The 57,195-nt window shown below is 65.4% G+C and carries 53 protein-coding genes and 3 pseudogenes (2 of these 56 running past the window's edge); 37 read left to right on the top strand and 19 right to left on the bottom strand.

What is annotated here, in order from left to right:
- The 8 genes in view from iolC to AS031_RS17570 are tightly spaced (at most 44 nt apart) and all read left to right on the top strand, a layout consistent with a single transcriptional unit that may run on beyond the window.
- Positions 1-250 carry the final stretch of a 5-dehydro-2-deoxygluconokinase gene (iolC, locus tag AS031_RS17535; protein ID WP_058269452.1) on the top strand. Its footprint begins 779 nt before the window's first position, so 250 of the gene's 1,029 nt are visible here — the last part of the coding sequence; its start codon lies off the left edge, out of view; the stop codon is at positions 248-250.
- Complete coding sequence (locus AS031_RS17540; RefSeq protein WP_058269453.1) at positions 247-1,182, top strand: Cgl0159 family (beta/alpha)8-fold protein; 936 nt, start codon at positions 247-249, stop codon at positions 1,180-1,182. Before iolC ends, AS031_RS17540 begins: the two co-directional genes overlap by 4 nt.
- 29 nt (positions 1,183-1,211) lie before the next feature.
- A complete protein-coding gene (gene iolD, locus AS031_RS17545; protein ID WP_058269454.1) occupies positions 1,212-3,161 on the top strand; it encodes a 3D-(3,5/4)-trihydroxycyclohexane-1,2-dione acylhydrolase (decyclizing) in 1,950 nt (649 codons plus the stop codon).
- Positions 3,162-3,205: 44 nt separating this feature from the next.
- Positions 3,206-4,720, top strand: a complete 1,515-nt coding sequence (locus AS031_RS17550; protein ID WP_058269455.1) for a CoA-acylating methylmalonate-semialdehyde dehydrogenase — start codon at positions 3,206-3,208, stop codon at positions 4,718-4,720.
- Between the two features lie 23 nt (positions 4,721-4,743).
- Entirely contained in the window at positions 4,744-5,655 is a 912-nt protein-coding gene (locus AS031_RS17555) for a sugar phosphate isomerase/epimerase family protein (protein ID WP_058269456.1), read from the top strand.
- Between the two features lie 30 nt (positions 5,656-5,685).
- The gene (locus AS031_RS17560) at positions 5,686-6,699 is read left to right on the top strand and encodes a Gfo/Idh/MocA family protein (protein WP_058269457.1); all 1,014 of its coding nucleotides are present in this window, start codon (positions 5,686-5,688) and stop codon (positions 6,697-6,699) included.
- Positions 6,700-6,738: 39 nt separating this feature from the next.
- A complete protein-coding gene (locus AS031_RS17565; RefSeq protein ID WP_058269458.1) occupies positions 6,739-7,614 on the top strand; it encodes a sugar phosphate isomerase/epimerase family protein in 876 nt (291 codons plus the stop codon).
- On the top strand, positions 7,611-9,047 hold the full coding sequence (locus AS031_RS17570) for a sugar porter family MFS transporter (RefSeq protein ID WP_058269459.1): 1,437 nt from the start codon (positions 7,611-7,613) through the stop codon (positions 9,045-9,047). The genes AS031_RS17565 and AS031_RS17570 overlap by 4 nt, the downstream gene beginning before the upstream one ends.
- A gap of 52 nt (positions 9,048-9,099) precedes the next feature.
- On the opposite strand, the gene AS031_RS17575 is transcribed toward AS031_RS17570, so the two are convergent.
- The gene (locus AS031_RS17575; RefSeq protein WP_058269460.1) at positions 9,100-9,549 is read right to left on the bottom strand and encodes a MarR family winged helix-turn-helix transcriptional regulator; all 450 of its coding nucleotides are present in this window, start codon (positions 9,547-9,549) and stop codon (positions 9,100-9,102) included.
- A 164-nt stretch (positions 9,550-9,713) separates the two neighbouring features.
- Between AS031_RS17575 and AS031_RS17580 the strand changes: the two genes are divergently transcribed.
- From AS031_RS17580 to AS031_RS17600, 5 genes are all read left to right on the top strand, one after another.
- On the top strand, positions 9,714-10,937 hold the full coding sequence (locus tag AS031_RS17580; protein WP_058269461.1) for an MFS transporter: 1,224 nt from the start codon (positions 9,714-9,716) through the stop codon (positions 10,935-10,937).
- A gap of 184 nt (positions 10,938-11,121) precedes the next feature.
- Positions 11,122-11,550, top strand: coding sequence for a DUF6188 family protein (locus AS031_RS17585; RefSeq protein WP_058269462.1), 429 nt, complete (start codon positions 11,122-11,124; stop codon positions 11,548-11,550).
- A gap of 83 nt (positions 11,551-11,633) precedes the next feature.
- Positions 11,634-12,149 carry a DUF4265 domain-containing protein gene (locus AS031_RS17590; protein WP_082642043.1) on the top strand — a complete coding sequence of 172 codons (516 nt, stop codon included), beginning with the start codon at positions 11,634-11,636 and terminating at the stop codon, positions 12,147-12,149.
- Between the two features lie 144 nt (positions 12,150-12,293).
- Positions 12,294-12,980: a DUF2625 family protein gene (locus tag AS031_RS17595; RefSeq protein ID WP_074447012.1), complete on the top strand. Its 687-nt coding sequence runs from the start codon at positions 12,294-12,296 to the stop codon at positions 12,978-12,980.
- A gap of 142 nt (positions 12,981-13,122) precedes the next feature.
- On the top strand, positions 13,123-13,410 hold the full coding sequence (locus AS031_RS17600) for a hypothetical protein (protein ID WP_141688860.1): 288 nt from the start codon (positions 13,123-13,125) through the stop codon (positions 13,408-13,410).
- A 559-nt stretch (positions 13,411-13,969) separates the two neighbouring features.
- On the opposite strand, the pseudogene AS031_RS19590 reads toward AS031_RS17600, so the two are convergent.
- Positions 13,970-14,246: pseudogene (locus tag AS031_RS19590) on the bottom strand (recombinase family protein); the annotation flags it as partial.
- Positions 14,247-14,420: 174 nt separating this feature from the next.
- On the opposite strand from AS031_RS19590, the gene AS031_RS17610 reads away from it, so the two are divergent.
- The gene (locus tag AS031_RS17610; RefSeq protein ID WP_058269467.1) at positions 14,421-14,960 is read left to right on the top strand and encodes a hypothetical protein; all 540 of its coding nucleotides are present in this window, start codon (positions 14,421-14,423) and stop codon (positions 14,958-14,960) included.
- A 228-nt stretch (positions 14,961-15,188) separates the two neighbouring features.
- Here AS031_RS17610 and AS031_RS17615 read toward each other — a convergent pair whose 3' ends face one another.
- Positions 15,189-15,374: a hypothetical protein gene (locus AS031_RS17615; RefSeq protein ID WP_058269468.1), complete on the bottom strand. Its 186-nt coding sequence runs from the start codon at positions 15,372-15,374 to the stop codon at positions 15,189-15,191.
- A 199-nt stretch (positions 15,375-15,573) separates the two neighbouring features.
- On the opposite strand from AS031_RS17615, the gene AS031_RS17620 reads away from it, so the two are divergent.
- Both AS031_RS17620 and AS031_RS20335 read left to right on the top strand, forming a co-directional pair.
- A complete protein-coding gene (locus AS031_RS17620; protein WP_058269469.1) occupies positions 15,574-16,152 on the top strand; it encodes a hypothetical protein in 579 nt (192 codons plus the stop codon).
- An 83-nt stretch (positions 16,153-16,235) separates the two neighbouring features.
- Positions 16,236-16,391, top strand: a pseudogene (locus AS031_RS20335) (DUF2750 domain-containing protein); the annotation flags it as partial.
- Positions 16,392-16,629: 238 nt separating this feature from the next.
- Here AS031_RS20335 and AS031_RS17625 read toward each other — a convergent pair.
- From AS031_RS17625 to AS031_RS17645, 4 genes are all read right to left on the bottom strand, one after another.
- On the bottom strand, positions 16,630-16,887 hold the full coding sequence (locus AS031_RS17625) for a hypothetical protein (protein WP_058269470.1): 258 nt from the start codon (positions 16,885-16,887) through the stop codon (positions 16,630-16,632).
- An 864-nt stretch (positions 16,888-17,751) separates the two neighbouring features.
- Positions 17,752-18,687 (bottom strand): methyltransferase family protein, encoded by a 936-nt coding sequence (locus AS031_RS17635; RefSeq protein ID WP_058269552.1) that lies wholly within the window; start codon positions 18,685-18,687, stop codon positions 17,752-17,754.
- Positions 18,688-18,885: 198 nt separating this feature from the next.
- Positions 18,886-19,422 (bottom strand): DUF4304 domain-containing protein, encoded by a 537-nt coding sequence (locus AS031_RS17640; RefSeq protein WP_074447013.1) that lies wholly within the window; start codon positions 19,420-19,422, stop codon positions 18,886-18,888.
- Between the two features lie 114 nt (positions 19,423-19,536).
- Complete coding sequence (locus tag AS031_RS17645; RefSeq protein ID WP_058269473.1) at positions 19,537-20,088, bottom strand: hypothetical protein; 552 nt, start codon at positions 20,086-20,088, stop codon at positions 19,537-19,539.
- Positions 20,089-20,287: 199 nt separating this feature from the next.
- On the opposite strand from AS031_RS17645, the pseudogene AS031_RS17650 reads away from it, so the two are divergent.
- Positions 20,288-20,862 (top strand): annotated as a pseudogene (locus AS031_RS17650) (recombinase family protein).
- Positions 20,863-20,923: 61 nt separating this feature from the next.
- Here the strand turns inward: AS031_RS17650 and AS031_RS17655 are convergent.
- From AS031_RS17655 to AS031_RS17665, 3 genes are read right to left on the bottom strand one after another with little or no spacing between them, the layout of a single operon-like run.
- Entirely contained in the window at positions 20,924-21,940 is a 1,017-nt protein-coding gene (locus tag AS031_RS17655; RefSeq protein WP_141688862.1) for a LacI family DNA-binding transcriptional regulator, read from the bottom strand.
- A 37-nt stretch (positions 21,941-21,977) separates the two neighbouring features.
- Positions 21,978-22,871 (bottom strand): 5-deoxy-glucuronate isomerase, encoded by an 894-nt coding sequence (gene iolB / locus AS031_RS17660; protein WP_058269475.1) that lies wholly within the window; start codon positions 22,869-22,871, stop codon positions 21,978-21,980.
- A gap of 18 nt (positions 22,872-22,889) precedes the next feature.
- Complete coding sequence (locus AS031_RS17665; RefSeq protein WP_058269476.1) at positions 22,890-23,630, bottom strand: GntR family transcriptional regulator; 741 nt, start codon at positions 23,628-23,630, stop codon at positions 22,890-22,892.
- Between the two features lie 280 nt (positions 23,631-23,910).
- Between AS031_RS17665 and AS031_RS17670 the strand changes: the two genes are divergently transcribed.
- Both AS031_RS17670 and AS031_RS17675 read left to right on the top strand, forming a co-directional pair.
- Complete coding sequence (locus AS031_RS17670; RefSeq protein WP_058269477.1) at positions 23,911-25,329, top strand: sugar porter family MFS transporter; 1,419 nt, start codon at positions 23,911-23,913, stop codon at positions 25,327-25,329.
- Positions 25,330-25,442: 113 nt separating this feature from the next.
- Positions 25,443-26,576, top strand: coding sequence for an LOG family protein (locus tag AS031_RS17675; RefSeq protein ID WP_058269478.1), 1,134 nt, complete (start codon positions 25,443-25,445; stop codon positions 26,574-26,576).
- A 22-nt stretch (positions 26,577-26,598) separates the two neighbouring features.
- Here the strand turns inward: AS031_RS17675 and AS031_RS17680 are convergent, their stop codons facing one another.
- A complete protein-coding gene (locus tag AS031_RS17680) occupies positions 26,599-27,525 on the bottom strand; it encodes a matrixin family metalloprotease (RefSeq protein WP_058269479.1) in 927 nt (308 codons plus the stop codon).
- Between the two features lie 28 nt (positions 27,526-27,553).
- The gene (locus AS031_RS17685) at positions 27,554-28,720 is read right to left on the bottom strand and encodes a VIT1/CCC1 transporter family protein (protein ID WP_058269480.1); all 1,167 of its coding nucleotides are present in this window, start codon (positions 28,718-28,720) and stop codon (positions 27,554-27,556) included.
- Positions 28,721-28,974: 254 nt separating this feature from the next.
- On the opposite strand from AS031_RS17685, the gene AS031_RS17690 reads away from it, so the two are divergent.
- Positions 28,975-29,199, top strand: coding sequence for a hypothetical protein (locus tag AS031_RS17690; protein WP_058269481.1), 225 nt, complete (start codon positions 28,975-28,977; stop codon positions 29,197-29,199).
- 92 nt (positions 29,200-29,291) lie between these two features.
- On the opposite strand, the gene AS031_RS17695 is transcribed toward AS031_RS17690, so the two are convergent.
- Entirely contained in the window at positions 29,292-30,818 is a 1,527-nt protein-coding gene (locus AS031_RS17695) for a sodium:solute symporter family protein (RefSeq protein WP_058269482.1), read from the bottom strand.
- A gap of 261 nt (positions 30,819-31,079) precedes the next feature.
- On the opposite strand from AS031_RS17695, the gene AS031_RS17700 reads away from it, so the two are divergent.
- From AS031_RS17700 to AS031_RS17750, 11 genes are all read left to right on the top strand, one after another.
- Complete coding sequence (locus AS031_RS17700) at positions 31,080-31,655, top strand: helix-turn-helix domain-containing protein (protein ID WP_058269483.1); 576 nt, start codon at positions 31,080-31,082, stop codon at positions 31,653-31,655.
- A gap of 245 nt (positions 31,656-31,900) precedes the next feature.
- Positions 31,901-32,965, top strand: coding sequence for an agmatinase (gene speB, locus AS031_RS17705; protein ID WP_058269484.1), 1,065 nt, complete (start codon positions 31,901-31,903; stop codon positions 32,963-32,965).
- A gap of 4 nt (positions 32,966-32,969) precedes the next feature.
- A complete protein-coding gene (locus AS031_RS17710; RefSeq protein ID WP_058269485.1) occupies positions 32,970-34,664 on the top strand; it encodes a thiamine pyrophosphate-binding protein in 1,695 nt (564 codons plus the stop codon).
- 150 nt (positions 34,665-34,814) lie between these two features.
- Positions 34,815-35,309, top strand: coding sequence for a MarR family winged helix-turn-helix transcriptional regulator (locus tag AS031_RS17715; protein WP_058269486.1), 495 nt, complete (start codon positions 34,815-34,817; stop codon positions 35,307-35,309).
- Complete coding sequence (locus tag AS031_RS17720; RefSeq protein WP_058269487.1) at positions 35,302-37,518, top strand: MDR family MFS transporter; 2,217 nt, start codon at positions 35,302-35,304, stop codon at positions 37,516-37,518. Before AS031_RS17715 ends, AS031_RS17720 begins: the two co-directional genes overlap by 8 nt.
- A gap of 211 nt (positions 37,519-37,729) precedes the next feature.
- Positions 37,730-39,463: an ABC transporter ATP-binding protein gene (locus AS031_RS17725; RefSeq protein ID WP_058269488.1), complete on the top strand. Its 1,734-nt coding sequence runs from the start codon at positions 37,730-37,732 to the stop codon at positions 39,461-39,463.
- The gene (locus AS031_RS17730) at positions 39,460-41,583 is read left to right on the top strand and encodes an ABC transporter ATP-binding protein (protein ID WP_371325996.1); all 2,124 of its coding nucleotides are present in this window, start codon (positions 39,460-39,462) and stop codon (positions 41,581-41,583) included. The genes AS031_RS17725 and AS031_RS17730 overlap by 4 nt, the downstream gene beginning before the upstream one ends.
- 47 nt (positions 41,584-41,630) lie before the next feature.
- Entirely contained in the window at positions 41,631-42,047 is a 417-nt protein-coding gene (locus AS031_RS17735) for an acyl-CoA thioesterase (RefSeq protein WP_058269554.1), read from the top strand.
- 66 nt (positions 42,048-42,113) lie between these two features.
- Positions 42,114-42,371 (top strand): PLDc N-terminal domain-containing protein, encoded by a 258-nt coding sequence (locus AS031_RS17740; protein ID WP_058269489.1) that lies wholly within the window; start codon positions 42,114-42,116, stop codon positions 42,369-42,371.
- An 84-nt stretch (positions 42,372-42,455) separates the two neighbouring features.
- Positions 42,456-44,687 carry an McrB family protein gene (locus AS031_RS17745; RefSeq protein ID WP_058269490.1) on the top strand — a complete coding sequence of 744 codons (2,232 nt, stop codon included), beginning with the start codon at positions 42,456-42,458 and terminating at the stop codon, positions 44,685-44,687.
- Positions 44,688-44,715: 28 nt separating this feature from the next.
- Positions 44,716-45,909, top strand: a complete 1,194-nt coding sequence (locus AS031_RS17750) for a 5-methylcytosine restriction system specificity protein McrC (RefSeq protein ID WP_058269555.1) — start codon at positions 44,716-44,718, stop codon at positions 45,907-45,909.
- 39 nt (positions 45,910-45,948) lie between these two features.
- On the opposite strand, the gene AS031_RS17755 is transcribed toward AS031_RS17750, so the two are convergent.
- On the bottom strand, positions 45,949-47,604 hold the full coding sequence (locus AS031_RS17755; protein WP_058269491.1) for a sensor histidine kinase: 1,656 nt from the start codon (positions 47,602-47,604) through the stop codon (positions 45,949-45,951).
- Positions 47,605-47,698: 94 nt separating this feature from the next.
- Between AS031_RS17755 and AS031_RS17760 the strand changes: the two genes are divergently transcribed.
- A complete protein-coding gene (locus AS031_RS17760; RefSeq protein ID WP_176716569.1) occupies positions 47,699-48,463 on the top strand; it encodes a response regulator transcription factor in 765 nt (254 codons plus the stop codon).
- On the opposite strand, the gene AS031_RS17765 is transcribed toward AS031_RS17760, so the two are convergent.
- On the bottom strand, positions 48,436-48,846 hold the full coding sequence (locus AS031_RS17765) for an Hpt domain-containing protein (protein WP_058269493.1): 411 nt from the start codon (positions 48,844-48,846) through the stop codon (positions 48,436-48,438). The genes AS031_RS17760 and AS031_RS17765 overlap by 28 nt on opposite strands.
- Before the next feature lie 218 nt (positions 48,847-49,064).
- On the opposite strand from AS031_RS17765, the gene AS031_RS17770 reads away from it, so the two are divergent.
- The gene (locus AS031_RS17770) at positions 49,065-50,291 is read left to right on the top strand and encodes a glycosyl hydrolase (protein WP_141688863.1); all 1,227 of its coding nucleotides are present in this window, start codon (positions 49,065-49,067) and stop codon (positions 50,289-50,291) included.
- Positions 50,292-50,404: 113 nt separating this feature from the next.
- On the opposite strand, the gene AS031_RS17775 is transcribed toward AS031_RS17770, so the two are convergent.
- Genes AS031_RS17775 through bioB form a run of 4 tightly spaced genes read right to left on the bottom strand, consistent with a single transcriptional unit; the run spans position 50,405 to position 52,629 of the window.
- A complete protein-coding gene (locus AS031_RS17775; protein WP_058269494.1) occupies positions 50,405-50,839 on the bottom strand; it encodes a very short patch repair endonuclease in 435 nt (144 codons plus the stop codon).
- A 19-nt stretch (positions 50,840-50,858) separates the two neighbouring features.
- Positions 50,859-51,293: a pyridoxamine 5'-phosphate oxidase family protein gene (locus AS031_RS17780; protein ID WP_058269495.1), complete on the bottom strand. Its 435-nt coding sequence runs from the start codon at positions 51,291-51,293 to the stop codon at positions 50,859-50,861.
- 53 nt (positions 51,294-51,346) lie between these two features.
- Positions 51,347-51,619 carry a biotin synthase auxiliary protein BsaP gene (gene bsaP, locus AS031_RS17785; RefSeq protein ID WP_058269496.1) on the bottom strand — a complete coding sequence of 91 codons (273 nt, stop codon included), beginning with the start codon at positions 51,617-51,619 and terminating at the stop codon, positions 51,347-51,349.
- Positions 51,616-52,629: a biotin synthase BioB gene (bioB, locus tag AS031_RS17790; RefSeq protein WP_058269497.1), complete on the bottom strand. Its 1,014-nt coding sequence runs from the start codon at positions 52,627-52,629 to the stop codon at positions 51,616-51,618. The genes bsaP and bioB overlap by 4 nt, the downstream gene beginning before the upstream one ends.
- A 217-nt stretch (positions 52,630-52,846) precedes the next feature.
- Here bioB and AS031_RS17795 point away from each other — a divergent pair, with 217 nt between their 5' ends.
- From AS031_RS17795 to AS031_RS17810, 4 genes are all read left to right on the top strand, one after another.
- Positions 52,847-54,571, top strand: a complete 1,725-nt coding sequence (locus tag AS031_RS17795; RefSeq protein ID WP_058269498.1) for a purine-cytosine permease family protein — start codon at positions 52,847-52,849, stop codon at positions 54,569-54,571.
- A gap of 183 nt (positions 54,572-54,754) precedes the next feature.
- Entirely contained in the window at positions 54,755-55,402 is a 648-nt protein-coding gene (locus tag AS031_RS17800; RefSeq protein ID WP_228379666.1) for a DUF6318 family protein, read from the top strand.
- 185 nt (positions 55,403-55,587) lie between these two features.
- The gene (locus AS031_RS17805; protein WP_228379667.1) at positions 55,588-56,322 is read left to right on the top strand and encodes a hypothetical protein; all 735 of its coding nucleotides are present in this window, start codon (positions 55,588-55,590) and stop codon (positions 56,320-56,322) included.
- 150 nt (positions 56,323-56,472) lie between these two features.
- Positions 56,473-57,195 carry the 5' portion of an alkene reductase gene (locus AS031_RS17810; RefSeq protein WP_058269501.1) on the top strand. It continues 354 nt past the right edge of the window, so the window shows 723 of its 1,077 coding nt (coding positions 1-723); it begins with the start codon at positions 56,473-56,475; the stop codon falls past the right edge of the window.

The following is a 57,195-nucleotide window of genomic DNA, read 5'->3' on the forward strand; positions in this document are numbered from 1 at the left end:
TGGCCTGGGCGCCGGGGATTCCTTCGGCGGAGCTTTCTGCCACGGGCTGCTGTCCGGCTGGCCGCTGGAGCAGGTCCTGGACTACGCCAACGCTGCGGGCGCGATCGTCGCCTCCCGCCTCTCCTGTGCCGATGCCATGCCGACGCCGGATGAGGTCACCTCGCTGCTGGCAGAACGGGGCCGTGCCGTCCCGGGCAGCGCCACGGGCACCACCACCGCCGCGCTTGCCACCGAAGGAGCAGCACTGTGACGCTCACCCCCGTGACCACCGACCACGCCGTGGACGACGATCCCCGCCGCTATGAGCACCTGAGCACCATCCGGCTGGAGGACCCGGACGCCGTGGCCCGGGCGGCCAAAGCGCGCCGCCGCCACCCCGGGCTGAAGGCCGGCCGGCAAAACTTCATCGTTGCCGCCGACCACCCGGCCCGTGGCGCCCTGGCCGTCGGCAGCGATCCGGTGGCCATGGCCGACCGCCGGCAGTTGCTGGACCGGCTGCAGATCGCCCTGGCCAATCCTGCGGTGGACGGCATCCTGGCCTCCCCGGACATCATGGATGACCTGCTGCTGCTGGGTGCCCTGGAGGGCAAGCTGGTGTTCGGTTCGATGAACCGCGGCGGCCTGGCCGGGTTGGTCAACGAGTTTGATGACCGGTTCACCGGCCACACCGCCGCCGCCCTCGAAGCGTTGGGTGCGGACGGCGGCAAGATGCTGACCCGAATCTGCCTGGGCGACCCGGACACCGTGGCCACCCTGGAAGCTACAGCCAAGGCGATTGATTCGCTGGCCGAGCGGAAGCTGATCGCCATGGTGGAGCCGTTCCTCTCGGTCCGGGAGAACGGCCGGGTCCGCAACGACCTGTCTACCAACGCGGTGATCAAGTCCATCGGGATTGCCGAAGGGCTGGGGTCCACCAGCGCCTACACCTGGATGAAGCTGCCGGTCGTGGCCGAGATGGAACGCGTCATGGCGGCCACCACGATGCCCACCGTCCTGCTGGGCGGCGACCCGGACGGGACCCAAGACGAGGTGTTTGCCACCTGGGGCGCCGCGCTGTCGCTGCCGGGCGTTCAGGGCCTCACGGTGGGCCGTACCCTGCTCTATCCCGCGGACGGGGACGTCGCCGGCGCTGTCGCCGCGGCCGCCTCGCTGCTGCACCACACCACAGAAGCATCGGAGTAACCGCCATGGGCACAACAGGAACGCGCAGGATGACGGTGGCGCAGGCCGTCGTCGAATATCTTTCCCAGCAGTACACCGTGGACACGGTGGGCGGCGTTGAGTACCGGGAGCGGCTGATCCCGGGCACGTTCGGGATTTTCGGTCACGGCAACGTGGCCGGTGTGGGCCAGGCGCTGAAGCAGTACCAGCAGCAGGATCCCACCCTGATGCCGTACTACCAGGGCCGGAACGAGCAGGCCCAGGTCCACCAGGCCGTCGGCTACGCCCGGCACACCCGCCGCCGCCAGACCTACGCGATCAGCACCTCGATCGGCCCGGGCTCGTCCAACCTGCTGACCGGCGCCGCCCTGGCGACCACCAACCGTCTTCCGGTGTTGCTGCTGCCGTCCGACACGTTCGCCACCCGCGCGGCGGACCCCGTGCTGCAGCAGCTGGAGCAGCCGTACGCGTACGACATCACCGTCAATGACGCGTTCCGGCCGTTGTCCAAGTTCTTCGACCGGGTCAACCGGCCCGAGCAGCTGTTCTCCGCGTTCCACCACGGCCTGCGCGTCCTGACCGACCCGGCCGAGACCGGTGCGGTGACCATTTCGCTGCCGCAGGACGTCCAGGCCGAGGCCTTCGACGTCCCGGTCGAGTTCCTGGCCGAGCGGGAATGGCGGATCCGCCGCCCCGACGCGGACGACGCCGACATCGCCCGCGCCGTCCAGGCGATCAAGGCCGCGAAGCGTCCGCTGATCATTGCCGGCGGCGGTGTCCTCTACGCCTACGCCAACGATGAACTGGCGAAGTTCGCCGAGCTGACCGGGATCCCGGTGGGCAATACACAGGCTGGCGTCGGTGTCCTGCCCTGGGACCACCAGCAGTCCCTCGGCGCCATTGGTTCTACGGGCACGACGGCGGCGAACGCCATCGCGGCCGAGGCGGACCTGATCATCGGCATCGGCACCCGCTACGAAGACTTCACCACCGCGTCCCGCACCGCGTTCCAGAACCCGGACGTGCGCTTCGTGAACATCAACGTCGCCCCGATCGACGCGTACAAGCACGGCACCACGCTGCCGATCGTCGCCGACGCCCGCAAGGCGCTGGTCAAGCTCAACGCAGCCCTGGGCGGCTACCGCGTTGGGGCCGACCTGAAACAGAAGATCGAGGCGGAGAAGCAGCGCTGGGACGCCACCGTGGACGAGGCCTTCGACACCCGCTACACCCCGCTGCCGGCGCAGAACGAGATCATCGGCGCCACCAACCGGGCCATGGACGCCCGCGACGTCGTCATCTGCGCGGCGGGGTCGCTGCCCGGTGACCTGCACAAGATGTGGCGGGTCCGCGACCCGTTCGGCTACCACGTGGAATACGCTTACTCCTGCATGGGCTACGAAATCCCCGGCGGCCTCGGCGTCAAGCGGGCAGCGATCGCCGAAGCGGCAAGCACGACGGCGGCAGGCGGGGAAAAAGCGCCGGCGCGGGACGTCGTCGTGATGGTAGGGGACGGCTCCTACCTGATGATGCACACCGAACTGGTCACCGCCGTCGCCGAACGCATCAAGCTGATCGTGGTCCTGATCCAGAACCACGGCTACGCCTCCATCGGCTCGCTCTCGGAGATGCTTGGTTCGCAGCGGTTCGGCACCCAGTATCGTGCCCTGAACGAAGAGCAGCACAGCTTCGACGAGGGTGAAACCCTCCCGGTGGACCTGGCCCTGAACGCCGAATCCCTCGGCGTGAAGGTGGTCCGGATCGAACCCGGCGAGAAGGTCATCGCCGAACTCGAACAGGCCATCCGCGACGCCAAAGCAGCCCCCGAAGGGTCCGGCCCGATCCTGATCCACGTCGAGTCCGACCCGCTGCTGGACGCCCCGTCCTCCGAGTCCTGGTGGGATGTTCCCGTTTCCCAGGTCTCCGAGCTGGACTCCACCAAACAGGCCTTCCAGACCTACGTCGACCACAAGTCCCGCCAGCGCAAGCTGCTCGGCTGACCACACTCCGCACGTCCCCTTCGATCCACTCAAGGAAGAGTCCCATGACTGCCACCACCACCGAAACTGCCGTGATCAACCACTTCATCAACGGCGCCGAGACCGCCGGCGAGGGCGACCGGACCACCCCCGTGTACAACCCGGCCACCGGCGCCGTGACCGGCGAACTGCGCCTGGCCAACCGTGCCGACCTCGACGCCACCGTCGCCGCCGCCCGGGCCGCCGCCGATAGCTGGGGCGACATTTCCCTGGCCAAGCGCACCGCGGTGCTGTTCAAGTTCCGCGAACTCGTCGCCGCCCACGTGGACGAACTCGCCCAGCTCGTGACGGCTGAGCATGGCAAGGTCCTCTCCGACGCCAAGGGCGAGATCGGCCGCGGCCTGGAAGTCATCGAGTACGCCTGTGGCATCCCCACCCTGCTCAAGGGCGACTACTCGGACCAGGTCTCCACCGGCATCGACGTCTTTTCCTTCCGCGAACCCCTCGGCGTCGTCGCCGGGATCACGCCGTTCAACTTCCCCGTCATGGTCCCGCTGTGGATGGCCCCGATGGCCATCGCCACCGGCAACGCCTTCATCCTCAAGCCCTCCGAACGCGACCCCTCCGCCTCGCTGCTCCTCGCCAAGCTCTGGAAGGAAGCCGGCCTGCCGGACGGCGTGTTCCAGGTCCTGCACGGCGACAAGGAAACCGTCGACGGGCTGCTCACCCACCCGGACGTGGACGGCATTTCCTTTGTCGGGTCCACCCCGATCGCCCAGTACGTCCACGAGACCGCCACCAAGCACGGCAAGCGCGTCCAGGCACTCGGCGGGGCGAAGAACCACGCCATCATCCTTCCCGACGCCGACCTCGACAACGCCGCCGACCACCTCGCCGCCGCCGCGTTCGGCTCCGCCGGCGAACGCTGCATGGCCATCTCCGTCGCGGTCGCCGTCGGAGACGCCGCCGACGCCCTCGTCGCCAAAGTCCAGGACCGCGCCGAAGCCGTCAAGGTCAACAACGGCACCGAACCCGACGCTGAAATGGGCCCGGTGATCACCCCCGCCTCCAAGGAACGCATCCTGCGGATCGTCACCGAAGCCGAAACCGCCGGCGCCGCCATGGTCGTTGACGGCCGCGACCTCGTGGTCCCCGGCCACGAAGACGGCTTCTGGGTGGGCCCCACCGTGATCGACCACGTCAAGACCGAAATGACCGCCTACCAGGAGGAAATCTTCGGACCCGTCCTCGTCGTCGTCCGCGTCGACACCCTCGAAGACGGCATCAAACTGATCAACGCCAACCCCTACGGCAACGGCACCGCCATCTTCACCTCCTCCGGCGCAGCAGCCCGAAAGTTCCAGCGCTCCGTCACCGTCGGCATGATCGGCATCAACGTGCCCCTGCCCGTCCCGGTGGCCTACCACTCCTTCGGCGGCTGGAAAGCCTCCCTCTTCGGCGACAAGCACATCTACGGCCCCGAAGGCGTCTCCTTCTACACCCGCGGGAAGGTCATCACCTCCCGCTGGCCCGAAACCCACCACGCCTCCGGCGCCTCCTACAACTTCCCCTCCAACTGACACCCGAGAGAGACAACGCTGTCATGACTGAGAACAAGCTGATCATCGGCACGGCCCCCGATTCCTGGGGTGTCTGGTTCCCGGACGATCCCCAGCAGACGCCGTGGGAGCGCTTCCTGGATGAGGTGGCCGAATCCGGCTACAAGTGGATTGAGCTCGGCCCGTACGGCTACCTTCCCACCGACCCCACCCGCCTGGCCGAAGAACTGAAGCAGCGCGACCTGCAGATCTCAGCCGGCACCGTCTTCACGGCTTTCCACCGCGGACTGGACCAGTGGGAGACCGCCTGGGAGCCCGCCCGCCAGGTGGCCGAACTGACCGCCGCGATGGGCGGCGAACACATCGTGGTCATCCCCGCCATGTGGCGCGACGACGTCACCGGTGAGGCCGTGGAAAGCGGCACCCTCAGCGACAAGGCATGGAGCGACCTGTTCGCCGGGCACAACCGCCTGGGCAAGACCCTGCTGGAGGACTTCGGCCTCAAGCAGCAGTTCCACTCCCACGCCGATTCCCACGTGGGTGCGCAGGCGGACATCGAAACGCTGCTCGGTGCCACGGACCCGCAGTACCTCAACCTCTGCCTGGACACCGGCCACGCCGAATACTGCGGAGCATCCAGCCTCGAACTGATCAAGAACTACCCGGACCGGATCGGCTACCTGCACCTGAAGCAGATCAACCCGGACATCCTCAAGAAGGTCAACGAGGAAAACATGACCTGGGCAGCCGCCAACCTGGCCGGCGTCATGACCGAACCGCCTAACGGCCTGCCGGACCTGCGCGCCGTCATCGAGGCCGTCGAGGCCCTGAACCGGCCCATCTTCGGCATCGTGGAACAGGACATGTACCCCGTCGCCTTCGACGTGCCCATGCCCATCGCCAAGCGCACCCGCAACTACCTGCTGTCCTGCGGCTCCCGCACCGCTGTCAGCTGACACCCCTTACAGACCCCGAAGGACAGAACAATGACTGAAACCCTCCGCGTAGCCGTCATCGGTGCCGGACGCATGGGCGCCGACCACATCCAGCGCCTCCACAAGCGCATCCACGGCGCGGAAGTTGCCGCCGTCGTCGACGTTGACCTGGCCCGCGCCCAGGCCGCCATCGAAGGCATCCCCGGCGCCGTGGCACTCGCCGACGCCGAGGAAGCGCTGAACAACGGCGACGTCAACGCCGTCCTGATCGCCACGCCCGGTTTCCTGCACGAGGACATCCTCCTCAAGGCCCTCGCCAGGGACATCCCCATCCTCTGCGAAAAGCCGCTGACCCCGGACGCCGAGTCCTCGCTCAAGATTGTCGAGGCTGAGGTCGAACTTGGCCGGAAGCGTATCCAGGTGGGCTTCATGCGCCGCTTCGACGCTGAGTACGCCGCCCTGGGCTCCATCATCCGCAACTCCGAATTGGGCGAGCTGCTCATGCTGCACCACCAGCACCGCAACCCCAGCACCCCTGAGGGCTTCACCAACGAGATGCTGATCAACGACTCCGTGGTCCACGAGTTCGACGCCATCCGGTTCTTCACCGGCGAGGAAATCACCAGCGTCCAGGTCCGCCTCGGCAAAGCCACCAGGAACGCACCCAGCGGACAGCACGATCCCCAGCACGTCCTGCTGGAAACCGAGTCCGGTGTCCTGGCCGACGTCGAAATCTACGTCAATGCCAAGTTCGGCTACGAGGTCGCCACGCAGGCTTCCTTCGAGGACGGCATCGTCAGCATCGGCGGCGACAAGGGCCCCTACACCCGCAGCGCCGGCCGCTGGGGCGGCAACGTCACGCCCGGCTTCGAGGAGCGCTTTGGCGCGGCGTACGACGTCGAAATCCAGTCATGGGTCGACGCTGCCCTCAAGGGCGAGATCGGCGGCCCCTCCGCCTGGGACGGCTACGCCACCGCAGCCTGCTGCGAAGCCGGCGTCGAAGCCCAGAAGAACGGCGAGAAGGTGGCCGTCAAGCTGGCCGCCAAGCCGGACCTCTACCGTTAGACCCTTCCAGCCGCCCAGATCCACAATGGAGTGTTTTCCGTGAAAATCGCACTTGACCCCACCCCGTACCACCACTCGCACAGCCTGCTCGAGTTTCCCAAGGTGGTGGCGGACCTTGGCTACAAGTACATGCAGATGACCCCGCACCCGGACTTCATCCCCTTCTACAACCATCCCAAGGCTGACGACGAACTGGTGGGACAACTGAAGAAGGCCTGCACGGACGCCGGCATCGAAATTGCCTCCATCCTGCCGGTACTCCGGTGGTCCGGTCCGGACGAGGATGCCCGCGAAGCTGCTGTCCGTTACTGGAAGCGGGCCATCCAGATCGCCGTGGACCTGGGCGTCAGCACCATGAACACCGAGTTCAGCGGCCGCCCGGAGAAGGCCGAGGAGTCAGAACGGGCCTTCTACCGGTCCATGGAGGAACTGGTGCCGATCATCGAGCGGGAAGGCATCGACCTGCTGATCGACCCGCACCCTGACGACTTCGTGGAGGAAGGCCTCGCTGCCATCCGCGTGATCCGGGGCGTGAACTCGAAGAACGTGGGCATGGTCTACGTGGCCTCGCACAGCTTCCACATGAAGGACTCCCCATTGGAGATCATGCGCGCGGCGGGGGACCGGCTGCGCCTGGTCCATGTGGCTGACACCATGGACCACCACGCCTCCCACGGCCTGCGCTACATCACCAACCCGCCGGGCAACCCGGTCCGCGTCCACCAGCACCTGAAGGTGGGCGACGGCGATGTGAACTGGGACGAGTTCTTCGGCGGCCTCAAGGAAATCGGCTTCCTGGACCGCGAGGACACCGTGATGGTGTCCAGCGTCTTTGCCGAGGATGAGAACGCCGACGAGGTGTCCCGGTACCAGCTGGACACCATGAAGCAGTACGTGCAAAAGGTGAGTGCATGAGTTCCCCTGCGCATACCCCGGCGGCCAAGGAGGCCAGGCCCGGCAACCACCACAAGGCGTTGCGGACCGTCACCATCATCTCCACTTTTGGAGGCCTGCTCTTCGGCTACGACACGGGCGTAATCAACGGTGCCCTCCCGTACATGCAGGAGGACCTGGGGCTGACCCCGCTCACGGAAGGCCTGGTCACGTCGTCGCTGCTGTTCGGCGCGGCCTTCGGCGCACTGTTCGGCGGCCGCCTGGCGGACCGCAACGGCCGCCGTCGGATGATCATGGTCCTGGCCGTCATCTTCCTCGTCGGCACGCTCGCCTGCACCTTCTCGCCGAGCACCGAGGTGATGATCGCGGCGCGCTTCGTGCTGGGCCTGGCGGTGGGCGGCGCCTCGGTCACCGTTCCGGTGTACCTTGCCGAAGTCTCACCCAGCGCCCGGCGCGGACGGATCGTCACGCAGAACGAGCTGATGATCGTCACCGGGCAGTTGCTTGCCTTCATCTTCAACGCCTACCTCGGCAACACCTTCGGCGAATCCGGCGGCATCTGGCGCTGGATGCTGGTGATCGCCACCCTCCCCGCCATCGCGCTGTGGATCGGCATGAACTTCATGCCGGAAAGCCCCCGCTGGCTGGCGTCGATGGGCAGTTTCGGTGAGACCCTCAGCGTGCTGCAGCGGATCAGGTCGCAGGAGGAGGCCCGCCGGGAGTTCGAAGAAGTCAAGGCCATGGCCGTGGAGGACTACAAGTCCAAAATGGGGTCATGGAAGGACCTGGGCATTCCGTGGCTGCGGAGGATCTTCTTCGTGGGCCTGGGGCTGGCGGTGATCCAGCAGATCACGGGCGTGAACTCCATCATGTACTACGGGACGCAGATCCTGTCCGAGTCCGGCTTTGGCCGGGAAGCTGCCCTGACCGCCAACATCGCCAACGGTGTGATCTCCGTGCTGGCCACGTTCGTGGGCATCTGGCTGCTGGGCAAGGTGGGGCGCCGGAAGATGCTCATCACCGGGCAGGCAGGCACGACGACGGCGCTGCTGCTGATCGGCCTCTTCTCGCTGATCCTGCCGGAGGGCTCCGTCCGGGGTTTCGTCATCCTGTCGCTCACGGTGACGTTCCTGGCCTTCCAGCAGGGTGCCATCTCGCCGGTCACCTGGCTGATGCTGTCCGAGATCTTCCCGCTGAAGATCCGCGGGCTGGGCATGGGGGCGTCGGCCTTCGTGCTCTGGATCGTGAATTTCCTGGTCGGTTTTGGTTTCCCGCAGCTCCTGGCGGCCATCGGGTTGTCCAACACGTTCTTTGTGTTCGCCGTGCTTGGCCTGGGAGCCATCGCGTTTGCGGCCAAGTACGTTCCGGAAACCAAGGACCGCAGCCTTGAGGACCTTGAGCATTACTTCAAGAACGTCGCCGGGCAGAAAGCCGGGACCGCCGGCGCATCCTGAAGCCACGGCCAAAGAAGCCCCTCCGGAGTGTTCCGGAGGGGCTTCCTGCGTGTCAGGCGGGGACCTGCAGCCCGGGCAAAGCGTCCACCAGGGGCGCGAGTTCAGGCAGGGCACGGGCCTGGTCCAGCGCGCGCTCCAGCGTGGCATCGTGGACGGGGCGCGCCTCGGCGAGCAGTTTGCTGCCGCCGGGAGTGAGCTCGGTGTAAATGCCCCTGCGGTCGTCGTCGCAGAGGATCCTGGTCAGCAGGCCGCGGTCCTCCAGCCGGTTCACCAGCCGCGTGGTGGCACTGGGACTGAGCGCGGTGGCCCGAGCCAGCTGCTGCATTCGCATGTGCCAGCCGTCCTGGCGGCTGAGCGCGTCCAAGACCGTGTATTCCACCACTGACAGCTTTGACCCGGCCTGCAGCGACCGTTCCAGTTCGCCTTCGATCAGTCCGTGCAGGGCCGCCAGGGTTCGCCAGCCTTGCGCTCGGACCTCGACGGCGTCGTCCTTGATGCCCATGGTGCTCCTTCCGGGACGGGGCCAGGGGAAGGTCCCCTGGCCCACAAAGTAGTTGCTTGCGCGGTATATTTGCTTGTGCAACAATAAATACCGCGCCTGCAACTATTTTAGGCGCGATGCCGCGGCGCAACAACCCAACCCACACAGCTCAAAGGAGCATTGACATGCCTGTTGGCCTGATAGCCCTAGCCCTCGGCGGGTTTGGCATTGGACTTACCGAATTCGTGATAGCCGGCCTCCTGCCGGATGTTGCTGCAGACTTCGGCGTGAGCGAAGCCTCCGCCGGATGGTTCATCTCCGGTTACGCGCTGGCCGTGGTGGCGGGGGCCCTGGGGCTCACGGCGGCAGTGACCCGGCTGCAGCGCAAACCGGTGCTCGCAGGACTCCTGGTCCTGTTCATCGCGGGCAACCTGCTCTCAGCCACCGCCTCCGACTACTGGCCCATGATGCTCGGCCGGGTGCTGGCTGCCCTGGCGCACGGCGCCTTCTTCGGCATCGGTGCGGTGGTGGCCGCCGCCATGGTCCCGCCCAGCAGGAAGGCCGGCGCCATTGCCCTGATGTTCACCGGACTGACGGCAGCCAACGTCCTGGGTGTCCCGTTCGGAACCCTGCTGGGCCAGGCCGCCGGGTGGCGCGCCACGTTCTGGGCCATCACCGTGATCGGTGTGCTGGCGCTCGCCGGAATCCTGGCGCTGGTGCCCCGCCAGGCAGGGGAGGCGGACAAAGCTGGAAGCCTCCGCTCGGAGCTGCTGGCCTTCCGGTCCGGGCAGGTTTGGCTGTCCATCGCCGTCACCATCCTGGGCTTCGGCGGCATGTTCGGCGCGTTCACCTACATCGCCTACACACTGACCGAGGTCTCCGGGTTCGCCGCCTCCACCGTCCCCTGGCTCCTCATCGTGTTCGGCGTCGGACTGTTCGCAGGCAACACCCTGGGTGGCAAGGCCGCGGACCGGAACGTGGACCGCACCCTGCTGGTGGTCCTGGCCGTCCTTGCCCTGGTCCTGGTGGGGTTCGCCCTGGCAGCGGCCAACCCGGTGCTGACTGTGGCCTTCCTGGTCCTGATGGGCGGCTTCGGCTTCGCCACGGTCCCGGGCCTGCAGATGCGCGTGATGAAGTACGCCCCGGGAGCACCTACCCTGGCCTCGGGTGCCAACATCGGTGCCTTCAACGTGGGCAACGCCCTGGGCGCCTGGCTGGGCGGGGTCACCATCACCGCAGGCTTCGGATACACCTCGCCCATCTGGGCCGGAGCCGTCATCACACTGGCGGGCGTGGCCGTCATGGCCTTCGCTGCGGCCGCTGCCAAGCGGAGCGAAACCCGCATCGACGCACCGTCCGAAGCCCCGGACGATGCGGCGGCTGAGGCCGCAGGCGTGGTCCGCGTCTGAACCACCCGCCAGGGACCGAGAAGTGGTCGGCCGGGCCCTGGCCGGTACGTTGCCGCGCACGAGAGGGGATCGGCTCACGGGGACTCCTTTGGTACTGGACGCCGTGGGGAACCCTACCCGCTTTGGGATGCCGGCCCCTGGGCAGGGCTAAGGTGGAGCGGGGCGTAGTAGGAAGGGGGCCGTTGTGGCATATGTTCCGGCGTCCTTGAACGGGGCTCAGAGATTCGAGGGTTACTGGCTTCTCGAGGTGAGTGGGCAACTCATCCTGCAACTCGTCCTGGATTTCCAGGTGACTCTGGTTCTCGAACGTCTCAGAATCACCATTGAGGAGAGCTTCGTTCTTGAGCACCCCGATGGTACTTCTCATGTAGTCGAACCGGGCGGTGATTTCGATCAGCTCAGTCCCGTTCTGCCGCTCTCACGCTCCCAGGTGGTTGCTGAGGCAAGAGCCTTCGACGACGGACGACTTGAGATTGCCATCCAGGACGGCTTCCGGCTGAGTGTGGTGCCGGAACCCAAGTCGGCGTACGAAGCTTGGAACGTCACTGGTCCAGGCGGATTACTGATCGTGTCTACGCCCGGAGGTGGGCTAGCCTTTTGGAGCAGCTCGTAGAAGAACCCCCCTACCCGTCGCCGCTGGGAAAACCTACCCCGTGGCGCGGTCTCATCGAACGGTTCCTTGGGTAGTCTCAGCTCGTGACTGATTACCGGCAACATCCCGGCGTCGTGGCTCACTGGCGCGATGCTTTGCTCCAGCCCCTTCCAGAAGCCCAGGAAGCGCGAGACACCATATGGTTTGCGGTACCACTTGAACCTGACGTGGAGCAAACATGGGAGGGACTTCGCGGTCGCTTGGAAGCGGACGGCACTGCGACTGTTCTAGGAGTCCCCGCTTATCTCTACGACCTCAATTTCGGCGACCGCGTGAGCGTGATGCGATCCGCTGAGAATGCGCTCGTTGCCACTGGTGTGGAGCACGACGCTCTCAATTTCACATTCAGAGTCCAACTGAATTTCGAGGAACCCAACACATCGCAACTCCTGGCCGCTGAACTTGCCGAGAATGGCTGCCTAATCGATTTCATCTCCCCGCAGTTCTTCGCCATATCCTGCGATGAGGCTCAAGCGCAGGAAGTCGCCGACAGGCTGTTCGCACTGGAACACGACGGCGTCCTTCATTACGAGACTGGTCGAACGCAGCAGTTGGGGTAGGCACCCGATCGACCGACTGTCCGGTGGAGGATCCTTCAGCGTGCGCATGGAGGGGATCAGAGCGCCGCCGGAACGTGCGCGGCTGGCCTGTCATTCCGGGAGTCGCGGCAACCGGGCAAGCGCGACCTGTGACAGCATCTGTTTATGACTCCAACACGATCTGCTGATGAGCTTCTTGGCGTCGATTCTCCCGCGTGGCCATGGCTGGAAACGCTCTTGGCTGACGCGGTCGTCGACTTCAAAGTGTTGTCAGCGGACGACACGTCGAAAAGGAACGTTCTCTTCCGTCTACAGCTGACAGCCGCGTCGACGCTGGGAGCAATTGCGTCGAACTGCGCGGCTATCGCCATCGATCACGGATGGGTACGCATTCTCGGCGCTGGCGCCGATGGAATCGAGGACATTGCTACAGTAAACGCTTTAGGTGAGCCCGATCATCGTGCAGCGCCCCCAGGTCATCTCGTCATCGCTTACGACGTTCTGGGTGGTTTCTTCGCTATCAATCACGATGATCTTCCTGCCGAGCCCGGTGAAGTCTGCTATTGGGGTCCGGACACTCTGGAGTGGACGCCCCTCGGAGCTGGCTACACGGCATTCGTCGAGTGGCTCGTGAGGGGCGGAGCTACGGAGTTCTACCGCGAGCTGCGATGGCCGGGATGGGAAGAAGAGGTCGCCGCTCTGTCCCTCGACGAGGGCATCAGCGTCTACCCGTTCCTCTTCACAGAAGAGGGGCGGAACATTGCGACGGCGGCAAGAAAGGCCGTGCCCTTCCGGGAACTGCTCTATCTGAACGAACACATGGCCAAAAGCCTCAGCGCGAGATCAGAATGAGCGCCAACTGGCATCCGGTGAGCGATCCCTCAACGGGCAAACCGACAGACAGTTCGGGTCTTCGTAGTATTTCCCTCATGGCCCTAGTTGACCTTTCATTCTGCGCCTCGGATCTCCAACGCGCCCACGTAGTGGCTGGACGATGATGATGAACAATCACAACATCCGCCTTGCCAAGAAGGTGCTGGAGGCCATCAAAAATCTAGAGAACGGGACCACCACGCTTGCTGAAACCCAGTCAGTCCTGGAGAACGTTGCCCCTCTCTTTGAGAACGACGGTTCAGGCGTAGAGCATGCCACGCGTCTCGCTGCAGCTGATCTTGATGCGATCCAGTTCACCACCCTGCGCGACGAGCAAGTGCCGGCAGCGATTTTCCGCCTCGACAATCTGCGTACTGCCGTCCAGCTCGCAGACATCGATCCTGCCTGAAGCGTCCCGATGAACGATCCCCGACGCGGCCCGCAGCCCGAGTCAACGTGTCTCGCAACCTGGGCGCCTCGAATCCCTAGGGTTACGAGACATTTTCTTGCGTAGCGTATAGAGCACCCTCAATGGGCAATTTTTAGGGCGAGGGTATACGGGACACCTAGCGGCTCAGCAGTTCGAGCCAGCTATCCCAGGGTATGTCGGTCTTTCGTGTGAGACTGTGATCGTAATTGAGCGAGCAGTGAATCTCATACTCCACCTACGGTGAAGAACAGGTACAGATACCCGAGGCCTAGGGCTAGGCTGGCCGCAATCTTTAGGATGGGATACCAGAATCATGGAGCTACTCGTAGGAAGCCTTGTTGCGGGAATCGCCGTCCTTATCGGTGTTCTCCTGATCGCAAAGCGCAAAGCGTTCAGCAAATTGATGGAAGACTCTCAACGATCAGCGTTTGGCAAGGCGGGCACCAAGTTGATGGGGCGGCCAGAACCTGGGTACATGGTCGTCGCGGGGCTAGGTGCTGTCCTCATTGGAGTGGCGATAGCGATTGTGCTGATAACCCGCTGAATTCGTATGTCGGTCGTTGAGTCCGGAGGGGTCGGCCGCCAAGGTCCTTCCGGCATCTCTTCGTTTGATTATGGAATCAGTGACGCGTTCGCGCTTGATCTCGTGTTCCATCTGCGCGAGGGCGGCCATGATTGTGAACAACATAGAGCCCATCGGTGTTGCTGTGTCGACGTCGCCTCCCGCCCAGGTTCAGGACGCTCAGGCCGGCGCCCCTGCTGCGGAGTTCGTCGGCGAAGGCAAGCATGTTCTGGGTGGATCGCCCGAGCCTGTCCTACGAAGAGTAGCCAGGTGAGAAACGTACGGCTGTCTTCTCATCTGCGCTCTGTAACCTCTGCCGGCCTGAAGTTTAATCTGCGAGCTGCCACAGCTTTGCATAGAACAGAGCCCCGCGCAGTTACGTTCCCCAGCTCGTTGCGCGGAATAGAGCCCACGTAGAGTTCGGTGCATGAAGCTTTCCGATCTCTTCCTGCATCAGATACTGGGTCTGCCCGGCAACCCCGAACATAATCCACTGACCATCGGCTGGATCTTCGAAGACGCGCAACTCTTAGACGTTCGCATAGACGTGCTCCACTCAACCGTAGGCGCCCTCTTTGAGGTCCGTTCGTCTTATCTCCCGGGCGAGCTCAACATTGATTCCCTGAACTGTGGGGTCATGATGTTCCGAAAGACAACCGGAGTGACGTGGGCAACGACTAGTCCCAGGGAGAGGCCAAACCCTCAGGTTTGGGAAGTGGCTGAATGCCACATAGAACAGACGGCCAGCGGCGTGGAAGCGAAACCTCTAGGCGGAAACTATGGGATGGATCTGATAATCAATGCGGAATCCGTGGAGTTCTATGCAGGCAGGCTCCCCGCTCTCCCCGACGGTATACCCAGTTACCCCGACCACATCGATGTGACCGGACTCGTTCCAGGCTGGGAGATGGATTTTTCTCCTACCAATGTCTGGACCCTAGGCCCAGCGCCTGCAAACACGCTCTAACTTCGCTAGGGATCTCCTTCACATAACCGGTCCCCAAATCTGCACCTGGAAGCACTTGTTGCAGCTCAGACTCAATTCGATGCCAATAGGGTAAGGGACCGAGTTGCGGACGGCCCGCAGGGCAGGAAGCTTTCGATAGCCTCTTCCTCGTAGTCTCTGGCCTGGTCCCAGTTGCCGGTCTTCACCTCACCCCACGGTGGAAAATCGGAGTGCCCGGTGAAGGATCCTCTAGAGGTGCTCCGAGTCCGCTATATCGGCGGTCCTTCGTTCATCAGCACGGACGATACCGTCACGAACCGCCGCTCTAATCACTAGGTAGAGGACATAGAAAAAGACGGCGGCACCCACCACCAAGAGGACAACGAAGTTCAGCGGACCAGCATCCATAGCTCCCCCAAGGATGTTCACGTTCATTCAAACCAGAACGAGCTTAGCTTCAAGTGGGCTGACATTTCAGTCAAAAGCAACCCAAGCGGATGCCCGGTGAGGGATCGGCCATCGGGCGGCACTTCAACGGGGCCCATGCGGCCACAGCATTAGGCGATCTGATGCCACTTCTCGCCAAAACATACTGGTAGTTTCAAGAGGATTCATACGCTTTGGAAGGTTGGAAATGTTCGGCCGCTTCAAGAAAAGAAGTTCCAGCGTTGTCGTTGTCACGCTAAATGCCCGGCTGCAGCCTCTGGATCGGGCCGCACTAGAAGACGCCTTCGAGGCCGCGATGAAACAGCGCGGACAAGAAATTCGTGTGGTCGGTGGGGGAATCCAAATGGCGGCGAACGGTGAAATCAGTGAGTGCGACATCGAGATTGAGTTTGACGGACCCTCAGATGCGAGGGCCGAGGCCATTTCCGAAACCCTCACGTCAATGCTTGCACCCAAGGGCTCCTCACTGCACCTGCTAGACCTAGATCGTCGGATACCTTTTGGGGCGCACGAAGGACTAGCCCTCTACCTCAACGGCACCGACCTAGCCGATGAGGTGTATCGGGATTGCGACTCCAATTACGTCTATGCAGAGTGCAGCCGGTTGTTGGAGGGACTCGGCATCGTAAGCAGCCATTGGCAAGGACCCCATGAAACAGCGCTGTACATGTATGGCTGGGACTTCAAAGCAATGCAGGAGAGGTTGACTCCATTCCTGCAAGAGTATCCACTGTGTCAGCAATGTCGGGTAGTCCAGATCGCATAATCCGACGCTGATGCGGCCATGCGAATATACGATCCTTGCGCCACGTCGGTGAGTTACCTCAGGAAGTCTGAGACGATGCTGCCATGACAATCAGCGGTGCGCATGCATCGGCATTTTTCGAGGAAGTCGTCCGCGGACACCAAGTCTGGACAATTCGGGATACTCACGGCTTTCCAGCCCCGTTTGGAAACAATGGACTTCGAAGCATGCCCTTCTGGTCCCTGAGCTCACGAGCGGAGCGAATCGTAACGAATGCCCAGGACTATGCAGGCTTCGAGAAAGTCCTGATCCCTCTTAGTGATGGCGGTCAAAGTGGTTGCCCGGCCTGGAACGAGATGGGCTACGCGTGGGGCTCAACTGGTCCGGCAATCGCGCAACTGGGTACGACGTGGAGCCGCGCGCGGTCTTGGCATCGTTGGCCACTCGCCAATTATCCGAGTAAGTGCCCGGTGGAGGACCCGCTTAAGAAGCATCGACTCATGAATCCTCGGTGGCCCAAAGAAGCTTCCGAAACTCTTCAAGTACCAGCGTGCTCTGGCGATCAAGGTCAAGCTCATCTTCGATTGTCGTTGTGTCTGCTTCCGCGTCGAGCAGCACATTGAAGGTGTTGTACGTGAAGGATCGCCGCCCAGTCTGCAACTGCTCGATTGCCGTGAGGAGCTGAGCCCGGATGAAGTTGCTCAGCTCGCCGGTAAGGAACTCGTCAAGGGGTGGCCGCGGCATGTCAGCGATCACCGGTTGTTTTCATTGTCAGGAGCACGCGCTGATTCAACCACAAATGATCGCGGAAACTGCCCGGACGGCATCATGAGCTGCCCAACTCTGCCCAAGCAAGAAACTAATCAGCGTCCGGTACGGGATCCTCAAACGGCACTTGAACCGCGGTCCGGCATGAAGGTCCAGTTGTGCCTACGACGAGATTTCAGACTCCGAACACCGTGCTGGTGCCCTTCTCGCGATAGTTAGCCCATGCCTGCGGCGGTTATGCTCAGCCCATGACGTCTTCGACAGACCCCATGAAACGGGCACGTTTGGGTATAGCCAAAGCGCTCAGAGTCGCCATGGTGGCGGGCTGCGGCCTGTTGGGCGTTGCAGTGGTTTTTTTGGCCGCCGTGGGAGACAGGAGTCTTCCTTCTCTCCTAGTGCTGACGGCGGGGCTCCTTTGTATGGCAGGCATCCTACTCATAATTTTCAGGAGCTTGGGACAGTGGGGTCAGGACCCAGAGTACAGACTGTCGGGCCCACCCCTTCTGTCCGTCTTCGCGCTTTGCGCCTTAAGTGGAGTGCTGGTCGTTTGGTCCACATCGCTGTGATGAAGGCACGGTTGGCCTGCGACGGTAAGTCGAATATGCAGACTCCCCGACAAGCGCTCAGCCTCGAATCGCAAAAGCTCTAATAGGCGGGCCCCGAGGTCGCGTAACTGACCCCGCCAGCCGTACCGAGGGATCGAAAGATCGGACAACTCATCTCGGTGGCCAGCAGGATGACTCCACGAAGGTCCCTCACGCCAAGCCATCCGGCCTAACAAAAACTATGCCTAGGCCCTATGACTTGTATGCTGCTCAGCAGCGCTCGATAACCGATCCTTCACCGGGCACCTCACGGTCGGGGAGTCTGCGGCACTCGAGGGATCCAGCACTTCACGGTTTCTTGATATCGCTGGAATTCCTCGCCAAACCGTTCCTTGAGGTCAAATTCCTCTAGCGGCCTAACGGCGTAGTTCCACACTAGCGAGCCCGCGACCGCGTATGCGACGACAAACCATGATTGGAGAATCAGACCGACCGCGGCGCCTTGAACGATTCCTGCGACGGCCATCGGATTACGAACCCAACGATAGGGTCCTGCGATGACCAGTCGGTTGGCCATTGCCAATGGCAGGGGTGTGCCGTCTCCGAGCGTCGACATGGCAACTGCAGACCAGAGGCCAAGGGCGATGGCGAGGACTAGAACGGCGAGCCCGAAAGGACCTGCAAATGATGGAAATGGGAGTGTCGCAGCCCATCGCTGTTCAAGCGCCGCCAGGGTGACCGGGATCACCACAAGGAATGACCCCCAGAAGATGACGATTTGGACGAACGTTGATGCCACGTGCTTTGCGGCAGACGGGTGGCTTTTTGCGGGCCGGAATGTGAAGGGACCGCGGATGATCCACGAAGTCGGTAGGCGCCCCAGCAGAATGAGGCAGAGCGCGATCAGTGCACCGGCGGCAGCAGCCAACATGATTACAGCGCCCCAGCCTGCTTCGGTTGTGATTGTGGCGTATGTTGCCAGTGCGACGGCAACGATGCTGGTCCAGCAGGTGCTGACTACCGCGGCCGCCCTGAAACCGAATCCCGCAAACGCCGAGGCAACCACGAACAGTGGAAGGTCGAGGGCAGCGACCGCGACCGGATTGAGATTGCCCAGGGTTGCCTCGCGCACCATGGACGATGTGAAAACCGCAATCCACCAGGAGGCGCCAGCGATGGCCTGCAGGCCGAAGTAGGCTCGCCCCCATCGGGCCCAGCGAGTCACCGATTCAACCCCCAACATCAGCAGCACCTACCGGCTTGTGGAAGGAGTTCTCCGAACATCCCAGTTCCGGATTTCCACCACAGTGGCGGAGGTCCGGCCGTTGTGTATCTACAACATGGCGCACTCAGCCTACCGAAAACAACTGCTTATGCCACCGGGCTGGCGCCGCTCTCGTCGGCCGGTACGGGATCCTTCAACGGGCGCTGACCAAATTCCTCACATTGCAGGCAGGGTAAACCCGCGACGTTTAAGTTCTTCCCGCACGGGGATAAAGGCGAGGTGGGGCTTTTCGGTCAGCAGGGGGACCAGATCCTGCAAGGCTGGCGTGCGATCCATGAAGTCTGCTATGGGGACGACAATGACATCGATGAGCTGCTTGACGAAGGAATCCTCTGGAATCCGACTACTCATCTCGGCGTCCAGCAGGATGATTCCAGGCAGGTCCCTCGCTGCCAAGCCATCTGGCCTAACGAAATCGATGGATGGAATGACATCGATATTTTCGGCGCGAAGACCGAAAACGCAAGAGTTCTCTGATCTGAACTCACCAGAAGCCACTGCCGGGTCCCACCCTAGGTTGAGATAGAAGCTCTCCCCGCCCCAGGGGGACTTCTGCAGGTTAATCACCTGATACTCACCTGAGGATGTGGTTCGGAACCAGCTGCGACCTCGTCTACGGAACCCGCGCGCTTTGAGTATCCCGGCGAACGAAGACTCAATAATCCTGGCTTTATCCACAACAGCAATTCTCATGCACCCCCGTCCTATGGGCGACCAGCAGTCGAGTAGGAAGCGTCCGTTCGAGGATCCCCCTACGGGTGGCGCCAGGGTGTCTAAATCCAAACGATGGGACTAGGGACCCGAGCCTCAGCACATCCTGAGAGTGCAACCGCTCTCCGATGGCTCGATCCGGTAAGTCTGCACCATATCGGCGTTGGAAGGCGCGACAATTACCGTTTTGGCCCAATACGGCGCCTCTTCTTCAACAACCTCGATGGTCGACGCTGACCCGTCCGCCCGGATGAAGGTCTGTTGCTCACCGACCCCTGTCGGGGTTCCGGGCTCCGTGTAGGCACGCGCCGCATTTTCCAGAAGGACAGCGCTCTCAGCCGCGCGGATCAGCGACCACACTGTCTCTGCATCGCAGGGGTAACTTTCCGACTCTTCAGCCCGAAGGGTGCGGCCGGGAGCAGAGAGTCCCTGCGACGCTGCTTGGTGATACTGCCTGGCGGCCTGCCGAATCTTAAATCTAAAAACCAATCCCGCAGCCGATAGGACGATCAACAGAACCAGCAGTCCGGCGATCATTCCGAATGCAAGCTGAGGATTGCCGAGTGCGTCAGCCGTGGTCGCAAGAATAAGGATTCCAGCGGTGCCGACAATAACGACAGCGGGGAGAAATCTATGGAAAACCATCACCCGAAGTATTATTCAGTCTCGCGCAATCTGGAGCTCCCCGGCTCGCCGCTAGGCCGACGGCAGGCGCCCATAAGCCGGTCGATCATCGTTCGCAGCAACCCGCTGCAACGTTCCGCACGGATGCTGACCTCAGCCATGTACGTAAAACCCGCACGATGATATGCACGCTGGCGGGGCCATTACTGCAACCATATTCCTCATGACTGGAATGAAGATCGGTTATGCCCGGGTCTCGACGAACGACCAGGACCTCACCGCCCAACGAAACGCTCTCCTTGCCCTTGGGTTGACGAGAAGCAGATCTTCGTCGATCACGGACTGACCGGAGCCAATCGGGTACGCCCGGGGCTCCGTGAAGCGATGGCGGCGTGCCGGGCCGGCGATACCCTCGTGGTGACCAAGCTCGATCGGCTGGCGCGCTCCCTTTCGGATGCCAGAGACATCGCCGACGAACTGACGGCCAAAGGGGTAGTCCTCAGCCTCGGGGGCAGCACCCACGATCCGACTGACCCTGTAGGCCGGCTGCTCTTCAACGTCCTGGGCATGGTGGCCGAGTTTGAAGCCGACCTGATCCGGATGCGCACCCGCGAAGGAATGGCCATTGCAAAGGCAAAGGGGCGGCTGAAAGGAAAGCAGCCAAAATTGTCCAAGACGCAGCGAAAATACCTTTTGACACTGCACGATGCCGGAGAGCACACGCAGGCCGAGCTGGCCGAGTTGTTCAACGTGTCACGGACGACGGTATACCGCGAGCTTAAAAGGCGCGCCATCTGAAGTTTGACCGGTGCCCCTGCACAGGGTCCATTCCCCTCATGGAGGCGGGGGAGCCGGGGGATCAGGCCGCGGGGTCCGAGGAGCGGCGGACCATCAGGGCCGGTTCCAACTTGCGGGTTGCCGCCGGCCCGGCGGTCCCGGCGATACGGTCAAGCATGGCCTGCGCCGCTACCAGTCCCAGTTCCCTGGCGTGCTGGTCGATGGACGTAAGGCCGATCAGCGGGGAAGCGGCAAACTCAATGTTGTCGCAACCAACAATGGCCACATCGCTCGGGACCGCGAGGCCACGGCCCGCCAGTGCTTCCATGACGCCGATGGCCGTGAGGTCGTTATGCGCGAAAATGGCGGTGGGTCGCTCCGCCCCCGAGTCGAGGAACTGCTCCATCACCGCGCGTCCGCCGCGTTCGGTCATGTCGCTGTGCACCAGCTGGGGCTCCAGTCCGAACTGCCGCATGGCATGCAGGTAGCCTTCGCGGCGGGCGGTATACGGAAGCCAGTCGGAGATGTCCACGTGGGCAATCCGACGGTGCCCCAGGCCGTAAAGGTGCTCCACGGCGAGTACGCCCGAACGGAAGTCATCCGTCAAAACCGAATCGACGCCGTCGGCCTCCAACTCCCGGGTAATCACCACGCCGGGTGTCCCGCGCAGGGCGGCCGTCAGATCCTCGGAGGTGCCGGTGTACCCGGCCAGGATCACCCCGTCCACGCGCAAGTCCACGAACGAACGCACGGCCTCGAGCTCGGTGCGCGGATCCGCGGAGCCGACAGCCACCATCACCTGGTTGCCGCTGCCGGCCAGCCCTGCGCTGAGGCCGTCATGAATGTCCGCGAAGACGGAGTTGTGCAGGTCCAGGAACAGCACGCCCAGGGTGTGGGTGCGGTGGCTGGCCAGCCGGCTGGCCAGCCTGTTGGGGGAGTAGCCCAGGGCGGCGGCACTTTCCAGCACCGCCGTCCGCTTGGCCGGGGACACCTTGGGTGAATCGCGCATCACCAGGGACACCAGCGCCCGGCTGACTCCGGCCTCGCGCGCCACGTCCTCCATGGTTACGGACCGCTGCGAAGGGGAAGTCTGTTTCACAAGACTCCACTATGCCAGCCGGCAGGCCAGCCCTGCGTCAGGCCCCGAACGGCAGCCGCGGGTCGATGTTCTGGCTGTCCCAAGTCTGCCGGACCCAGCCGTGGTGCGGGTCGTCGCTGATCAGCCATTCCCGGACCGGGCCCGGGCCCGCCATGACGTTGAGGTAGTACAGGTCATAGCCGGGGGCAGCCATCGCCGGACCGTGCCAGCCGTAGGGGACCAGGACGACGTCGCCGGTGCGGACTTCCGCGGAGACGTCGATGGGCCGTTCATCGGAGGCGTAAACCCGCTGGTAGCCTATGGCATCCGCGTCGGCGGGGGCGCCGGAACCGTGGGCCACCCGGGTCTCGAAGTAGTAGATCTCCTCGAGGTGCGTTTCCCCGTCCTTTTCCTCGTCATGCTTGTGCGGCGGGTAGGAGGACCAGTTCCCGGCCGGGGTCAGGACCTCGCAGACAATGAACCGGTCCGCTTCCAGCGCCGCAGGGGTGCCGAAGTTGTGGACCTGCCGGGAGCAGTTGCCCGCGCCGCGCAGTTCCACGGGGGTGTCCGCGGCAGGGACCAGGCGGGTGGGGTACGAGGCTTTGGCGGGTGCCGTCGCCACGGCAACGCGGCCACCGTCGGCCGAGGTGATCCGCACGGCGCGGCCGGTGCCCGAGTAGAGGACGTCGCTGGGGCCGTCGAACACCGAAGCGCGCCCTGCCAGGGGGTAGTCAGTGCCGTCGACGGTCACCGTGAAGGACCCGTTGAGCGGTACCACGATGCGTTCTTCGTCCGCGGAGGAAAGTTCGACGGCGGCGCCCGCGGCCAGGGTGGCCACCTTCAGTCCGGTGTGTGCCCACCCGTCAACGGTGAGTGTGGAATCGGATGTTCCCAGGGAAACGTCCCAGGTGCCATCGGCGGCGGTGCCCAGGGGGTAGACCCAGTTGGCCATGCAGTTTGCTCCTTGCGGTCAGCGCTGTACAAGTGTCATTTCAAAGCTGTAGGAATCGGCCCGGTACACGTGGTGTCCGGTTTCGATATGCCGTCCGGTGTCATCGACGGCGGTTCGTTCCATGGTGACCAGTGCCGAGCCTTCGGCGGTGTCCAGTTTGGAGGCCTGGTACTCGTTGGCGGTCATGGCCCCGATCCGCTGGGTGGCGAGCCGGAAGTTGACTCCGCCGCGGCGGAGGATCGAATAAAGCCCCTCCGCCGCCAGCATCGCCTCGTCCATGGCTGCGATGTCGTCACGGACCCAGTTCTCCATCAGGGCCAGCGGCTTTCCCCCCACCTTGCGGAGCCGGGTGAAGTGGTAGACCTTGGACCCGGCCGGCAGCTGCAGTGCCGTCAGGGTGGCGTCGTCCGCTTCCACATGGGAGAAGCTGAGCACCTCCGTGGTGGGCTTTTTGCCGTTGTTGGTGAGGTCATCATAAAGGCTGGACAGTTCCAGCGGCCGGCGGACCTGGCTGGACACCACCTGGGTTCCCACGCCCCGCTTGCGGACCAGCAGCCCGGAACGGACCAGTTCGTCCATGGCCTTGCGCATGGTGGGCCGGGAAAGGTTCAACTGGGCGGCGAGATCGATCTCATTGTCCAGGCGGCTGCCCGGTTCCAGCACTCCGCTGTAGATGGCCGCCTCGATGCCCTGGACCACCTGGTGGTACAGCGGCACGGGGGAAGAGCGGTCGATGCTAAGGCCCAGGTTGTTCGCCACGGTGTGTTCCTGTTCTCGGTCGCGGCGCCCGGATCCGCCAGGTCAGGCGCAGCCGCTTTGCCGCCATATGTTCGCTTGATAGGACATACTCTACGGTTCCGATCGTAGCAGGCGTGGTTGCGCGGTCAAGGGCGCCTCCCGGCAGTTCCAGGGATCCGACCAAATTAAATTGTGCTGACATTAAGACTTTCTCTTGACGGGTGTTGTTAGAGCGCTCTAATCTAGTGGCACGCATCACATTCCTGACCATTTCGGTCCCAAGAGAATCTGAGAGGCAACAATGCTGTTGCAGAAACCTTCCCTGAGTGCCCCGGGGTCCACCCGCCGCGGATACCTGGCCCGGCTCACCGTCATCTCCACCCTGGGCGGCCTCCTGTTCGGCTATGACACCGGCGTGATCTCCGGCGCGCTGCTGTACATGAACGACTCCCTGAACATGACCGCCGTCGAGGAAGCCACCGTGGTGAGCGCGCTGCTCTTCCCCGGTGCCGCCGTCGGCGCCCTGACCGGCGGACGCATGGCGGACAAGCTCGGCCGGCGCAGATCCCTGCTGGTCTGCGCGCTGCTGTTCCTGCTCGGCGCCATTGGTTGCGCGATCGCGCCCAACGTCCCCTTCATGATCGCCGCCCGCATCCTGCTGGGACTCGGCGTTGGTGCCGCGGCAGTCACCTGCCCGCTGTACCTCGCGGAGATGGCGCCCGCCCACCTCCGCGGACGCATGGTAACCATCAACGAACTCATGATCGTCACCGGGCAGATGCTCGCCTTCGCCATCAACGCCCTGCTGGACGCCCTGATCCACGACACCGAAGTGTGGCGCACCATGCTGGGCATCGCGTCCCTGCCGGCCCTGGCACTGCTCGCCGGCATGCTGATGCTCCCCGAATCACCGCGCTGGTACGCCATCCGCGGCCGGCTCGAGGAAAGCCGCCGCGTGCTGTCCATGAGCCGCACCCCGGAACAGGCCGCCACCGAGTTCGAGGAAATCGCCCGGACGGCCAGCACCGCCAAGGCAGAACGCAACCACGCCCTGCGCGACCTGAAGAACAACCCCTGGATGCGCCGTCTGCTGTGGATCGGCATCGGCCTGGCCACCGTCCAGCAGGCCACCGGCATCAACACCGTGAACTACTACGCACCCACCATCCTGGAAAAGAGCGGACTCGGTGTCAGCGCCTCGCTCGTGGCCACCATCGGCGTGGGCGTCACCTCCGTCCTGATGACCATCCTGGGCATCTGGCTGCTGGGTTTCGTGGGCCGCCGCCGCATGCTGGTGATCGGCTTCTCCGGTGTGGTGGGTTCCCAAGCCCTGCTGGCCGTCGTGTTCCTGCTCCCGCAGTCGGACCTTGCCAGCTACATCATCCTGGCCGCCATGATGCTGTTCGTGGCCTTCGTCCAGTGCTTCATCGGCACCTGCGTCTGGCTCCTGCTCTCGGAAATGTTCCCGCTGGCCATCCGCGGCTTCGCCATGGGCATCGCAGTCTTCGCCCTGTGGACCGTGAACGCCGCCATCTCCTTCCTGTTCCCCATCGTGGTCAATGCCCTCGGCTCCACCGGCACCTTCGGCCTGTTCGTCCTGGTCAACCTCGGCTCCCTGGCCTTCGTCATCAAGTTCGTCCCGGAAACCAAGGGGCACTCGCTCGAGGACCTCGAGGCGCACTTCCGGGACGGGGAAGTGCCGGCGAAGATTTCCGCCTAAACAGCCTCTTCCGCACAAACAGCCGGCCCGCGGGGCCGGACCACCTTGACGGCACCACGCCGGACGGGGTTGGTCCGGCCCCGCTCCCGTGTGTGCTGGCCTAGGCTGGGGCCATGAGCCCGTCCGGCAAACTGGGACCCACACCGCGCAGCCTCGAAGTGCAGGACCTCGCCAGCTTCGACCACCTGGTGGCGGCCGGCGCCGTCAACGCGCACGGCTGGCATGCCCAGTCCCTCGACCTCCGGGGACGCTCGGCGGCCCTCACCCGCCTGGACGTGGCGGGTGCCATGTTCCTCGGCTGCACCTTCGACGACGGGATGGAGGCCAGCCTCCGCCGCAGGGGAGCCCTGATCTTTCCCCGGCTCCAGGGCGTTCCGTTCAACCCCTACCGTTCAGCTCTCTATACGCCCGCCGAACTTTACGCGGGCCTGGCCGGCGCCCCTTACGAGGACCTGCCGGACGCGCGGATCTACCACTGGAGCATCCAGCCCGGCCGTGAGCACCGGGTGGACGCCACGCTGGCCTCATCGCTGCACGACCACGCGATTGGCGATGCCCTGGATGAACTGCTGCGCACGGGCCCCTGGTCCGGAAAGCACATCGTGGGCGTCATGGGCGGCCACGCCGCGCAACGCGGGAGCCGTGACTACGCCGGCGCCGCGCGGCTCGGCAAGCTGCTGGTCCGCGACGGCCACATCGTTGCCACCGGCGGCGGCCCGGGCGCCATGGAGGCCGCGAACCTCGGCGCCTACCTGGGCCGGGCCGACGACGGCGGGCTGGACGAGGCGCTCGGCCTCCTGTCCGCCGTCCCCGGCTTCCGCCCCTCGGTGTCCGCGTGGGCACGCGCCGCGGCCGCCGTCGTCGAACGCTTTTCCGATGGAACACCGTCGCTGGGAATCCCCACCTGGTTCTACGGGCACGAGCCGCCCAACTACTTCGCCACCCACATCGCCAAATACTTTGCGAACTCCATCCGCGAAGCCGTCCTCCTGGACTTGTGCCAGGGCGGCATCATCTTCCTGCCCGGGGCCGCGGGAACAGTACAGGAGATCTTCCAGGACGCCTGCGAGAACTATTACGGCGCCCGGGAGAAAGTCACGCCCATGGTCCTGGTGGGAACGCGGTACTGGACGCAGGACTATCCGGCGTGGCCGCTGCTGGAACAGCTGGCCGCCGGGCGGGCGATGGAAGGCCGGATCTTCCTGGTGGACACGGAAGAGCAGGCCGCCGCTGCGCTGCGGCCGTGAAGCGTCCTTTGCCGCTGTCCCGTCAGAGGTCCTTGCGGCACTGCGCCTTGCTCAGCTCATAGAGCCCGTTGAGGTCTCCGGCTGACAGGGCGCCGGAGGGACCCACGGACGCGCCGATCTCCGGGTACATCAGCTGTGCCGGATCATCAACGTGGTCCAGCCCCATCACGTGGCCCAGCTCGTGCAGGATGACCGCCGCGGCGTACCGCTCCCCGTCTGGGCGCTGGAGTTCGTCGGCGATCTGCGGAGCATCCAGGTCCAGGCTGCCCGTGACGAAGGTCTTGGGCCCGCCGTCGAAACTGAAGTGGGTGCTCCCGCCGGTGCCGATCACCTTGCCCGCCAGTTCGGGGGACGCTTCAGGGGTGGTCCAGGCGATCAGCAGCGGCGCCCAGCGCTCGCCGTAGGCCTCCGGCTGGTAGGCGGCGCGCTGCGCGGAGGGCTGCTCGCCCGTGGGCCCGTCGTCAACGAAGGTGATGCCGGTGGCAGCGGAAATGATGCCGATGGCCTCCGACACCAGGCGGTCCGATCCTGCCGGGGCCAACTGGCCGTTGACCACGTAGTGGAGGGGACGGCAGGGGGAGTAGCCCACCGGAGTGCCGTCGCCGTTCACCGCCAGGAAGCGGTAGGAATCGCTGCCCACTGCGGGGACGTCCGGTGCGCCAAGCGGTGCAGCTTCCTCCCCGACGCCCGGAGGGGGAGTGTCCGTACCGGCGGTGGACCCGCCGGCCTGCGCGGGGCGGGGGTCCTCCCGGCCTGCATCCGGTTGCTGCCGGGACTGCTCCGGGCCCCGTTCCTGCTCCCGGCCGTCAAAGAGCGTGCTGAAGCGCGGATCGCCCACGGCGAGCAGCATGGCCGCTGTCCCGAGCGCCAATACAAGCAGGGACCGGTAGCCCGCACCGCGCCTGCGGTGCGGGCGCGTCCCGGCGTGGCGGGGCGGGACGTCCTCCATCAAGGGGTGCTCACTGCAGGGGCCGCCGCTATCCCACCACTGTGCCGAAGAGGAGCCCCAGCACATAGGTGACGGCGGCGGCGCCCAGTCCGATGCCCAGCTGGCGCAGGCCCCGGGTCAGCGGGGAGGTGCCGGACAGCAGCCCCACGGTGCCGCCGGTGGCCAGCAGGGCAACGCCCACCAGCACGCCGGCCACCACCAGCGCGGTCACGCCGGTCAGGCCGAACAGGAACGGCAGGATGGGAATGATGGCGCCGGAGGCGAAGAAGCAGAAGCTGGACAGTGCCGCACCCCAGGCGGTGCCCACCGCTTCGTGCTGGTCCTCATCATCCGGCAGTTCGGGCTGGAGGGACAGGCTGGGATCGCAGTCGCAGGACAGCAGCCCCATGCGCTCAGCCACCCGGTGCTCCGCCGCTTCATGAGACATGCCCCGGGCCAGGTAGACCAGTAGCAGTTCGTTGTGTTCCAGGTCCAGCTTCGGCGCCGCGGCCAGGGTGACCTGGGTGGGGCGGGTGGCTGCCAGCAGTTCGCGCTGGGACCGCACGGAGATGAACTCGCCGGCACCCATGGACATGGCCCCGGCAAGGAGCCCGGCGATGCCGCTGAGCAGGACCACGCTGCTGGCCACGCCGGAAGCCGCCATGCCCATGACCAGCGAAAGATTGCTGACCAGGCCATCGTTGGCGCCGAAGACAGCGGCCCGGAACGTGCCGGCCAGGCGGTTGCGGCCACGGGTGGCCAGGCCCCGGACGACTTCCTCGTGGATCTGTTCGTCCGCCGCCATGGCGTCGGTGGCGTTCGGGTCCTTGGCATAGGGGGAGCGGCCCTCCGCCCGCTGGGCCAGGGCCAGCACGAACACCGACCCGAAATGCCGGGCCAGGAAGCCGAGCATCCGGCTGCGGACCGACGCGGGGCGGGGCTTGCCGGCGTGGTCGCCGAGGAGGGCGAGCCAGTGGGCTTCGTGGCGGCCCTCGGCTTCGGCCAAGGCCAGGAGGATGTCGCGCTCCTCGCCGCCACGGTTCTGGGCCAGGTCGCGGTAGACGGCGGCCTCGGCGCGTTCATCGGCCAGGTACTGGCGCCACCGCTTGATGTCGGCGGGGGAGGGGGCGGGATGGTGGCCTTCTGGGCCGGGATTCGGCACCGGGGCGGACTCCTGGGCGGGACGGTTCGGAACGGATTGGGCGTGCTGCGACACGAAGACTCCTGGGCTGGTGGGCGTGGTGTGGTGCCCCTTTGCAGAGCCCAGCCTACTGCGAAATTCCGCGGTTTTTCGGCCGGTATTCCTCGCTTGCGGGTTTCGGTATGCCTCAATTCCGCCTGTCCCGGCAGACGTTGCCGGGGCGTTCAGCGGACCCTTGACCCCCGTGTGCTGCGGTGTTGTGATGAAGTGTGGCGCAGCCAGCGCCCCCAGTGGAAGAGCACGCCAGGCCAAGACACGGAGGTTGGATTATGGGCACCACCGGACAGCACCCGGACATGCCGCACCTGGACGCCGTGGAGGCGGACCCCGCCTACGACTACGCGGAGGACGCACCGGTCGCCGCGGACGACTGGGACACGGAGGACGAATTCCTCGACGAGGAGGAGCCTGTGGTCCAGCCGGCTCCCGTTGTCGTGGACGCCGAGGACCGGGTGGTCCCGCTGGATCCGGACGAGGTCCGCGACGGCGACTAAGCGCGCCCGGCGGGCAGGACGGACGACGGCGGCGCCTCCTTGCGCTTAATGCGAAAGGAGGCGCCGCCGTCGTGCGTTGCCTGTGGCCGGAATCAGTTGGCGGGAACCCGCTCCGCCGGCTCCTCCGGTGCGGCCTCGCCGGCGACGCGCCGCTGCCAGTTCCGCATGACCTGCGGATCGGTGGGCCGCGTCATCAGCGAGACCACCACGTACACCACAGCCGAGGAGAGCAGGCCGTAGTAGATCGGTTCGTTGGCGAGGATGCCCGCCAGCGGTTCGGAGGCATTGATTTCCAGGAAGATCATGGTGCCCAGCGTGACGACGGAACCGACAGCCATGGAGGCCGCTGCAGCAGCTCCGGTGCCGCGCTTCCAGACCAGGCCGCCCAGGATCGCCACCAGGAGGCCGCCCACCAGGATGTCGTAGGCAATGGTGAGCGCCGCGACGACGTCGTTGGTGACGATGGCGATCAGGATGACCGCCAGGCCCAGCCCGAGGACCCACAGGCGGTTGGCCTTGACGTCGTGCTCGGGGTTGTCGGAGTCATCGGTATTGATGGTCTTTCCGAACCAGCCGGCAACGAACGGCAGGACGTCGGCGCGGGCCACCGTGGCCGCGGCGATGAGGGCGCCGGACGCCGTGGACATCATGGCCGCGACGGCCGCCGCCAGGACCAGTCCGCCGATGCCGATGGGCAGCAGGTTCTGGGCCACTTCGGCGTACACGACGTCCTTGCCCTCGGTGGCAACGTCAATGTCAGGCAGTGCCACGCGGGCGCCGAGGCCGATCAGCGCGCCGGCAGCGCCGTAGAGGATGCAGTAGACACCGGCGGTGGCCCCGCCCCAGCGGGCAACCGTGGGAGTCTTGGCGGTGAACACGCGCTGCCAGATGTCCTGGCCGATCAGCAGGCCCAGCGTGTAGACCACGAAGAACGTGATGATGGTCTGGATGCCGATGCCGTCGAGCTGGAAGAAGCTGGCCTCCACCCGGCTGCGGATGCCGTCCAGGCCGCCTGCGGCGTTGAGCGTAAAGGGCAGCATGAGGATGAAGATGCCCACGGTCTTGATGACGAACTGGACCTGGTCGGCCAGGGTGATGGACCACATGCCGCCGATCGTTGAGTAGACCAGGACGATCGCGCCGCCCACGGCGATGGCCAGCCAGCGCTCCCAGCCAAACAGCACCACGAAAATGGTGGCGTACGCGCCGGTGGAGGTGGCGCAGAGCATCAGCGTGTACGCCAGCATGACGATGCCGGAAGCCCGCGTGGCCTGGCTGCCGTAGCGCAGCGACAGCATCTGGGACACCGTGTAGATCTTCAGCTTCTGGATGGTTCCGGCGAAGAGCAGGCTGAGCAGCAGCACGCCGGCGCCGATGGCCACCACCAGCCACATTCCGGAGATGCCGAACTTATAGCCCAGGCCCACGCCGCCGACGGTGGAGGCGCCGCCGAGCACGACGGCGGCCATGGTCCCGGTGTAGAGGAAGGGTCCCAGGCGGCGGCCGGCCACCAGGAAGTCGCTGTTGTTCCGGGTGCGGGTCTTGCCCCACCAGCCGAACGCGAGCATTGCGACGAGGTACACCACCACTATGGCGATATTGATGACACTTGCATCCATGTTGGTTCCTTGGAGCGTATTGGCGGCAGCGCATTCCGGCGGGGGTCCGGGCTGCGGCGCGGAAGGTGGAAGGCCGGGAAGAAACTCCCGATAATTGCCTGATAGGCAACAGGTGTTTCCAAACATTAGGCTGTGACTGCGGTAACAGTCAAGGACGTGACGCGGTCCCGGGGCCGCGCGCCATGGAGGCGTCACAGAAGGTGGCGGCCATTAGTATTGCTCCAGAGCGGGGCCGGGCTGCCGGCGATGAAAGGGTCGTAGATGAAGGCACTGCCAGTAGAGCCCAGCAATGTTCCGGTGGCCATCGGCTCCCGGATCCGGGCGGCGCGGCAGTCCCAGCGTCTTACCATCGAGCAGGTGGCCGATGCCACGGGGCTGACCAAAGGCTTCCTCAGCAGGGTGGAGCGGGATCTCACGTCCCCCTCGGTGGCCTCGCTGGTCACCCTCTGCCAGGTGCTCTCGATCTCCATTGGCGACCTCTTCGCCGCCCCGGAAACCCACCTGACCAAGCGCAATGACGGGCCCAGGATCTCCCTGGGCGGCCAGGGGATCGTGGAGCGGCTCCTGACGGCCCGGTCGGAGCGGCGGATCCAGATCATCCAGGCCGTCATCGAGCCGCATGGCCGCGGCGAATCCGAGCTCTACGCCGTGGACTGCGATGTTGACGTGCTGCATGTGATCAAGGGCAGCATCACACTGATCCTCACCAACGAGGAATTCGACCTCAGCACGGGGGACACCGTCACCTTCCCCGGCCGCGAGCCGCACACCTGGGTCAACCCGACGGACAAGCCCGTTGAGGTGCTCTGGGTCCTCGTCCCTGCCGCCAGCCGGTAAACCGGCGTGCCGTCCTGCCCGCAGTTCCGTTCCGGACCGGCGTCACGCTGAGCACACTTTGGCCGGTTACCCCGACGCCAACCCTTGAGAATGCGGGCAGCACTTCACTGCGGCTGCTCTAAAACCTGTCCTGTGTGACACCCGCGCACCCGCGAAAAGCGCATAGGTAAACACTTGGTGCGCATTGGAAAACTGAGGTGTATGATGGCTGTCACATCAGACTTCACTCTTCAAAGGAGTTCCGCATGGAAGAGCTGCGCATCGAAGCCAACGGCAACCTCGGCCCCATCGACTCGTCCCGCATCCCGCGCTACGCGGGTGCCGCCACCTTCGCCCGCCTCCCGCGGCTGGACCAGGTGGCCAAAGCCGACGTGACCCTGGTGGGCGTCCCCTTCGACTCCGGCGTGTCCTACCGCCCGGGAGCGCGCTTTGGCGCCAACCATGTCCGCGAGGCCAGCCGCCTGCTCCGCCCGTACAACCCGGCCTGGGATGTCAGCCCGTTCGAGAACATCCAGGTGGCCGACGCCGGCGACATGGCCGTGAACCCGTTCAACATCAACGAAGCCATTGAGACCATCCAGCAGAACGCCCTGGACCTCACCGCCGGGGGCAGCAAGCTGGTGACCCTCGGCGGTGACCACACCATCGCCCTGCCGCTGCTTCGCGCCGCGGCCGAGCGCGCCGGCGGGCCCATCGCGATGCTGCACTTTGACGCCCACCTGGACACCTGGGACACCTATTTCGGCGCCGAGTACACGCACGGCACCCCGTTCCGCCGGGCCGTCGAGGAAGGCATCCTGGACACCGAGGCCATCAGCCACATCGGCACCCGCGGTCCGCTCTACGGCAAAAAGGACCTCGACGACGACCACCGCTTCGGGTTCGGCATCGTCACCTCCGCCGACGTCTACTACCAGGGCGTCCTGGAAACCGTGGCCAAGGTCCGCGACCGGATCGGCAACCGCCCGCTCTACATCTCGGTGGACATCGACGTCCTCGACCCCGCCCACGCACCCGGCACCGGCACCCCGGAAGCCGGCGGCATCACCAGCCGCGAACTGCTGGAGATCATCCGCGGCTTCCGCGGCATGAACCTGGTGGGCGCCGACGTCGTGGAAGTGGCCCCGGCCTACGACCACGCGGAGATCACCGGCGTGGCCGGCAGCCACGTTGCCTACGAACTGGTGACCCTGATGGCGGACAACGCCCTGCCGGGGGACCGGTTCGGCGCCGCCACGGGCTACGCCGCGCAGGCGCTCGGCCAGGAAGTGCGCCGCCCCGCCGGCTTCGCCGTGGCCGGCAAGGAGTAGCGGCGTGATCGACGTCGATCCAGGGACGGCGGCCCCGAACAAGGGGACCGGCGAACGCAACGGCGGGGACCTCGTCGTCGAAACCCTCGAAGCGCTGGGCGCCAAGACCGTGTTCGGCATCCCCGGCCAGCATGCGCTGGGACTTTTCGACGCGATGGGCCGCGGCAACCTTCAGTTCGTCTCCTCCCGGGTGGAGAACAACTCAGCCTTCGCCGCGGATGGCTACTCCCGGGCCACCGGTGAGGTGGGGGTCCTGTTCCTTTCCACCGGGCCCGGGGCGCTGACCTCCCTGGCCGGGCTGCAGGAGGCCTACGCCACCGGTGTTCCCATGGTGGTGGTGGCAAGCCAGATTCCGCTGGAAGGCCTGGGGGCGCGCCGCAAGGGCATGCTCCACCAGCTCGATGACCAGAAGGCCTCAGCGGCCAACGTCACCAAGAGCCAGCGGCTGATCCAGCACGCCTCCGGCATCCCTTCGGCCATCCAGGATGCCTGGACCGAGGCGATCTCTTCGCCCCAGGGGCCGGTGTGGATCGAAATCCCGCAGAACGTCCTGCTGGACCCCATCATGGTCCCGCCGGTCGAGGATGCTCTCGCCGAGGCAGCGGACAACCCGCCGCGGGTGGAGCTGGTCCGTGAAGCGGTGAAATGGCTGCAGGAGGCCAGGCGTCCGGCGATCATCGCCGGCGGCGGCACCCGCCGCGGCAAGGCGGAAAAATCGCTGCTGTCCCTTGCCGGGAAACTCCGTGCGCCCGTCATTTGCACCCCGGGCGGCAACGGGGCGTTCCCCTGGAACCATGAGCTGTCGCTGCAGTCCTGGATCGAGGACCGGTACATGACCGACGTCCTCGAGGACGCGGACGTGCTGGTGGTCATCGGCTCGTCACTCGGTGAAGTCACGTCCAACTACTTCACGTTCGAACCCCGCGGCCGGATCATCCAGATCGACGCCGAACCCCGCGTCCTCGAGTCGAACCGGCCCGGACTGGGCATCCGGGCCGACGCCGGGCAGGCGCTCGCCGCGCTGGATGAGGCGCTTGACCCCGGCCGGACCGCCACACCTGACTGGCACGGTTCCACCCCCGAAGACCTGGTGAAGGAGTCCCTCGCCAAGGTGAAGGCCAGGCTGGAGTCCCAGGACCTCGCCAAGGAGCTGAGGTTCATGGCGGATATCCGCGAGGCGGTGCCCGCTGACATGCAGACCTTCTGGGACATGACCATCGCCGCCTACTGGGGCTGGTCCTGCTGGGACTCCCGCGAAGGGCAGTTCCATTCAGCCCAGGGTGCCGGCGGCCTGGGGTACGGTTTCCCGGCCGCGATCGGCGCCGCCGTGGGCCTGGAAACCCTGGGCAGGCCCGGCCGGGTGCTGGCCGTCTCCGGTGACGGCTCGTCCATGTACTCGATATCGGAGCTGGCCACCGCCAAGCAGCACAACTTCCCGGTCACCTGGCTGATCGTGGATGACGGCGGGTACGGCATCCTCCGCGAATACATGGTGGGCGCCTTCGGCAAAGCCACCGCCACCGAGCTTGCGCGTCCCGATTTCGTCAAGCTCGCCGAGGCCTTCGGCGTGCCGGCCACCCGGGTTTCCCCGGAAGGTGTGGGGGACGCGCTCAAGGCGGGCTTCGCCGCGGACGGGCCGAACGTCGTCGTGGTTGAAACGCTCCTGAAGATGTTTGCGCCCACGCACCTGGACAGCTGAGGGCCCCCAGAGGCTCCCGCACTTCCGCTCCGGCGGAGGTGCGGGAGCCTTTGGCGTTTAAGGCGGACGACGGCGGCGCTACAGTTCGTTTCCCTAAGCAACCTTTTCCTGATACAGTTGCTTGCAGCAACTAATTCTTCAGGGAGGGTCATGTCAGTCGCACCGGCCACCGCTGCCGACCTCGTCGGCCATATCTTTGACCTCCAGCGCGCACTGCGCTGCGTCACCACCATCAACGTCAAGGGCCAGGACACCGGCATCGCCCTCCAGGGCGTGCTCAAGTTCATCGGCGAAGGGGAAACCCGGGCAGCCCACCTGGCAGAACGCCTCGGGGTCAGCCCGCCGGTGCTCAGCCGGCACGTGGCGGAACTGGCCGACGCCGGCCTGGTGGTCAGGACCCCGGACCCGGACGACGGACGGGCCCAGCTGCTGGCGCTCTCACCCAAAGGCAAGGCCAAGCTCGCCGAGCTGGTCCGCCACCGGGCCGAGACGCTGCAGGGCTACCTCTCCGACTGGAACGAGGAGGACGCCATCGCAACAGCGGCGATGCTGGGCAAGCTGACCGCATCACTGAAGAATTCCATCCGGGCAAGGGCGGCCGGAACCACCGAACACCAGACCACGCAGGAGTCCCTTAATGGCTAACGTCACCGCCGCCGCGGACCTGGAGCAGGAGCGCCACCGCGAACGCGCCCCGCACAAGGAGTCACGGCAATCCAAGCGCCACGAACCCGGCGCGCCCATGAACCACCGGCAGATCATGGAGGCCCTGACCGGCCTGCTCGCTGCCTTCTTCACCGCGATCCTCAGCAGCACCATCGTGGCCAATGCGCTGCCCACCATCATGTCCGAACTCAAGGGCACCCAGACGGACTTCGCCTGGGTGATCACCGCGGCCCTGCTGGCCAACGCGGCCACCACCCCCATCTGGGGCAAGCTCGCCGACCTTTTCGACAAGAAGGTGCTGGTCCAGCTCAGCATCGTGATCTTCGTGGCCGGCTCGGTGATGGCCGGGTTCTCGGAAAACATCCCGTTCCTGCTGACCGCACGCGTCATCCAGGGCATCGCCATGGGCGGCCTCACCGCCCTCGCACAGGCCATCATCGGCTCCATCATCCCGCCGCGTGAACGCGGCAAGTACTCCGGTTACATGGGCGCCGTGATGGCTGTCGGCACCGCCGGCGGCCCGCTGCTGGGCGGATTCATCGTGGACAGCTCCCTGGGCTGGCGCTGGACCTTCTTCGTCTGCGTCCCGCTCGCCGTCGTAGCCCTCATCCTGCTCCAGGTCACCCTCAAGGTCCCGCACATCAAGCGCCCGGCCAAGATCGATTGGTTCGGCGCCATCCTGCTGACCAGCGGCGTCAGCCTGCTCCTGATCTGGGTCTCCTTCGCCGGCAAGGCCGACTACTACGACTGGTGGTCCTGGCAGTCAGCCCTCATGGTAGGCGGCGGCGTCCTGTTGCTCGCCCTGCTGGTGCTGGTCGAATCCAGGGTGTCCCAGCCCATCATCCCGCTGAAGATCATCTCCGAGCGCACCACCGCGCTGGCCATCGTGGCTTCGGTGGCCGTGGGCGTTGCCATGTTCGGTTCCTCCACCTTCCTGGGCCAGTACTACCAGGTGGCCCGCGGCGCCACGCCCACCGAAGCCGGCCTGCTGACCCTGCCCATGATCGCCGGCAACCTGATCGGCTCGGTGGTTTCCGGCCAGCTGATCAGCCGCTACGGCAAATGGAAGAGGTTCCTGATCGGCGGCACCATTCTGCTGATCGGCGGCCTGGCGCTCGCCGGCACCATGGACCACACCACCGAGCTGTGGCTGACCGGCCTCTACACGGGCATCTTCGGCATCGGCCTGGGCATGCTTATGCAGAACCTGGTCCTCGCCGTCCAGAACACCGTCCGTGCCACGGACATCGGCTCCGCCAGCGCCTCCGTGGCTTTCTTCCGCTCCGTCGGCGGCGCCATCGGCGTGTCCGTCCTGGGCGCTGTCATGGCCAACCACGTCAAGGACCTGGCCACCGACGGGCTGACCAAGCTGGGCATCCAGGCCTCCGGCGACAGCGGCGCAACGCTGGACCTCAAGGACCTCCCTGCGCCGATTGCCGACGTCATGCGTGCAGCGTACGGTGATGCGACCGCCGGGATCTTCATGATCTCCGCTGTCGTGAGCGCCGTGGCACTCATCGCCGTGATCTTCATCAAGGAAGTCCCGCTGCGCAAGACCGTGGACATCACCCCCGAATCGTCGCTGCAGGCGAATGCCGCAGGGGAAGCGGGAATGACGGCCATGACCGGCCAGCTGCCCGTGGTCCCGTCCGGCGCCGAAAGCGCCGGCCACCACGCCGCCGTTTCCGGGCCGGGCGGCCAGCACGGCACGGGAATTCCGGGCACGCCGGGGACCGGCGGTTCCGTGGCGAAGAGGTACGACGGCGGCGCGGCGGCTGCGGCCCGGGCGTCCGGCGCCGTGGCCACGGACGACTTCGAGGAGGCCTTTGCCCGTTCGTTCCGTTCCGAGGACCTGGACCTGCGGTCCGCCGACGCGGCCGACAAGGCGGCTGCCGCGGTTGCCAACGCCGCCGACACCCTCAGGAAGCTGCAGGACACGCAGCACCTGCTGGCACGGCAGCAGGCCGAGCTGGGCGGCCTGGTCCTGGACATCCAGGAACAGCTGAAGTCCCAGCGCGAGCTTGCTGCCCGGCAGGAAGCCACGGCGGCGGAACTGCGCAGGGTCCAGCGCAAGCTGATGAAGGAGCGCAAGCTTCAGGCCGCTGCGGCACTGTACCTTGCAGGACGCGGCAAGCACAGCGCCGCAAATCCCGCCTCAGGCTCCGACGGGCCAACGCCCGCGCAGTAACCCGGCAGGGCGGGCTGCGAACACGGGCTCCTCAAGGCCGCCGGCCGCACCGGAAGTTCTCCGGCGCGGACGGCGGCCTTTCCCGTGCAGGCCCTTCCGCTACTGCCTGGGGCCCGGGCGGGGGAGCGGTTTCCGGCCCCACCGTGAACAGCATCGAAAAGGTGGAATAAACGGGACTCCAATGTCAGTGGGCAACACTAGAGTTGAGACCATGCTCCTCACCCTCATACGGCGCTACTCCAAACCGTATTCCGCCTACATCACAGCCGTCATCGTCTTCCAGCTCGCGTCAACCATCGCGGCCCTGTACCTGCCGAGCCTGAACGCCCAGATCATCGATGAGGGTGTGGCCAAAGGGGACACCGACTTCATCTGGCGCACCGGCGCAGTGATGCTGCTCGTGGCCTTCGCCCAGGTGGCCACCGCCATCGCGGGTGTCTACTTCGGGTCCAAAACGGCCATGGCCCTGGGCCGCGACCTGCGCCGGGCGGTGTTCCGGAAAGTCACCAGCTTCTCCGCCAAGGACGTCATCGCCTTCGGCGCCCCGACGCTGATCACCCGTGGCACCAACGATGTCCAGCAGGTGCAGATGCTGATGCTGATGGGCCTGAACTTCATGGTGGCCACGCCCATCATGTGCATCGGCGGCATCATCATGGCTCTGCGGGAGGACCTCAACCTTTCCTGGCTGGTGTGGGTCTCGGTGCCGTTGCTGACCGTCGTGGTGGGGTACCTGGTGGTCCGGCTGATGCCGCTGTTCCGGTCCATGCAGAAGAAGATCGACCGCATCAACGCCGTGCTCCGCGAGCAGATCATCGGCATCAGGGTGGTGCGCGCCTTCGTCCGCGAACCTTACGAAACGGACCGGTTCGGCGCGGCCAACAAGGAGCTCACGGACGTATCGCTGAAGATCGGCGCCCTGTTCGTCTTGATGTTCCCCGCCATCAGCATGATCCTGCACCTCTCCACGGCTGCGGTGCTCTGGTTCGGCGGGCAACGGGTGGACTCCGGTGACATGCAGGTCGGCGCGCTGACCGCTTTCCTGCAGTACCTGCTGCAGATCCTCGTGGCCGTCATGATGGGCACCTTCATGGCCATGATGATTCCGCGCGCCTCCGTGTGCGCGGACCGCATCGGCGAGGTGCTCGGCGTCGAGCCCTCCATCCACGATCCCGAACACCCCGTGGCGCCCACGCAGCTCAGCGGCGTGGTGGAGTACAGGAATGTCACGTTCGCCTACCCGGGGGCCGAATCTCCGGTCCTGAGCAACATCAGCTTTACGGCCCGCCCGGGGCAGACGATTGCCATCATCGGCTCCACCGGCGCCGGCAAGACCAGCCTGCTGTCCCTGCTGCCGCGGCTTTACGACCCCGCGGAGGGGGAGGTCCTGCTGGACGGCGTCCCCGTGAACAAGCTGGACCGGGACGAGATCACCAAACGTGTAGCCCTGGTGCCGCAGCGGCCCTACCTGTTCTCCGGCACCATCGAGCACAACCTGCGGTTCGGCAAGACCGAGGCCACGGACCAGGAGTTGTGGGACGCGCTCCGGGTGGCCCAGGGGGAAGACTTCGTGCGGGACAAGAACAAAGGCCTCGCAGCGCGGATTTCACAGGGAGGCACCAATGTCTCCGGCGGCCAGCGGCAGCGGCTCTGCATTGCCCGGGCCCTGGTCACCAGGCCGCGGGTCTACCTGTTCGATGACTCTTTTTCGGCGCTGGACGTCGCCACCGACTCCCGGCTCAGGGCCGCGCTGAAGGACACCACCGTTGACGCCACTGTCATCATCGTGGCGCAGCGCGTCTCCACCATCACTGAAGCGGACCAGATCCTGGTCCTGGACAACGGCCGGATCGTGGACCGTGGAACGCATGAGGAACTCCTGGAGACCTCACCTACCTACCAGGAAATCGTCGAATCCCAGTTGAGCGTGGAGGAAATGGCATGAGCCCCCGCAGGAAGGACCCGGCGGTTAACGGGTCGATACCGGAGGACACCGCACTGGACACCGCCCTAGCGCAAGAGGGCACTGCACAGACAAGCACCGCACAGCCAGCCGCTACTGCGCAGCCGGCTGCCGCAGAGGACGACGACTTCTACGAGGAGGAGTACACGCCCTCCGAGGCAGACGGCGACATGTTCGGCGGCATGCCTGCGAAGAAGGCGCAGCACTTCTGGCCGTCGGCCAAACGGCTCATGGGCCTGCTGAAGCCTGAGTCGCTGGGCATTTCCGTGGTGGTGGCCATGGTGGTGGTCGCCGTGGTCCTCAACGTCATCGCCCCCAAGATCCTGGGTCAGGCCATGGATGTGATCTTCGGCGGCGTGGTGGGCAAGCAGCTGCCCGCCGGAGTGAGCAAGGACCAGTTCGTGGAAGGGCTGCGCCAACAGGGCCAGGACAACTTCGCGGACATGGTGTCGCGGATGGAACTGGTGCCCGGCACCGGCATCGACTTCGCCAAGCTGACCACACTGATTTCGGTGGTCCTGCTGATGTACTTCGTCGCCAACATCTTCCTGTGGCTGCAGGGCTACATCCTGAACCGCATCGTGATGAAGGTGATCCGCAAGCTCCGCGACGACACCGAGAAGAAGCTGAACCGGCTCCCGCTCAACTACTTCGACACCCGCCAGCGCGGCGACGTCCTTTCGAGGGTGACCAACGACGTCGACAACATCCAGCAGGCGCTGCAGCAGGCCTTCGCGCAGCTGATTAACTCACTGCTGACGGTGGTGGGCATCGTGATCATGATGTTCATCGTCTCCTGGCAGCTGGCCCTGATCGCCCTGATCGCACTTCCGCTCTCCGGCGTGGCCGCCGGCCTCATCGGGGTCAGGAGCCAGAAGCTCTTCGCCGCGCAGTGGAAGAACACCGGCACCCTTAACGGCCAGATCGAAGAGTCATTCTCCGGGCATGACCTCGTGCGTGTATTCGGCCGGGACGCTGACATGCTGGAACGGTTCGATGAGCGGAACGAGGCCCTGTACAAGGCAAGCTTCGGCGCCCAGTTCGTGTCCGGCATCATCTTCCCCGTCATGCAGTTCGTCTCCTACCTCAGCTATGTGGGGATCGCTGTGGTGGGCGGCCTGCGCGTGGCCTCCGGTTCCATGTCCCTGGGTGACGCCACCGCCTTCATCCAGTACTCCCGGGAATTCACGCAGCCCCTGGGCCAGATGGCAGGCATGGCCAACATGCTCCAGTCCGGCGTGGCCTCCGCGGAACGCGTCTTCGAATTCCTCGACGCCGACGAACAGGACGCCGAAACAGCCACCGAGCACCTGCCGGCGAGGACCGACGGGCACGTCGAGTTCCGGAACGTCACCTTCAGCTACACCGAGGACCGGGACCTGATCGAGGACCTGTCCTTCACCGCAGAGCCGGGCAACACAGTGGCCATCGTGGGACCCACCGGCGCCGGCAAGACCACCCTGGTCAACCTGGTGATGCGTTTCTACGAGTTGAACTCCGGCGCCATCACCCTGGACGGGGTGGACATTACGCACCTGAGCCGGTCCGAACTCCGTTCCAAGGTGGGCATGGTGCTGCAGGACGCGTGGCTGTTCGGCGGGTCCATTTACGACAACATCCGCTACGGTAACCTGGACGCCACCGAGGAACAGGTCATGGCTGCGGCCAAGGCCACCTTCGTGGACCGCTTTGTCCGGGCACTGCCCGAGGGCTACAACACCGTGATCGACGAGGAAGGCAACAACGTCAGCGCCGGTGAAAAGCAGTTGATCACCATCGCCCGCGCTTTCGTGGCCAACCCGTCGCTGCTGATCCTCGACGAGGCCACCAGCTCCGTGGACACCCGTACCGAGCTGCTGGTGCAGAAGGCCATGGCCGCGCTCCGGACGGACCGCACCAGCTTCGTGATCGCCCACCGGCTCTCCACCATCCGCGATGCCGATACCATCCTGGTCATGGAAAACGGCAAGATCGTGGAGCAGGGCAACCACAAGGCCCTGCTCGCGGCAGGCGGCGCCTACCACCGCCTCTACATGTCCCAGTTCTCCGGTGCGGACGCTGGGGAAGTGCCCGTGGATGATTCGACGGCGGTGCGCAGCTGAGCGGGCACAGGGGCCACGGCGGGCAGCGGATCGAAGTCCCCGTGGCCATGCGCTGGGGCGACATGGACGCCTACGGCCACATCAACAACGTGCAGATCGTCCGCATGCTGGAGGAAGCCCGCATCGGCGCCTTCGGGCCACCTAAGGGAGCCGGCCTGCCCGGCATCGAGCCGCAGGTCTCGCTGTTCAACGATGTACCGGACGGCACCATGGCCCTGGTGGTGGACCACAAGATCCGCTATGTCCGCACGCTGGAGTACCGCAACATCCCGGCCGTGGTGCAGGTGTGGATCGGCGCCGTGAAAGGCGCCAGCTTCGATATCCATTACCTGGTCCAGGACCCCGTCACCGGTGAGGACTGCGTCCGCGCCAGCAGCCACCTCGCCTTCGTGGACGAGGCCACCGGCAGGGTGCAGCGGCTGACCCCGGAACAGAAGGAACGCATGGCGCCGTACAGGCACTAAGCCTCTGGGCAGCAGCCCGCCCCGCCCAGTGGACTGGAACAACAAGCACCAGCGAAAGGAAGCCAGATGGCCAAGAACAAGACCCGCGTTGCCCGGAAGAAGAAGACCTGGAAGGAGATGTCGCCGTCGTCGAAAGCCGGAACCATCCTGGTGGCCATTGTCCAGATATCGCTGCTGGTCGCGGCCCAGCGGGACATCTCCCGGCGTCCCGCAGCGCTGATCAACGGGCCCAAGGCGGCGTGGCGCGCTGCGTCCTTCATCAACTTCGTGGGCCCCATGGGCTACTTCATCTTCGGCCGGAAGCACGCCGCGCCGCTCAAGTAAGGCGCGGCGGGCGGGGCGTCCGCGGCGGACGGTGCCAGGGGCGCTTTGAGCAGGCGCCCAGCTTCACCCTGTAAATTTGAACCCATGACCCCCGCCTCCACTGCTGCCATGACCCGCGCCCTCGGCATCTCGAAGGAGATCGAGGATGCAGCATGGTTCGTGCTGGGACCGGGCCTGCAGGGGAAGCCGTCGGCGCTGGACGGCAAGACCCTGACCTGGACCTCCGAGGCTGCCGCCGAGCTCCTGGACCGGCTGGAGCGCGGCACCCCGGACCCCAAGGCCCCCATGATGACCAACCTCCGGCAGAACCTGGAGGGCGCCACCCGCGAGGCGAAGCAGCTGGCCGCTGAACTGCTCTTCCTGCAGTCCCTGCCGCTGGCGCACGAGGTGAAGTCGCTCAAGGTCAAGCGCGCCCGCGTCGCGGAGGCGGCCTCCTGGCTCGAACCGCCCCTTGAGCTGCCCGAAGAGCTGTACCAGGGCATGACGGACCACGGCGTCATCAGGGACCGCACCGCGGAGTTCAACTGGACCATCTGGGACCACCTCACATGGCTCTGCCGCTTCGTCCGGCACGTGGACCAGCAGCCGCCGGCCGCCATCACGGCTGCCCTTCGCGATCCGCTGAAGTTCCATCGGCTGGCCGCAGCAACGCCCGGCGACCAGCCGGCCATCCGCCGCAGCATCGAGTTCCTCGCATGGCCCAGCTATTTCGAACCCGTGGTGGCTGACGTTGAGCGCCAGGAAATCAGGGACGCGTTCGCGTCACTGGTGGGCGGCGCCAAGGGGGACACCGAAGAGGACATCACCGCGGACATCCACCGCATCCGGCTGCACCTGGACGAACAGGCGGGCCAGCGCATCGACTGGTACGCCCGGCAGCTGGTCAGCCAGTGGCGCAAGGTGGGCGACCCCGGGCGCCGGGCCTGGCTGCTCCGGACCCACCACGACAATGCCGAGCTCCTCACCGCCTGGCGGGACGAGGAGAAGGTGACGCTCGACGTCGAACACCTCCGCCTCCTGGACCCCGGTGTTACCGCCGGGCTGGTCCAGCACGCCGTGGACGAGGACTACAAGCACCTCGGCTACGTGGAGCGTGAAGACACCAAGACCGCTGTCTTTGCCTTCCTCACCGTAATGAAGCCCGGCGACCTGGTCCTGTTCCAGCACGCCGGCACTGTCCGGCTCGGCGGCGTGCTGGGCGAACCCGAGTACAACGACGACAACCGCCGCCTTCGCCGCAAGGTGCGCTGGTTTGACGAGGGCCACACCACCACCAGCCTGCCCCGCCACGTGCAGCGCCAGCTGGCGACGCCGGGCTTCGTGGTGGACGTGACCCGGGTGGTGCAGGCGCTGCAGGCGCTCCTGCCGGCCGAAGCGGAAACGGAACCCGACGGCGACGCGGACGGTGCCGCCGTCGTGCCTCCCGCCCAGGAGGGCTTCAGCCCGCTGACGCCGGAATTCGCGGCCTCCCTGCACATGGAACTGCCGCCCCTGCAGGAAATCGCGGACCTGCTGGAGGAGAACCGGCAGCTGGTCCTGTACGGCCCTCCCGGCACCGGCAAAACCTACCTGGCCAAGCACCTTGCCGCCCAGCTGGCGGATGACACCACCGATGAACGGGTCAAGCTGGTCCAGTTCCACCCGTCCTACGCCTACGAGGACTTTTTCGAGGGCTACCGGCCGGACAAGACGGACGAAGGGCAGGTGTCCTTCAAACTGGTGGCCGGCCCCCTGCGGCGCCTGGCGGAGGAAGCCGCCAAGCCCGGGAACGAAAAGAAGCCGTACTTCCTCATCATCGACGAGATGAACCGGGCCAACCTGGCCAAGGTCTTCGGCGAGCTGTACTTCCTGCTGGAGTACCGGGACGACCGGATCTACCTGCAGTACAGCCCCAACGAGCCGTTCACCCTGCCGGACAACCTGTACATCATCGGCACCATGAACACCGCGGACCGGTCCATCGCCATGATGGATGCCGCCATCCGCCGCCGCTTCTCGTTCATTGAACTGCACCCGCAGACCGAACCCGTGAAAGGCTCGCTGCTGCGCTTCCTGCAGGCCCGCCAGCTGGACACCACTCCGGCGCTGCTGCTGGACGCCCTCAACAGCGCCATCGACGAGTGGGACCGCGACCTCATGATCGGACCGTCCTACTTCATGAAGCCTGCCGCCCAGACCCCGGCGGGCCTGCGGCGGATCTGGAAGTACGAGCTCATGCCGCTGCTGGAAGAGCACTACCACGGCCAGCTCACCCGGGCCCAGCTGGAGGAACGGTTTGGCCTGGACCAGCTGCTGGGACGCCTTGCGCCCCGCTGATTCCGGCGGCGCCCTGCGGCACCTGGTCCTGGACGAGCTGTCCCGCGGCATCGTGGAACGCCTTGACCCTGCCAGCGCGTCCTTCCTGAACTCCAGCGGCCTGGCCAAAGCCTCACCCATGGGGATGGGCCTGTACCGGATCGAACCCGTGGGCAAGGTGGGCTCCGTGCGCACCGGGTCGGTCCAGCTGGACGTGCGCCCCAAGGACCGGCTGGGGCTCAGCCGGCTCCTGTTCCTGCTCAGCTACGCGGGGGAGCAGGGCTTCCGGCCGGGGACGGTGGCCGCGCAGGAGGAGCACGAACTATGGAGCGCCCTGGCCGAGTCGCTGGCGCAGCTGGCTGAACGGGCCCTGGGAAGGGGAGTCCTGCAGGGCTACCTGACCGTGGACGAGTCCCTCCGCACCGTCAAGGGCCGCATCCGGATATCGGACCAGATCTCCCGCCGGCCGGGCATGCTGGTTCCGCTGGAGGTCTCCTACGACGAATTCACGGAGGACATCGCCGAGAACCGGATCCTTCGTGCGGCGCTGGAGCGAATGGGCCAGGTCCCGCGGGTCCGGCCGGAAGTGCTGAGCCGGCTCCGCCTGCTCAAGGGAAAGCTCGACGACGTCACCCGCCTTCCGTCCGGGGCCCCGCTGCCGCCGTGGAAACCCACCCGGATGAACCTGCGGTACCACGCCGTGCTGCGGCTCGCTGAGCTGATCCTGCGCAATGCGTCCGCGGAGGCCGGGCCCGGCCGGCAGCAGACGGCCTCCTTCGTCGTGGACATGGCCCGGGTGTTTGAGGATTTCGTGGGAACCGCCCTGCGGGAGGCGATGGCGGCGTACCCGGGCGAGCTGCGGCTGCGGTACAACGCCCTGCTCAGTGAGGCGGTGCGCGACAGTGACCGCCTCACCGTCCGGCCGGACGCGGTGCACATGCTGGGCGGCCGGCCCGTGGTGGCCTACAACGCCAAGTACAAGGCGGCCTCCGACGCAGGCGCCTCCCTGACCGCAGACCACTTCCAGATGCTGGCGCACTGCACCGCCCTGGCGGTGCCCACGGCCTGGCTGGTCTACGCAGGCTCCGGTGAGATGAAACTCCGCCGGATCATGAACACGGACATCGACATTGTGGAGTTTCCGCTGGACCTCTCACTGCCGCCGACGGAGATCCTGGCGTCCATCCGGGAGCTGGCACGGCAGTCCTGGGGCGAAGTGGTCCGGCAGCATTCCGGTGCCTAAGCCTGCCGGAACCGCAGGTTTCCCGCAGGCGTCCGCCTGCTAAACCGGTACGCGGAACGTGAAGGTTGTTCCCTTCCCCAGTTCGCTGTCCACGCCGATGGTGCCTCCGTGGGCCTCGACGATGGCCTTGCTGATGGGCAGGCCCAGCCCCACGCCGGGGATGGCTGTCCGGCGCACGTTGCTGGTCCGGAAAAACTTGGTGAACACTTCCCGGCTGTCCTCCGGCGTCATCCCCATGCCGGTGTCCGTGACCCGGCATTCAAGGTGTCCGTCCTGGCGTGCCAGGCGGACCAGGACGTTGCCGCCGTCGGGGGAGTACTTGATGGCGTTGGAGACCAGGTTGTCCAGCACCTGCGAAATCCGGGCACCGTCCACGTGCGCCTCCAGCGTGTCCGGGGTTTCGGCCTCCAGCACCACGCCTGCGGCGGTGGCCTTGGGCATGGCGGAGGAAACGCTGGCGCGCACCAGTTCGGCCACGTCCACGGTGTGCGGGGTGACGATCAACTGGCCGTTGCGGCTGGCGAGCAGGTCGGAGACCAGGGTGAGCAGCCGTTCGGAGTTCCGCCGGATGATCTCCAGCATGTCCCGCTGGGAATCGTCAGGCTCGTCGGCGAGCAGGATTTCCACGTAGCCCAGGATCGAGGTCAGCGGGGTGCGGAACTCGTGCGAAACGCTGGAAACGAAGTCGTCCTTCGCGGCCAGTGCGTTCACCAGGTCCGTGACGTCGCTGAAGGCGATCACCGATCCTGCGAACGTGCCGTCCGCATCCTTCATGGCCCGGGCTGTGGTGACGAAGGCCCGCTGGTCAGTGCCGGCGCCCAGCCAGACCAGGTAGTCCGTGAAAGTTTCGCCCAGCACTGCGCGGCGCACCGGGCGTTCCTGCACGGGCACCAGGGTTTTGCGGTCCGGGCCGAAGACCAGCAGCTGGGATTCATTGGGGTCCGGGTTGTCCTTGGGGCTGGCCAGGAGGTGGTTGGCCTTCTGTTTACGGTTCATCAGGACGTCGTGGCCGTCGGCATCGACGGCCAGCACGCCCAGGTGCACGGTGTCCAGGACGGTGTTCAGCAGCGACTCCTGCCGCCGGCTGCTGGCAAGGCTGGCCTGGAGCTGGGCGTCCTTCTCTTCGAGTTCACGCTGCTGGCGCATCATGCTCAGGGTGAGTACGCTGACCGACACGCCGATGCCGAGCATCATTACCGGCAGCAGCAGCGACCGGGTGAGGTCCTGCGGGGTGACGTTGCCCTTCAGCAGCAGGGGAACCCAGATGATGGCCAGGGGTGCCAGGAAGGACAGCCAGAGTGCCGTCCTGGGGTAGTAACCGGAGGCGCACAGCCAGATCACGGGGAACACCGCCAGCAGGCTGATGCCGGTCAGGCTGTCCTGGCCGCCTTCCCGGCCCACGGCGATGGACACGAAATCCAGCAGCGGAATAACCAGGAAACTGGTGTACGGAAGCCGTTCCCAGGGGACCAGGTAACACAGCCCCATCAGGACCAGCTGCGAGATGACGAATCCGGCGAAGAGCGGGTTGCCCATGGTTCCGGGGAAGAACGCCCACACCAAAAACACCGTCAGCAGCGTGGTGACGAAGAGCGGCATCTGGCTCATGGCCACCCGGTCCCGCAGCCGGTACTCATGGAACTGGCGGCGGAAGAAGCGCAGCCGCCCGGACTGCCACGCCGCCGGATCAGCCATGGGCCTGGAACTTTCGGATGAGAGGGTGCGAGACCATAGCAGCAGGATATCGGCAGCCGGTTATACTTCTGACGTTGGCTGCTGAGGGGGCGCTATGAGTGATGCACGTGTGGGACTTGTCATCGAGGATGACCACGACATCCGGGAACTGGTTCGCACGGTGCTGACCCAGGCCGGATTTGACGTAACTGTGGCCAGCAGCGGCGCCGAGGGCGTGCTCGTGGCCAAGAACATCAACCCTGATGTCATCACCCTTGACCTGGGCCTGCCTGACATTGACGGCTTTGAGGTGTCCCGACAGATCCGTGAATTCTCCGACGCCTACATCGTGATGCTGACGGCCCGCACGGAGGAGCTGGACACCCTGATCGGACTCGAGTCCGGTGCCGACGACTACCTGACCAAGCCGTTCCGGCCGCGGGAGCTCCGTGCCCGGGTTGCGGCCATGATGCGGCGGCCACGGTCCGCGCCCGAGCCTGCGGATGCCCCGGCAGAGGCGCCCGCCGAGTCCAACGGGCACCCGGAGCGCGGCAATTTCAGCCATAACGGCCTTGAACTGAGCTACGCCTCCCGCACCGTGCTGGTGGACGGCAGGGAGATGAACCTGACGCGCACGGAATTCGAACTCCTGCACGCCCTGCTGGAAGCCGGGCGGACGGTCCGCACCAAGTCCGACCTGGTGCGCCGGCTGCGGGACGAGGACTACGACGTCGGCAGCTACATCAGCGAAGCGGACGAACGGTCCGTTGAGGTCCACATGGGCAACCTGCGCAAGAAGCTCGGCGACTCCCCGCAGCAGCCGCGCTGGTTGCAGACGGTCCGCGGCGTCGGTTACAGGCTGGCACCGAGCGCGCACTGAGCCTGCAGCCGGTGCATGGTCTGCCGGCTGCACTGGCTGATGTTCCGCAGGAAAGCGGCAGCCAGGTGCGGAAGGACGACGGCGGCGTCGTCCTGGTGAGCTCCGGTGCGGATTTCCGCTTCCAGGGCGATGGCCAGTCCCGCCAGCCGCTCGGCGCCCACCATCTGGCTGGAGGTCTTCAGGCTAAGCACAGCGTCCACCGAACCGTCCAGGTCGCCGGTGGTCAGCGCCAGCCGCAGCTTGCTGATCCGTTGCGGCAGGCACTCGATGAAGTTCCCGACGAACACCCTGCAGTACCCTCCGTCCTCGTCGAGTTCTTCGCGGAGACGGTCCAGCACTGACTGGTCCACCAAGGGGAGGGGGGCGTCATCCGAGGGGCTCACGGGGGGTCCTTTCAGCTGACGTTTCACTCCGGCAGCGCGTCATCGGGGTGGGGCGGGTGTGCAATTTCAGGGTAGGTCCGCCGCTCCAGGGCCACCCTGGTTCGGGGAAGAATTGTGGGTTTCTTGATGACTCTGCGGTTTCCGCGCCCAATACTTGACCCAGTGCTTCCAGCACCACCACTTTGCGGCTGCGGCCGCCCGTCAGCTGGGGATGGGTTGTGTTTACGAAAATACTGCAGAAACTTGGCATCGCACTGTTCGTTGGTACCGGGCTGGTCCTCGCCGCGGTACAGCCTGCCGCGGCGGCCGCCGCTCCGGCAGCGATCACCTTGAGTCCGGCCTCCGGACCGGCCGGTTCCGCCGTGACGGTTGCCGGAACCGGGTTCAAGGCGGCCACCACGGGAACGGTGATCATCGGTCCAGCAACGTTCGCCTTCAAGACAGGAACCACCGGTGCCTTCAGCACGGGAGTGACGATTCCGGCCGCTTCCACCGGGAACGTCACCGTCACGGCGAAGACCTCGTCCATCAAGGCGTCAACCGTGTTCACGGTCCAGGCCGCGGCGCCGGAACCGCCACCAGGCGGCGCTGACATCCTGCGGTTCGGCGCTGCCACCGCCGGCGGGCCGCTGGCCACGGCGGAACTGGACGAGGTGGCAGCCGTCGCGGGGGAAACCCCGAGCATCATCCTCTCCTACAAGGACTTCCTCCAAGCCCCGCCGCTGGCCGAGCTCGACGCCGTGAACGCCAGGGGAGCCACGCCCCTGCTCACATGGGAGCCGTGGGCCTGGGGCGGCGGCGTTGACCAGGCGGCCTATGCGCTGGACCGGATCACCCTGGGCGACCATGACGCCAGGCTGCGCGAATGGGGCCAGGCCTTGGCTGCCTGGGGCAAGCCCGTGATGCTTCGCTTTGCGCATGAGATGAACGGCAACTGGTACCCATGGGCTGAAGGGGTGAACGGGAACCAAGCCGGTGACTACGTCGCTGCCTGGCGCCATGTCCATGACGTCGTCGCCGCCATGGGGGCCGCGAACGTCCAGTGGGTCTGGTCCCCGAACGTTCCGTACTTCGGCTCAACGGACCTTGCCGGGCTCTACCCCGGCGCGGCGTACGTGGACATCGTGGCCCTTGACGGCTACAACTGGGGCACCTCGCAGACGTGGAGCAGTTGGGCCTCCCCGCAGAACCTGTTCGGTCCGGGCATTGCACAGCTCCGCGCACTGGCCCCCGGGAAGCCGGTCCTGATCGCAGAAGTCGCCTCCAGCGAGCTGGGCGGCTCCAAAGCGGCCTGGAACACCGACCTGGTGTCCTACCTTTCCACCCAGGCCGACGTACTGGGCTTCGTCTGGTTCCACCTCCAGAAGGAAACAGACTGGCGGATCAACAGCAGCGACTCGTCGGCAGCAGCCTTCAAATCCGCCCTGGCGGCCCGAAGGGCATAGGGGACCGGCCGGCGGGGCTGCCCTCAAGACTTAGCAGGTGTTCCCGGCGGGAACACCTGCTAAGTCTGCGCGGTCCGGATCAAGGAAGCTGGGTCCGGCGGGAAAAGATTGGCTCAAGACCGGCGCTGGTTTTCAAGGAACTGGACCAAGTGGGTCTCGAGCGTCGGGCCGTCCTTGAGTTCACATTCCCACACGGTCAGGACGTCCCAGCCGGCGGCTTCGAGCTGGCGGCGCTGGCCGGCGTCGCGCTCCCTGGTGCGGGTGCGCTTGGCCTCCCAAAAGTCGGCGTTGTTCTTGGGCGCGTGTTGGCCCACCCGGCAGTCGTGGAAGTGCCAGAAGCAGCCGTTGACAAAAATGACCTTGCGTTTCCCGGCGAATACCAGGTCCGGGTTGCCGGGCAGTTTGCCCGCGCCCGCGGCGCCGTGGAGGCGGTAGCGGTAGCCCTTGGCGTGGAGGAGCCTGCGCACCAGCAGTTCGGGCTTCGTGTTCTTGCCCCGGATCCGGGACATGTTCCAGCTGCGTTGCTCAGCCGTCAGCTTGTCCGCCATGGTTCCAGTCCAGGAGCGCCTAGATCTCGCGTTCGGGCTGTTCGCCGAAGTTGAAGTGCCGGCCGCTGATGGAGGCCGGTGCTATTTCGACGTAGAAGTCCTTCAGCGTGGGCACCCACGTCTTCAGGCCCAGGGCTTCCACCGCTTCCAGCTCGGCGGAAGTGGTCAGCACCCGTGCGCTCCCGCGCAGCACTACGGACCATGCCTGGTCCGAAAGGATGCCGTCCGTTTCAAAGAGCACCTTGGAGTTGATGGTCAGCTGTGCGAGCTTGTTGCCCGGCGCGGTCCGCAGATAGATCTTCCAGTCCGCGGTGACGTAGTTGACGGGGAAGATGTCCGGTTCGCCGGCAACGGAAACCACCAGCCGGCCGTGCTTGGTTCCTTCGAGGAGGTCCCACGACTGCTCGTCGGTGAGTTCGAGTACGGGCTGCCCATCAGCGTGTTCGAAGATCATGCAGCCATTCTTCTACGGGATGTAGAAAAGTGCCAGAGGCTTAAGTCGCATTCTTACGGTGCGGTGGTGGGGCCGTGGCGTGAGCATTCGGCCCGCCAGCCCAGCGGGGTGACCTGGACTTTCAGCCTGCGGCCGCACTGGACGCAGAACCGCGGAGGCTCCCACTGCAGGCTGGAGAGGCACTGGCGGTGGGCCGGCGACGGAGCCGCGGTGCCGCCGTCGTCCGCGTTCCCGCCTCCGTCCGTCCACGGTACGCAGGGGCCGCCGCAATGCCCGCAGTAGGTGCCGCGGGCACCTCTGGCCGCGCCGGTCCGGGAGGTGGTCACAGGGTCTTCTGCAATTCCTTAATGGGCATGTTCAGCTCCACCAGGAGATTGAGGTCCGCGGTGGCGGGCCGGCCCAGCGTGGTCAGGTAGTTGCCCACGATGACGGCGTTGATACCGCCGAGCAGGCCTTCGCGCGTGCCCAGGTCGCCCAGGGCGAGCTCGCGGCCTCCGGCGTAGCGCAGGACGGTCCGCGGCATGGCCAGCCGGAACGCCACGATGGCGCGGAGGGCGTCCTTGCCGTCCATGATCTCCTGGTGCTCCAACGGCGTGCCGGGCCGCGGATTGAGGAAGTTCAGCGGCACCTCGTGCGGATCCAGGGCCGCCAGTTGTGCGGCGAGCTCCGCGCGCTGCCCAAGCGTCTCGCCCATGCCGATGAGCGCCCCGCAGCACAGTTCCATCCCGGCGTCCTTGACCATGGCGCAGGTTGCCAGGCGTTCCTCATAGGTGTGGGTGGTGACCACCTGCGGAAAGAAGCTGCGGGCGGTTTCAAGGTTGTGGTTGTAGCGGTGCACACCCCACCCGGCGAGCTGGTCCACCTGCTCCTGTGTCAGCATGCCCAGGGAGCAGGCGATGTTGATGTCCACCTCCTGCCGGATGCGGTTGATGGCGAACCTGACCTGGTTCATCAGCTTGATGTCCGGGCCGCGCACGGCTGCCACAATGCAGAACTCGGTGGCTCCGGTGGCGGCGGTCTCCTTGGCGGCTTTGACCAGTTCCGGGATGTCGAGCCAGACCCCACGGACCGGACTGTCGAACAGCCCTGACTGACTGCAGAAGTGGCAGTCCTCGGGGCAGCCCCCGGTCTTGATGGAGACGATGCCCTCCACTTCCACGTCCTCGCCGCAGTGCTTGAGCCGGACCTGGTGGGCAAGGTCGAGGGCTGCCGGGAGGGCGTCGTCAGGGAGGCTGAGGACGTCCACCAGCTGCTCCTCGGCCAGGCCAATGCCTTGGTCCAGGACCTGCCGGCGCGCGGTGTCGAGGATGGCGTGGTCTGTAGCGTGGATGGTCATTGGCGGGTCCTTTGGGTCGCGGGAAGTCTCCTTCAGACGCTAGTTCCATGGGTGCCTGCGGTTTTTGTGGAGTCGCGACAACCACAGCGCGCAGCGTTTGTTGACAGGGCCAGTCAACGCTTAACGACTTCGAAACAATGCCGTGACGGGTTCGTCTCTTCGGCTGGATAGCGTCGCCTCCAGACCTTCGAACTGCTAACGAAAGCGAAGCACCCGAATGAGCCACGACTCAGAAACCACCCAACTGCTGGAGCCCGCCGCACCTCCGGGCGCCGCCGTCGTCGGCTCCCCGGCCGCCCAGGCGGCGGGCAACACCGCCGCACTGAACGCCACCAAGGAGAGCCTCGAAGACTACACGCTGCGGTTTGCCCCGCGGTCCTACCGCAAGTGGAGCGCCAGGGTGGTGGCCACCAGCGCGCTGGGCGGGATCGCCTACCTCGCGGACTTCTCCATCGGCGCGAACATCGGCATCTCCTACGGCACCGTCAACGCAATCTTCGGCATCCTGGTGGCCGCCGTCATCATCTTCGCCACCGGGTTCCCGCTGGCGTACTACGCGGCCCGCTACAACATCGACCTGGACCTGATTACCCGCGGCTCCGGCTTCGGCTACTACGGGTCCGTGGTCACCAACATCATCTTTGCCACGTTCACGTTCATCTTCTTTGCGCTGGAGGGCTCCATCATGGCGCAGGGGCTTGAGCTGGGACTCGGCATCCCGCAGTGGCTGGGGTACGCGGCATCCACGGTGATCATCATTCCCCTGGTGATCTACGGGATGAACACCCTGGCCAAGCTGCAGGTGTGGACCACGCCGCTGTGGTTGCTGCTGATGGTGGTCGCGGTGGGGTACCTGCTGGTCTCGCACCCGGAGAGCATCAACAGCTTCTTCGCCTACACGGGTGAGTCCGGCGACGGCGGCCCGAACCTGGCCTCCGTCATGCTGGCCGCCGGCGTCTGCCTGTCCCTGATGGCGCAGATTGCCGAGCAGATCGACTACCTCCGCTTCATGCCGCCGCGCACCGATGCCAACCGGGGAGCCTGGTGGCGTGCCGTGATCCTGGCTGGCCCGGGCTGGGTCATTTTCGGGGCCATCAAGCAGATCGTTGGACTGTTCATTGCCATCTACCTGATTGCCTCGCTTGATCCTGCGGCCTCCGCGACCGCCAACGAGCCGGTGCACCAGTTCCTCGGCGTGTACCAGGAGATGATGCCCGCCTGGCTGGCCATGACGCTGGCCGTGGTGCTGGTGGTCATCTCGCAGATCAAGATCAACGTGACCAACGCCTACTCCGGGTCCCTGGCCTGGACAAACTCCTTCACCCGGATCACCAAGACGTACCCGGGCCGGATGGTGTTTGTGGTGGTCAACCTGCTGATTGCCCTGGTCCTGATGGAAGCGAACATGTTCGACTTCCTCAACACCATCCTGGGCTTCTACGCCAACTGCGCCATGGCCTGGGTGGTCACCGTGGCATCCGATATCGCCATCAACAAGTACCTGCTGAAGATTTCACCCAAGGTCCCTGAGTTCCGCCGCGGCATGCTCTACGCGGTGAACCCGGTGGGCTTCCTGTCCATGCTCGTCTCCGCGGGTATTTCCATTGCGGTGTTTTTCGGCGCCTTTGGTTCCGGCATCCAGCCGTACTCGCCGATCTTCGCGGTGGGCCTGGCGCTGGTGCTGCCACCGGTCCTTGCGGTCCTGACCCGCGGGAAGTTCTACCTGCGGCGGACCGATGACGGCATCGACCTGCCCATGTTCGATGCGGACGGCAACCCCAGCGACGCCAAGCTTTTGTGCCACGTGACCGGCCTGGAGTTCGAACGCCCGGACATGGTGCGCTCGGCACAGGACGCGCCCGACGGCGGCCCGCAGTATGTCTCTTCGCTTGCCCTTTCCACGGACAAGTCGGGCGAACTGGTGCTGCCGGCCCAGAAGTAACGTTACGGGGCGTGGGCCCCGATTGATCCGGTTGGGAAAGCCGGCGCCTCCCAAGGCGCCGGCTTTTCCTGTGGATAACTCTTATCGCCCGATTGTGACCTGGGCTACCCTTAAGTCACTGCCCGGAGCAAGCCGTCGTCACTACTGGGGGAATAGCGGCCCATGATCTCGCATAACGTCCGTATGTCTTTCGGTCTTCGGCCTGCCGCCGCGGCCCTTGCCGTGGCCGGTGCTGTAGTGCTGGCCGGGTGTTCGGGGGGAGCCCCGGCGGATCCGGGAACATCTCCGGCCTCCGCCTCCGCCACCCCGCCCGCGTCGCCCAGCCCCTCCACTTCGCCTTCACCCACGCCCAGTGCGGTGTACAAGCCGGCCGACGCGTCCGGTCCGGCTCAGAACGTCCCGGTCCCCGTGCTGCCCGAAGTAGCGAAAACGGAGACGAAGGAGGGGGCCGAGGCATATGCGAAGTATTGGTTCAGCGTCCTGAGCTATGCCTATGAAACCGGCAACGTCGACATATTCGAACAGGTGGAGCCGCCGGGGTGCACTGCTTGTTTGAAGGTCAAGGAAGTCATTAAGAACTGGCACTCGGAAGGCCGTTGGTTGGTTGGTGGCAAACTGACCACTCCTGTCGCGAACACCACTTTCGAGAAGGCCGAGGACGGCCGATATCAAGTTGCCGTGCAAGTTCATCAAGAACCTTTGTCCTACATGCGCGCCGACGGTTCAGTCGCTCGAACTGATCCTCAGGCACCGGATCAGGGCAACCTCCTAATGTTGGACTACAAAGGCGGGGCGTGGACTGCCAGTGAACTCGGAAGCATCGTTGGTTGACAATGTTCCGGTTGAAGCGGCTCTGCCTAGTCGTGGTCACTGCGAGCGCCGTCTTGCTCAGTCCACTTCCAGTTCAAGCGGCTGATGATCCGGAGTTCGGTGGTGAGTGGAATCCTGGCTTGGGTATGAGCGGACACGTTTGGGACTCCGATCGCAACGAATTTGTCACTCCTGAACCAGGCGCAGTGAACACTGACCCCAATGAGTACAAGTACGAGTTGCAGTGCCATCTGGGCGGTGGAGACTTCGATACGCCGTGCCTGGCGCGCCAGTTGGAGTGCAAGGACGGTCCCGACGGCGAGGACGGCATCCCGGTCATGTGGCTGTCCCGGCCCCGTGGCGTCCCGGGTGCGGTCTGGGCGCCGCACTCCGGCCCCACCTGCCTCTACGACGCCAAGCCTGAGGACCTGCTGCCACGGATCGCCGCGGACATCCAGCGGGAGTTCCAGAACCTTCCGGTGAAGGCAGGCGCGGTCACGGCCCAGCCCAGCCCGCACACCCTGAGGGGAGCAGAGACCAACTTCTACGCCGAAGCCGTGGAACAGCAGTTCGACATCACAATGTTCGGCCAGCAGGTGCATGTTGTCGCCACCCCGGTCCAATACACCTGGAACTACGATGACGGCACGGTCTTCGGCCCTCAAGCCTCAATGGGTGGACCGCTGCCGCAGGAACGCTGGGGTGAAAAGACCAGGACCAGCCACGCCTATGGCTCCACCGGCGACTTCCAGGTGGTGCTGACCACGTCGTTCCAGGGGACCTACTCCGTCAACAACGGCCCGGCCCTGCCAATCCCCGGCCAGGGTCAGTTCAGCTCCCCGCCCCAGACTGTCAGCGTCTGGCGTTCCCTCACCCGAAACTACGCTGACGACTGCAATGCCAACCCGCAGGGCCAAGGCTGCCCGGGCGCCTCACGATAGGAGGCCCGATACCCGTAACAGACCTGGCAGGCGTGCGGGGCCGGCGGTCACCCGGGTGGTGGAGGTGTGATTCGCCTCGCATCTGGAATAGTTGCGCGCGCCTTGTAGTTGGCATGGACAGTAAGTCTTCAGCCTTCGAAAGGAACGCGCATGCTGTTTTCCCCACTCACCCTCGGCGAACTCGAGCTTCCCAACCGCCTCGTCATGGCGCCCCTGACGCGCGTCCGTTCAGGTGAAGAAGGCGTCCCCAACGCCCTGGTGGCCGAGCATTACCGCCAGCGCGCTTCCCTGGGCCTCATCGTCAGTGAGGGCACCTACCCCAGCGCAGGTGCCCGCTCCTACGCCGGCCAGCCCGGGATCTTCACTCCGGCGCAGGTAGCCGGGTGGAAGACCGTCACCGACGCAGTGCACGCCGAGGGCGGCCGGATGTTCGCCCAGATCATGCACGGCGGACGGGTCTCGCACCGGGACATCACCGGCGGCGCGGAGATCGTGGCGCCCAGCGCAGTCGCAGTGGAAGGTGTTGTCCGCACGCCGGCCGGCAAGCAGCCCTACCCGGTTCCCCGTGCCCTCCATACCGACGAACTGCCCATGGTCATCCAGGAATTCGTCAACGCCTCCCTCAACGCCATCGAGGCAGGGTTCGACGGCGTCGAACTCCACGCCGCCAACGGCTACCTCCTGCACGAATTCCTCGCCCCCAATTCGAACATCCGCACCGACAGCTACGGCGGATCACCGGAAAACCGCGCCCGCTTCGTGATCGAAACGGTCAACGCGGTGGTGGCGGCCGTGGGGGCCAACCGGGTAGGTATCCGCATCTCGCCCGAACACAACGTCCAGGGCATCGCCGAGACGGACGCCGACGTTCGA

The sequence above is a fragment of the Pseudarthrobacter enclensis genome (assembly GCF_001457025.1).
Classification (GTDB): domain Bacteria; phylum Actinomycetota; class Actinomycetes; order Actinomycetales; family Micrococcaceae; genus Arthrobacter; species Arthrobacter enclensis.

What these genes read in the sequence shown, in the direction of transcription:
- iolD (WP_058269454.1), top strand. Translation starts at nt 1,212, where the DNA reads ATGACGGTGGCGCAGGCCGTCGTCGAATATCTTTCCCAGCAGTACACC.
- AS031_RS17550 (WP_058269455.1), top strand. Translation starts at nt 3,206, where the DNA reads ATGACTGCCACCACCACCGAAACTGCCGTGATCAACCACTTCATCAAC.
- AS031_RS17555 (WP_058269456.1), top strand. Translation starts at nt 4,744, where the DNA reads ATGACTGAGAACAAGCTGATCATCGGCACGGCCCCCGATTCCTGGGGT.
- AS031_RS17560 (WP_058269457.1), top strand. Translation starts at nt 5,686, where the DNA reads ATGACTGAAACCCTCCGCGTAGCCGTCATCGGTGCCGGACGCATGGGC.
- AS031_RS17570 (WP_058269459.1), top strand. Translation starts at nt 7,611, where the DNA reads ATGAGTTCCCCTGCGCATACCCCGGCGGCCAAGGAGGCCAGGCCCGGC.
- AS031_RS17575 (WP_058269460.1), bottom strand. Translation starts at nt 9,549, where the DNA reads ATGGGCATCAAGGACGACGCCGTCGAGGTCCGAGCGCAAGGCTGGCGA.
- AS031_RS17580 (WP_058269461.1), top strand. Translation starts at nt 9,714, where the DNA reads ATGCCTGTTGGCCTGATAGCCCTAGCCCTCGGCGGGTTTGGCATTGGA.
- AS031_RS17595 (WP_074447012.1), top strand. Translation starts at nt 12,294, where the DNA reads ATGACTCCAACACGATCTGCTGATGAGCTTCTTGGCGTCGATTCTCCC.
- AS031_RS17600 (WP_141688860.1), top strand. Translation starts at nt 13,123, where the DNA reads ATGATGATGAACAATCACAACATCCGCCTTGCCAAGAAGGTGCTGGAG.
- AS031_RS17610 (WP_058269467.1), top strand. Translation starts at nt 14,421, where the DNA reads ATGAAGCTTTCCGATCTCTTCCTGCATCAGATACTGGGTCTGCCCGGC.
- AS031_RS17615 (WP_058269468.1), bottom strand. Translation starts at nt 15,374, where the DNA reads ATGAACGTGAACATCCTTGGGGGAGCTATGGATGCTGGTCCGCTGAAC.
- AS031_RS17620 (WP_058269469.1), top strand. Translation starts at nt 15,574, where the DNA reads ATGTTCGGCCGCTTCAAGAAAAGAAGTTCCAGCGTTGTCGTTGTCACG.
- AS031_RS17635 (WP_058269552.1), bottom strand. Translation starts at nt 18,687, where the DNA reads ATGTTGGGGGTTGAATCGGTGACTCGCTGGGCCCGATGGGGGCGAGCC.
- AS031_RS17640 (WP_074447013.1), bottom strand. Translation starts at nt 19,422, where the DNA reads ATGAGAATTGCTGTTGTGGATAAAGCCAGGATTATTGAGTCTTCGTTC.
- iolB (WP_058269475.1), bottom strand. Translation starts at nt 22,871, where the DNA reads ATGGCCAACTGGGTCTACCCCCTGGGCACCGCCGCCGATGGCACCTGG.
- AS031_RS17670 (WP_058269477.1), top strand. Translation starts at nt 23,911, where the DNA reads ATGCTGTTGCAGAAACCTTCCCTGAGTGCCCCGGGGTCCACCCGCCGC.
- AS031_RS17675 (WP_058269478.1), top strand. Translation starts at nt 25,443, where the DNA reads ATGAGCCCGTCCGGCAAACTGGGACCCACACCGCGCAGCCTCGAAGTG.
- AS031_RS17680 (WP_058269479.1), bottom strand. Translation starts at nt 27,525, where the DNA reads ATGGAGGACGTCCCGCCCCGCCACGCCGGGACGCGCCCGCACCGCAGG.
- AS031_RS17690 (WP_058269481.1), top strand. Translation starts at nt 28,975, where the DNA reads ATGGGCACCACCGGACAGCACCCGGACATGCCGCACCTGGACGCCGTG.
- AS031_RS17695 (WP_058269482.1), bottom strand. Translation starts at nt 30,818, where the DNA reads ATGGATGCAAGTGTCATCAATATCGCCATAGTGGTGGTGTACCTCGTC.
- AS031_RS17700 (WP_058269483.1), top strand. Translation starts at nt 31,080, where the DNA reads ATGAAGGCACTGCCAGTAGAGCCCAGCAATGTTCCGGTGGCCATCGGC.
- speB (WP_058269484.1), top strand. Translation starts at nt 31,901, where the DNA reads ATGGAAGAGCTGCGCATCGAAGCCAACGGCAACCTCGGCCCCATCGAC.
- AS031_RS17715 (WP_058269486.1), top strand. Translation starts at nt 34,815, where the DNA reads ATGTCAGTCGCACCGGCCACCGCTGCCGACCTCGTCGGCCATATCTTT.
- AS031_RS17720 (WP_058269487.1), top strand. Translation starts at nt 35,302, where the DNA reads ATGGCTAACGTCACCGCCGCCGCGGACCTGGAGCAGGAGCGCCACCGC.
- AS031_RS17725 (WP_058269488.1), top strand. Translation starts at nt 37,730, where the DNA reads ATGCTCCTCACCCTCATACGGCGCTACTCCAAACCGTATTCCGCCTAC.
- AS031_RS17730 (WP_371325996.1), top strand. Translation starts at nt 39,460, where the DNA reads ATGAGCCCCCGCAGGAAGGACCCGGCGGTTAACGGGTCGATACCGGAG.
- AS031_RS17735 (WP_058269554.1), top strand. Translation starts at nt 41,631, where the DNA reads ATGCGCTGGGGCGACATGGACGCCTACGGCCACATCAACAACGTGCAG.
- AS031_RS17740 (WP_058269489.1), top strand. Translation starts at nt 42,114, where the DNA reads ATGGCCAAGAACAAGACCCGCGTTGCCCGGAAGAAGAAGACCTGGAAG.
- AS031_RS17745 (WP_058269490.1), top strand. Translation starts at nt 42,456, where the DNA reads ATGACCCCCGCCTCCACTGCTGCCATGACCCGCGCCCTCGGCATCTCG.
- AS031_RS17755 (WP_058269491.1), bottom strand. Translation starts at nt 47,604, where the DNA reads ATGGCTGATCCGGCGGCGTGGCAGTCCGGGCGGCTGCGCTTCTTCCGC.
- AS031_RS17760 (WP_176716569.1), top strand. Translation starts at nt 47,699, where the DNA reads ATGAGTGATGCACGTGTGGGACTTGTCATCGAGGATGACCACGACATC.
- AS031_RS17775 (WP_058269494.1), bottom strand. Translation starts at nt 50,839, where the DNA reads ATGGCGGACAAGCTGACGGCTGAGCAACGCAGCTGGAACATGTCCCGG.
- AS031_RS17780 (WP_058269495.1), bottom strand. Translation starts at nt 51,293, where the DNA reads ATGATCTTCGAACACGCTGATGGGCAGCCCGTACTCGAACTCACCGAC.
- bioB (WP_058269497.1), bottom strand. Translation starts at nt 52,629, where the DNA reads ATGACCATCCACGCTACAGACCACGCCATCCTCGACACCGCGCGCCGG.
- AS031_RS17795 (WP_058269498.1), top strand. Translation starts at nt 52,847, where the DNA reads ATGAGCCACGACTCAGAAACCACCCAACTGCTGGAGCCCGCCGCACCT.
- AS031_RS17800 (WP_228379666.1), top strand. Translation starts at nt 54,755, where the DNA reads ATGTCTTTCGGTCTTCGGCCTGCCGCCGCGGCCCTTGCCGTGGCCGGT.